The organism is Mycobacterium innocens (assembly GCF_900566055.1).
GTDB classification, from domain to species: domain Bacteria; phylum Actinomycetota; class Actinomycetes; order Mycobacteriales; family Mycobacteriaceae; genus Mycobacterium; species Mycobacterium innocens.
In genome coordinates this window covers 1-57671 of sequence record NZ_UPHQ01000224.1, presented here as the reverse complement: position 1 = coordinate 57671, position 57671 = coordinate 1, and the positions used below count along the sequence as shown (strand labels likewise).

General features: G+C 67.1%; 49 protein-coding genes, 1 tRNA gene and 1 pseudogene (1 of these 51 running past the window's edge). 25 read left to right on the top strand and 26 right to left on the bottom strand.

Features of this window, described 5'->3' with window-relative positions; all coding sequences use genetic code 11:
- A protein-coding gene (locus tag EET03_RS21600) for a class I SAM-dependent methyltransferase (RefSeq protein ID WP_075544812.1) crosses the window boundary here: on the bottom strand, positions 1-416 show its 5' portion. Its footprint begins 331 nt before the window's first position; the window shows 416 of its 747 coding nt (coding positions 1-416); its start codon is at positions 414-416; the stop codon falls past the left edge of the window.
- 138 nt (positions 417-554) lie between these two features.
- Here EET03_RS21600 and EET03_RS21595 point away from each other — a divergent pair, with 138 nt between their 5' ends.
- From EET03_RS21595 to EET03_RS21585, 3 genes are read left to right on the top strand one after another with little or no spacing between them, the layout of a single operon-like run.
- Positions 555-1556 (top strand): GNAT family N-acetyltransferase, encoded by a 1002-nt coding sequence (locus EET03_RS21595; RefSeq protein ID WP_122508824.1) that lies wholly within the window; start codon positions 555-557, stop codon positions 1554-1556.
- A 12-nt stretch (positions 1557-1568) separates the two neighbouring features.
- Positions 1569-2246, top strand: coding sequence for a DUF5642 family protein (locus EET03_RS21590; protein WP_075544814.1), 678 nt, complete (start codon positions 1569-1571; stop codon positions 2244-2246).
- A 27-nt stretch (positions 2247-2273) separates the two neighbouring features.
- The gene (locus EET03_RS21585; protein WP_075544845.1) at positions 2274-2927 is read left to right on the top strand and encodes a DUF5642 family protein; all 654 of its coding nucleotides are present in this window, start codon (positions 2274-2276) and stop codon (positions 2925-2927) included.
- A 16-nt stretch (positions 2928-2943) separates the two neighbouring features.
- Here the strand turns inward: EET03_RS21585 and EET03_RS21580 are convergent, their stop codons facing one another.
- Positions 2944-3540 (bottom strand): alpha-ketoglutarate-dependent dioxygenase AlkB family protein, encoded by a 597-nt coding sequence (locus tag EET03_RS21580; RefSeq protein WP_208649112.1) that lies wholly within the window; start codon positions 3538-3540, stop codon positions 2944-2946.
- A 79-nt stretch (positions 3541-3619) separates the two neighbouring features.
- Between EET03_RS21580 and arcA the strand changes: the two genes are divergently transcribed.
- The gene (arcA, locus tag EET03_RS21575) at positions 3620-4825 is read left to right on the top strand and encodes an arginine deiminase (RefSeq protein WP_075544816.1); all 1206 of its coding nucleotides are present in this window, start codon (positions 3620-3622) and stop codon (positions 4823-4825) included.
- Between the two features lie 44 nt (positions 4826-4869).
- On the opposite strand, the gene EET03_RS21570 is transcribed toward arcA, so the two are convergent.
- Together EET03_RS21570 and EET03_RS21565 are read right to left on the bottom strand one after the other, a co-directional pair.
- On the bottom strand, positions 4870-5724 hold the full coding sequence (locus EET03_RS21570; protein ID WP_075544817.1) for a DUF559 domain-containing protein: 855 nt from the start codon (positions 5722-5724) through the stop codon (positions 4870-4872).
- A 215-nt stretch (positions 5725-5939) separates the two neighbouring features.
- Entirely contained in the window at positions 5940-7496 is a 1557-nt protein-coding gene (locus EET03_RS21565; RefSeq protein WP_075544818.1) for a dolichyl-phosphate-mannose--protein mannosyltransferase, read from the bottom strand.
- A gap of 24 nt (positions 7497-7520) precedes the next feature.
- Here EET03_RS21565 and rsmI point away from each other — a divergent pair, with 24 nt between their 5' ends.
- Positions 7521-8378 (top strand): 16S rRNA (cytidine(1402)-2'-O)-methyltransferase, encoded by an 858-nt coding sequence (gene rsmI / locus EET03_RS21560; RefSeq protein ID WP_063471170.1) that lies wholly within the window; start codon positions 7521-7523, stop codon positions 8376-8378.
- A 33-nt stretch (positions 8379-8411) separates the two neighbouring features.
- On the opposite strand, the gene EET03_RS21555 is transcribed toward rsmI, so the two are convergent.
- From EET03_RS21555 to EET03_RS21540, 4 genes and pseudogenes are all read right to left on the bottom strand, one after another.
- Positions 8412-9722: a hypothetical protein gene (locus EET03_RS21555; RefSeq protein WP_244232474.1), complete on the bottom strand. Its 1311-nt coding sequence runs from the start codon at positions 9720-9722 to the stop codon at positions 8412-8414.
- 128 nt (positions 9723-9850) lie between these two features.
- Positions 9851-11134, bottom strand: a complete 1284-nt coding sequence (locus EET03_RS21550) for an aminodeoxychorismate synthase component I (RefSeq protein ID WP_208649111.1) — start codon at positions 11132-11134, stop codon at positions 9851-9853.
- Positions 11135-11182: 48 nt separating this feature from the next.
- Positions 11183-12090: pseudogene (locus EET03_RS21545) on the bottom strand (RNA polymerase sigma-70 factor).
- An 8-nt stretch (positions 12091-12098) separates the two neighbouring features.
- Positions 12099-13298: an NAD(P)/FAD-dependent oxidoreductase gene (locus EET03_RS21540; RefSeq protein WP_075544821.1), complete on the bottom strand. Its 1200-nt coding sequence runs from the start codon at positions 13296-13298 to the stop codon at positions 12099-12101.
- Between the two features lie 436 nt (positions 13299-13734).
- On the opposite strand from EET03_RS21540, the gene EET03_RS21535 reads away from it, so the two are divergent.
- The 5 genes from EET03_RS21535 to EET03_RS21520 all read left to right on the top strand — a co-directional run bounded on the left by EET03_RS21535 (position 13735) and on the right by EET03_RS21520 (position 19134).
- A complete protein-coding gene (locus tag EET03_RS21535; protein ID WP_075544846.1) occupies positions 13735-15600 on the top strand; it encodes a putative bifunctional diguanylate cyclase/phosphodiesterase in 1866 nt (621 codons plus the stop codon).
- A gap of 13 nt (positions 15601-15613) precedes the next feature.
- The gene (locus tag EET03_RS21530) at positions 15614-17320 is read left to right on the top strand and encodes a hypothetical protein (protein WP_075544822.1); all 1707 of its coding nucleotides are present in this window, start codon (positions 15614-15616) and stop codon (positions 17318-17320) included.
- A 191-nt stretch (positions 17321-17511) separates the two neighbouring features.
- On the top strand, positions 17512-17667 hold the full coding sequence (locus tag EET03_RS30390) for a hypothetical protein (RefSeq protein ID WP_167470678.1): 156 nt from the start codon (positions 17512-17514) through the stop codon (positions 17665-17667).
- Positions 17664-18359, top strand: a complete 696-nt coding sequence (locus EET03_RS21525) for a TetR/AcrR family transcriptional regulator (RefSeq protein ID WP_075544823.1) — start codon at positions 17664-17666, stop codon at positions 18357-18359. Before EET03_RS30390 ends, EET03_RS21525 begins: the two co-directional genes overlap by 4 nt.
- Positions 18360-18474: 115 nt before the next feature.
- Entirely contained in the window at positions 18475-19134 is a 660-nt protein-coding gene (locus EET03_RS21520) for a TetR/AcrR family transcriptional regulator (RefSeq protein WP_075544824.1), read from the top strand.
- Positions 19135-19189: 55 nt separating this feature from the next.
- Here EET03_RS21520 and EET03_RS21515 read toward each other — a convergent pair whose 3' ends face one another.
- Complete coding sequence (locus tag EET03_RS21515; RefSeq protein WP_063471162.1) at positions 19190-19555, bottom strand: PAS domain S-box protein; 366 nt, start codon at positions 19553-19555, stop codon at positions 19190-19192.
- 513 nt (positions 19556-20068) lie between these two features.
- Positions 20069-21631: a methionine--tRNA ligase gene (metG, locus tag EET03_RS21510; protein WP_075544825.1), complete on the bottom strand. Its 1563-nt coding sequence runs from the start codon at positions 21629-21631 to the stop codon at positions 20069-20071.
- A gap of 32 nt (positions 21632-21663) precedes the next feature.
- Here metG and EET03_RS21505 point away from each other — a divergent pair, with 32 nt between their 5' ends.
- The 6 genes from EET03_RS21505 (at position 21664) to EET03_RS21475 (ending at position 29014) form a co-directional block, all read left to right on the top strand.
- The gene (locus EET03_RS21505; protein ID WP_075544826.1) at positions 21664-22533 is read left to right on the top strand and encodes a TatD family hydrolase; all 870 of its coding nucleotides are present in this window, start codon (positions 21664-21666) and stop codon (positions 22531-22533) included.
- Between the two features lie 173 nt (positions 22534-22706).
- Positions 22707-23834: a resuscitation-promoting factor gene (locus EET03_RS21495; RefSeq protein ID WP_208649110.1), complete on the top strand. Its 1128-nt coding sequence runs from the start codon at positions 22707-22709 to the stop codon at positions 23832-23834.
- Positions 23807-24751, top strand: a complete 945-nt coding sequence (gene rsmA / locus EET03_RS21490) for a 16S rRNA (adenine(1518)-N(6)/adenine(1519)-N(6))-dimethyltransferase RsmA (RefSeq protein ID WP_099194247.1) — start codon at positions 23807-23809, stop codon at positions 24749-24751. Before EET03_RS21495 ends, rsmA begins: the two co-directional genes overlap by 28 nt.
- Before the next feature lie 59 nt (positions 24752-24810).
- Positions 24811-25773, top strand: coding sequence for a 4-(cytidine 5'-diphospho)-2-C-methyl-D-erythritol kinase (locus EET03_RS21485; RefSeq protein ID WP_208649109.1), 963 nt, complete (start codon positions 24811-24813; stop codon positions 25771-25773).
- 337 nt (positions 25774-26110) lie between these two features.
- Positions 26111-27745, top strand: coding sequence for a fatty acyl-AMP ligase (locus EET03_RS21480; RefSeq protein WP_075544847.1), 1635 nt, complete (start codon positions 26111-26113; stop codon positions 27743-27745).
- A 321-nt stretch (positions 27746-28066) separates the two neighbouring features.
- Positions 28067-29014 carry a DUF302 domain-containing protein gene (locus EET03_RS21475; protein ID WP_244232473.1) on the top strand — a complete coding sequence of 316 codons (948 nt, stop codon included), beginning with the start codon at positions 28067-28069 and terminating at the stop codon, positions 29012-29014.
- A 35-nt stretch (positions 29015-29049) separates the two neighbouring features.
- Here EET03_RS21475 and pth read toward each other — a convergent pair whose 3' ends face one another.
- From pth to EET03_RS21440, 7 genes are all read right to left on the bottom strand, one after another.
- Complete coding sequence (pth, locus tag EET03_RS21470) at positions 29050-29631, bottom strand: aminoacyl-tRNA hydrolase (protein ID WP_075544827.1); 582 nt, start codon at positions 29629-29631, stop codon at positions 29050-29052.
- A 12-nt stretch (positions 29632-29643) separates the two neighbouring features.
- The gene (locus EET03_RS21465) at positions 29644-30297 is read right to left on the bottom strand and encodes a 50S ribosomal protein L25/general stress protein Ctc (protein ID WP_063471156.1); all 654 of its coding nucleotides are present in this window, start codon (positions 30295-30297) and stop codon (positions 29644-29646) included.
- A 183-nt stretch (positions 30298-30480) separates the two neighbouring features.
- Complete coding sequence (locus EET03_RS21460; protein ID WP_208649115.1) at positions 30481-31107, bottom strand: LpqN/LpqT family lipoprotein; 627 nt, start codon at positions 31105-31107, stop codon at positions 30481-30483.
- 32 nt (positions 31108-31139) lie between these two features.
- Positions 31140-31496: an arsenate reductase (glutaredoxin) gene (gene arsC / locus EET03_RS21455; RefSeq protein ID WP_075544828.1), complete on the bottom strand. Its 357-nt coding sequence runs from the start codon at positions 31494-31496 to the stop codon at positions 31140-31142.
- Positions 31497-32477, bottom strand: a complete 981-nt coding sequence (locus tag EET03_RS21450) for a ribose-phosphate diphosphokinase (protein ID WP_063471154.1) — start codon at positions 32475-32477, stop codon at positions 31497-31499. It abuts the gene before it with no gap.
- A gap of 85 nt (positions 32478-32562) precedes the next feature.
- Positions 32563-34047: a bifunctional UDP-N-acetylglucosamine diphosphorylase/glucosamine-1-phosphate N-acetyltransferase GlmU gene (glmU, locus tag EET03_RS21445; RefSeq protein ID WP_075544829.1), complete on the bottom strand. Its 1485-nt coding sequence runs from the start codon at positions 34045-34047 to the stop codon at positions 32563-32565.
- Between the two features lie 54 nt (positions 34048-34101).
- A tRNA-Gln gene (locus tag EET03_RS21440) sits at positions 34102-34173 on the bottom strand.
- Positions 34174-34784: 611 nt separating this feature from the next.
- Here EET03_RS21440 and EET03_RS21435 point away from each other — a divergent pair.
- A complete protein-coding gene (locus tag EET03_RS21435) occupies positions 34785-35378 on the top strand; it encodes a TetR/AcrR family transcriptional regulator (RefSeq protein WP_036402227.1) in 594 nt (197 codons plus the stop codon).
- 5 nt (positions 35379-35383) lie between these two features.
- On the opposite strand, the gene lysA is transcribed toward EET03_RS21435, so the two are convergent.
- Complete coding sequence (lysA, locus tag EET03_RS21430) at positions 35384-36724, bottom strand: diaminopimelate decarboxylase (protein WP_099193722.1); 1341 nt, start codon at positions 36722-36724, stop codon at positions 35384-35386.
- A 107-nt stretch (positions 36725-36831) separates the two neighbouring features.
- Here lysA and mfd point away from each other — a divergent pair, with 107 nt between their 5' ends.
- The 8 genes from mfd (at position 36832) to EET03_RS21390 (ending at position 46584) form a co-directional block, all read left to right on the top strand.
- Positions 36832-40563, top strand: a complete 3732-nt coding sequence (gene mfd, locus EET03_RS21425) for a transcription-repair coupling factor (RefSeq protein ID WP_075544831.1) — start codon at positions 36832-36834, stop codon at positions 40561-40563.
- Positions 40560-41582 (top strand): nucleoside triphosphate pyrophosphohydrolase, encoded by a 1023-nt coding sequence (locus EET03_RS21420; RefSeq protein WP_075544832.1) that lies wholly within the window; start codon positions 40560-40562, stop codon positions 41580-41582. The genes mfd and EET03_RS21420 overlap by 4 nt, the downstream gene beginning before the upstream one ends.
- 298 nt (positions 41583-41880) lie before the next feature.
- Entirely contained in the window at positions 41881-42621 is a 741-nt protein-coding gene (locus tag EET03_RS21415) for a lytic transglycosylase domain-containing protein (RefSeq protein ID WP_075544833.1), read from the top strand.
- Positions 42622-42701: 80 nt separating this feature from the next.
- Positions 42702-43991, top strand: coding sequence for a phosphopyruvate hydratase (gene eno / locus EET03_RS21410; RefSeq protein WP_099193721.1), 1290 nt, complete (start codon positions 42702-42704; stop codon positions 43989-43991).
- Positions 43992-44025: 34 nt separating this feature from the next.
- Positions 44026-44700: an FtsB family cell division protein gene (locus EET03_RS21405; RefSeq protein ID WP_063471147.1), complete on the top strand. Its 675-nt coding sequence runs from the start codon at positions 44026-44028 to the stop codon at positions 44698-44700.
- Positions 44693-45184, top strand: a complete 492-nt coding sequence (locus tag EET03_RS21400; RefSeq protein WP_075544835.1) for a DUF501 domain-containing protein — start codon at positions 44693-44695, stop codon at positions 45182-45184. The genes EET03_RS21405 and EET03_RS21400 overlap by 8 nt, the downstream gene beginning before the upstream one ends.
- Positions 45181-46140 (top strand): Ppx/GppA phosphatase family protein, encoded by a 960-nt coding sequence (locus tag EET03_RS21395; RefSeq protein WP_075544836.1) that lies wholly within the window; start codon positions 45181-45183, stop codon positions 46138-46140. Before EET03_RS21400 ends, EET03_RS21395 begins: the two co-directional genes overlap by 4 nt.
- A gap of 102 nt (positions 46141-46242) precedes the next feature.
- Complete coding sequence (locus tag EET03_RS21390; RefSeq protein WP_075544837.1) at positions 46243-46584, top strand: hypothetical protein; 342 nt, start codon at positions 46243-46245, stop codon at positions 46582-46584.
- 19 nt (positions 46585-46603) lie between these two features.
- Here the strand turns inward: EET03_RS21390 and EET03_RS21385 are convergent, their stop codons facing one another.
- The 8 genes from EET03_RS21385 to EET03_RS21350 form a co-directional block, all read right to left on the bottom strand.
- The gene (locus tag EET03_RS21385) at positions 46604-47284 is read right to left on the bottom strand and encodes a response regulator (protein ID WP_075544838.1); all 681 of its coding nucleotides are present in this window, start codon (positions 47282-47284) and stop codon (positions 46604-46606) included.
- Positions 47281-49863, bottom strand: a complete 2583-nt coding sequence (locus tag EET03_RS21380) for a sensor histidine kinase (protein WP_244232477.1) — start codon at positions 49861-49863, stop codon at positions 47281-47283. Before EET03_RS21380 ends, EET03_RS21385 begins: the two co-directional genes overlap by 4 nt.
- Positions 49851-50762: a potassium-transporting ATPase subunit C gene (locus EET03_RS21375; RefSeq protein WP_075544839.1), complete on the bottom strand. Its 912-nt coding sequence runs from the start codon at positions 50760-50762 to the stop codon at positions 49851-49853. Before EET03_RS21375 ends, EET03_RS21380 begins: the two co-directional genes overlap by 13 nt.
- A complete protein-coding gene (gene kdpB / locus EET03_RS21370) occupies positions 50763-52877 on the bottom strand; it encodes a potassium-transporting ATPase subunit KdpB (protein WP_075544840.1) in 2115 nt (704 codons plus the stop codon).
- A 4-nt stretch (positions 52878-52881) separates the two neighbouring features.
- A complete protein-coding gene (kdpA, locus tag EET03_RS21365; protein WP_075544841.1) occupies positions 52882-54552 on the bottom strand; it encodes a potassium-transporting ATPase subunit KdpA in 1671 nt (556 codons plus the stop codon).
- Positions 54552-54641: a K+-transporting ATPase subunit F gene (locus EET03_RS31855; RefSeq protein WP_075544842.1), complete on the bottom strand. Its 90-nt coding sequence runs from the start codon at positions 54639-54641 to the stop codon at positions 54552-54554. The genes kdpA and EET03_RS31855 overlap by 1 nt, the downstream gene beginning before the upstream one ends.
- A gap of 219 nt (positions 54642-54860) precedes the next feature.
- A complete protein-coding gene (locus EET03_RS21355; RefSeq protein ID WP_075544843.1) occupies positions 54861-56375 on the bottom strand; it encodes a sensor histidine kinase in 1515 nt (504 codons plus the stop codon).
- A 7-nt stretch (positions 56376-56382) separates the two neighbouring features.
- Positions 56383-57156 carry a response regulator transcription factor gene (locus tag EET03_RS21350; RefSeq protein WP_036401838.1) on the bottom strand — a complete coding sequence of 258 codons (774 nt, stop codon included), beginning with the start codon at positions 57154-57156 and terminating at the stop codon, positions 56383-56385.
- Positions 57157-57671 lie beyond the last annotated feature (515 nt).

Here is a 57671-nt window from a genome sequence, read left to right as displayed (position 1 = left end):
ACGTAACAGGTCTGCGGCCCGTCGTTGTCCACCACGGCACGAGTCAGCATCGGTTCGGAAATGTCGAACCCCACCGCGAGAGCCCCGGCCGGCAGACAGCGGGCCAGCGGTGCGGTGAAATTCCCCGGGCCACACGCTACATCGAGCAACCGGTGAGCAGTCGAAAGGCGCAACGCCGCGGCGGCACGCCGCTGCTCGGCCCGGGCGGTGATACCGCTGGCGAGGTAGAAGGACGTCGGACGCCACAACCGCTCGTACACGGTCGCGACCAACCGGCTGTTCATCGCCCGCTGCGCAAACGTCGGAACCGGCGAACTCGTCGATTCGCCCAACACGTCGAGGAAGCCGTGCCGCAGCACGGCGGCCGTATTGAGCAGACCACGGGTCGACTCGCGCGGATCCTGGCTGGTGTTCATCGCAGGTCTGGTCCAAGAGGCCGGGGTTTAATTGTCTGGTGTCAGGCTAATCTGCGCCGTGCGGTGTTGCTGCAGCGGCAGCCGACGCCATAGCCTGGGGCGGATCGGGCCGCGAGCCGGGCTTGGCGCCGTGGCGGATTGGACGGGATGGCCGAATTGACCGGCGCTAGGACAGCAGAGCTCGCCGGAATGGACATCTTCGCGGGATGTCCGGCCGATGACCTGCTGCCACTGGCTGCCCGCCTGGCTCCGCTGCGTTCCCCGGCCGGCCAGGTCCTGATGCGGCAGGGTGAACAGGCGGTGTCCTTTCTGCTCATCTCGTCGGGTAGTGCCGAGGTCATCCATGTCGGCGACGACGGTGCGGTGATCGTCGAGCAGGCGCTGCCGGGCATGATCGTCGGGGAAATTGCCTTGTTGCGGGACATCCCGCGGACAGCGACGGTCACCACCGTCGAGCCGCTGAGCGGTTGGATCGGTGGCAGCGACGCCCTGGACCGGATGGTCAACATCCCCGGGATCATGGAGCGGCTGGTGCGCACGGTCCGCCAGCGCCTGGCCGCGTTCATCACCCCCGTCCCGGTACGGATTCGCGACGGAACCCAACTGCTGCTGCGCCCGGTGCTGCCCGGCGACAGCGAACGCACCGTACACGGGCACATCCACTTCTCCGGCGAGACGATCTATCGGCGGTTCATGTCGGCCCGGGTTCCTGACGCGGCGATGATGCACTACCTGTCCGAGGTGGACTACGTCGACCACTTCGTGTGGGTGATGATCGACGGCATCGACCCCGTGGCCGACGCGCGTTTCATCCGTGACGAACATGATCCGACGGTCGCCGAAATCGCGTTTACCGTCGCCGATGCCTATCAGGGCAGGGGGATCGGCAGCTTTCTGATCGGCGCGCTGTCCGTCGCCGCCCGCGTCGGCGGCGTCGAGAGGTTCTCCGCGCGGATGCTTTCGGACAACGTGCCGATGCGCACCATCATGGACCGCCACGGCGCGATCTGGCAGCGCGAGGACATCGGGGTCATCACCACGGTCATCGACGTGCCCGGCCCGCGTGATCTGGGCTTCGGGCGCGAGCTGGCCGAGCAGATCAGGAGAGTGGCCCGCCAGGTAATCGAGGCCGTGAGCTGAGGGCCGGCGACCATGCGGCCGTTGTGGATTGGCGTGATGGCGACGGCGCTGGCGGCTGCCTGTGCGCAATCGCCGGCGCCGGTGACCGCGCCGACCCCTACCTCGCCGTCGGCTCATCGCGGGACCGTCAACCCGGCCAACATCAAAAGAATCAGCCGTGAGCTGCCGCCAGGTTACGAAGTGACCAGGGACATTCCCGCGGCGGCGTCACCGCGACTGATTTTCGGTCTCGGCGCCAACGCGACCGCCCAGCCCGCACCATGCGCGACCCTCGCCGACCCCGGCGACGGCCGCGACCAGTCCGCGCGGGGGGTGTCCGGGTCGGGGGAGGGCGGCATCGTGGACGCCGTCGTGGTGGCCGTGCGGCCGGGGCCGGTGGTGCCGGGAAGCGACCTGGTTGCCGGCTGTGGGCAGTGGACGATGTCGGACGGACACACCACCGCCGGCATCCGTCTCATCGACCCGCCGCGCATCGACGGCGCGCAAACCCTCGGCATGGTGGCCGACGTCCGCACATCCGTGGAGTCTGGCACCGAAATCGATTCGCGCACCTATACTTTCGTCGCCTACCTGGGCGACTACTACGCGTTCACCACGCTGACCACCGACCCCGGGTCCATACTTCCGCCGCTGCCACCGCGGTTCGCCGCCGATCTGCTGGTCAAAACGGTGTCGACGTTACGGGGCTGAGCAACCGCATTGGGTAGGGTGGCCACGATGTCGAAGGTGGTGCTGGCGCTGGCAGCGGGGTGCCTGCTCGTCGGTTGTTCGCCGGGCTCCTCCCAGTCGCCGAAGGCCGACATCGCCAAGGTCATCGACGTGAAGTCCGGCTTCGGACCGGGGTTCACGGTCAACGACGTCCCGCCGAGGGCAATCGATCCACAGTTCTTCGCGGCCCGCAAGCTGCCCGACGGCCTGAGTTTCGATCCGGCGAACTGCGCGAAAGCGGCCGTGGGCCCACAGATGCCTCCCGGTGTGCAGGGCAATATGGCCGCGGTAACAGCCGAGGGCGACGGGAACCGATTCGTGGTGATCGCGGTGGAGACCTCACAACAGCTACCGTTCAACGACCCGGGCAAAGAATGCGGCAGGATCGCCTTCTCCGGCGCACAGGTGCGAGGCGGCATCGAGGTGGTTGCCGCGCCGCACATCGACGGCGCCCAGACACTGGGCGTGCATCGCGTGCTGCAGGCGCTGGTCGACGGGTCGACCCGCACCGGCGAACTTTACGACTACTCCGCGCAGTTCGGTTACTACCAGGTCAACGTGATCGCCAATCCGCTGGTGATTCCGAATCAGCCGGTTGCGCCGGTCGATGTCCAGCGTGCCCGCGACCTGCTGGTCAAGGCGGTGGTCGCGATCCGGGGTTGACAGCGGCCGCTAGCTGCTAGCGCACGTCGCGGGGCCGGAACTGGATGCTGACCCGCGGACCGGTCGGCGCTGACGTCTTGGGCACCGCATGCTCCCAGGTGCGTTGACACGATCCGCCCATCACCAGCAGGTCGCCGTGCGCCAGCGGGAAGCGCAACGAGGTTCCGCCGCCGCGCGGGCGCAGCGCGAAGACCCGGGTCGCGCCGAGGCTGACGATCGCCACCATGGTGTCCTCGGTGCTGCTGCGGCCAATGGTGTCGCCGTGCCAGGCGACGCTGTCGGAGCCGTCCCGGTAGTAGCACAGCCCGACGGTGGTGAACGGCTCACCCAGTTCACCGCCGTAGATGTCGTTGAGGCGCCGGCGAATCCGCGCGAGTTGCGGATGCGGCGGGTTCTCGACCGTCAGGTCGTGAAAACTCACCAGCCGCGGCACGTCGACCACCCGGTCGTACATCTGGCGCCGTTCGGAGCGCCACGGCACCGTGCTCAGCAGCGCCGCCAGCAGGTCGTCGCCACCGTGCAGCCAGCCCACGCGGATGTCGATGAAGGCGCCGTTGCCGAGTTGTCTTCGCTCGTTGTGTTCGAACAGCGAGCCCTGAACCGCGAACGCCACGACCGCAAGTTTATCGCACACCAGTTCGAGGAGTGGGTGTGCGACGCCTGCCGGCTGGCCGCGGCTACGGTTTGATGCTGTGGGCGTCGAGTTGGGATCCAATTCCGAGGTGGGCACGCTACGCGTCGCCATCCTGCACCGCCCCGGCACCGAACTGCGCCGGCTTACCCCGCGTAACAGCGACCAGCTTTTGTTCGACGGGCTGCCCTGGGTGTCGCGCGCGCAGGAGGAGCATGACGAGTTCGCCGAACTGCTGCGCGCGCGGGGGGTGGAGGTGTTGCTGCTGTCGCAGCTGCTGACCGAGGCGCTGGACAGCGGGGCCGCCAGGATGCAGGGTGTCGCCGCCGCGGTTGACGCGCGCCGTCTCGGATTGCCACTGGCGCAACAGCTTTCGGCATATTTACGTAGTCTGAACCCGGTCCGGCTGGCGCATATGCTGACCGCCGGGATGACGTTCAACGAGCTGCCGTCCGATATCCGGACCGACGTGTCGCTGGTGGTCCGCATGCACCATGGCGGGGATTTCGTCATCGAGCCACTACCGAACCTGGTGTTCACCCGCGACTCGTCGATCTGGATCGGTCCGCGGGTGGTCATCCCGTCGCTGGCGCTGCGGGCGCGGGTTCGTGAGGCATCGTTGACCGACATCATCTATGCCCATCACCCGCGGTTCACCGGGGTGCGGCGGGCCTACGAATCACGCACCGCTCCCGTCGAGGGTGGCGACGTGCTGTTGCTGGCCCCCGGTGTGGTCGCCGTCGGGGTCGGCGAGCGTACCAGCCCGGCCGGCGCGGAAGCCTTGGCGCGCAGCCTGTTCGACGACGACCTTGCGCACACCGTGCTCGCGGTGCCGATTGCTCAGAAGCGTGCGCAAATGCATCTGGACACCGTGTGCACCATGGTGGACGTCGACACCGTGGTGATGTATGCCGCCGTCGTCGACAACCTCTCGGCGTTCACCATCCAGCGTTCGCCCAATGGCGTGGCGATCAGCGATGCGGCCCCATTTGTACGGGCTGCTTCCGACGCGATGGGCATCGACAAGCTGCGAGTCATCGACACCGGCCTGGACCCCGTCGTCGCCGAACGCGAACAATGGGACGACGGCAACAACACCTTGGCACTGGCACCGGGTGTCGTCGTCGCCTACGAGCGCAACGCGCAGACCAACGCCCGGTTGGAGGCGGCCGGTATCGAGGTGCTGACCATCGCGGGCTCGGAGCTGGGTACCGGCCGGGGCGGGCCGCGTTGCATGTCCTGCCCGGCCGCCCGCGACCCGCTTTAGCCCATGCGCCGAGATTGCCGCCATGGTCGTGGTCGGTGTATGGCTCACAGCCGTTGCGGCAATCTCGACGAGCGGCGGGCCAACGCGTCACGAACGCGCTTGACGACGAGTTCGGCGCTGTCCTCATTGATCACCTTGATCACCTGCCAGCCAAGACCATTGAGCACCTCAGCTCGGTGAATGTCTTTCACATACTGTCTGCGTTCGCGTCGGTGTTGGTCGCCGTCGTATTCGAGGGCCACCATCGGCTCTTCCCAGCCCATATCGAGGTAGCACACGAGCTGGCCATCGGTCACTCGGATCTGCGTGGCAGGCTTGGGCAGTCCGGCGTCGACGAGCACGAGTCGCAGCCAGGTTTCTTTCGGCGATTGCGCGCCGCTATCCATCAGAGACAATGCTTTTCGGCAGTCGCGGATACCCCTGGCTCCTTGGTATCGGTCAAACAATGGCGTGACATCGGTCGCCTTGAGGCCGGTCACCGCGGCGAGTGCGTCGAGATGAGCAACGGCCATGCCACGCGGCAAGTGCCGGCCCAGATCGAAGGCCGTACGTGCCGCATTCGTTACGCGCAGGCCGGCCACTTCGACGACGTCGTCCGCGCTGAAGCGTTCCCGGCGAACGATGACGCCCGGCGGTGGATGGTTGAACGGGCCTAACAACTCGACGGGGGTGAAGTCATCGACCCATCTCGCCCCGTGGAGAGCGGCGGCAGCGCGGCCGGCGATCACCCCCCGGCGCCCGGACCACAACCAAGCCGCGCGGATGTCGTCACGCAACGTTCGAGGCGCGTCCTTCGGCACATAGACGCCGCGATGGATTCGCCGGTAGTTCCAACGCAATTGGCCTCGGGTGAGTGCGCCGTCCGCTATCGCTTCGCTTGCGAGAAAGACCTTTGCCACGCGCCGATGATGCGCTCAGCGACCGACAGCGTCGCCGAGATTGCCGCCTGGGGCACTTCCCGCTTGCGGGGGAGGTCGCGGATGGTGGCCCAACCACAGCCGTAGCGGCAATGTGGGCGTCAACGGGCGCGGACATTGTCGTCGAGATTGCCGCCAGGGTCGTGCGGACGCCCCAACCACAGCCATGACGGCAATCTCGGCGCAATCCGAAGCCGTCACCGCCAGCTGGGCAGCCAGATCTCCATGTTCCAGGTCTGCTGTGAGATCGGCAGCCCGGTGAGTATCGGGAACAGCCAGGCGAAGTTGGTCACCACCAAAGCCACATAGCAGCTCACCACGATCATCCCCAGGGTACGGCGCTCCGCGCCCTGACCAGATTGGTAGAGGATGTCGCCGAGAATCAACGCGATTGCCATCACCAGAAACGGCGCCATGGTCGCCGCGTAGAAGAAGTACATCTGCCGGTCGATGTCGGCGAACCACGGCAGCCAGCCGGCGCAGTAGCCGACCAACACCACCGCATACCGCCAGTCTCGCCGGACGAACATCCGCCAGGCGGCATACAAGAGGACCGGCACCGCCAGCCACCACATAGCCGGCGTGCCGACCAGCAGCTCGGCACTGACGCACGACTGGCCACCGCAGCCCGGCACGTTCTGTTGGTCGATGGCATACAGCACCGGCCGCAACGACATCGGCCAACTCCACGGCTTGGACTCCCACGGGTGATGGTTGCCGGCCGAGTTCGTCAGCGTCGCATGGAAGTGGAATGCCTTGGCGGTGTAGTACCACAGCGAGCGAACGGCGTCGGGCAGCGGGATGACGCTGTCCGGGCCGATCGTCAGGCCAACTTGGTGGCGGTCGATCGCGGTCTCGGAGGCGAACCAGCCGGCGTAGCTGGCCAGGTAGACCGCGAACGGGATAGCCGCCAGCGCATAGCCGGTAGGCAACAGATCGCGCCGCAGCGTCCCCAACCACGGCCGCGGCACCTGGTACTGCCGGCGTGCCGCCACGTCGAACGCCAACGACATCGCGCCGAAGAACGCGATGAAGTACAGACCGGACCACTTGGTTGCGAAGGCCAATCCGAGCAGCACCCCTGCGCCGAACCGCCACCAGCGCACCCCCAGCCGTGGTCCCCACACCGTCTCGGCGACCCGGTTCTCGGTCATGGCGATGTGCATGCGTTGGCGAACCTGATCGCGGTCGACGATGAGGGCGCCGAAAGCCGCGACCACGAAGAAGGTCAGGAAGCCGTCCAGCAGCGCGGTGCGCGCGGCGACAAAGCTGACCCCGTCACAGGTCAGCAGCACTCCGGCGATGCCCCCGACCAGGGTCGAGCGGGCGATCCGCCGGACGACCCGGGTCACCAGCCCCACCAGGATGATGCCCAGCACCGCGCCGCTGAACCGCCACCCGAACCCGTTGTAACCGAACAGGGCCTCGCCGATCGCGATCATCTGCTTGCCGACCGGGGGATGGACGACCAGGCCGAACCCGGGATTGTCTTCGACGCCGTGGTTGTGCAACACCTGCCAGGCCTGGGGGGCGTAGTGCTTCTCGTCGAAGATCGGAGTGCCGGCATCGGTCGGCGAGCCGAGGTTCAAAAACCGGGTCACCGCGGCGAGCAGCGTGATCACGGCGGTGACAATCCAGCCGCGCATCCGGTCCACCGGCCCGAAATCCGCGATCGGTACCAGCGGCGCGGGGCTGATGACGGGTGCCGCACGCTCCTCGGCCAGGCCGGAAGTTTGTTGGGGCGGGGCGGTCATCAGCTCGATCGTAGGCTGTCCGTCATGAGTTCCGGCCGCCTGTTGCTCGGCGCCACTCCGTTGGGCCAGCCCGCGGATGCGTCGCCACGCCTGATCGACGCGTTGGCGGGCGCCGACGTGGTGGCGGCCGAGGACACCCGACGGGTGAAAACGTTGGCCAGGGCGCTTAACGTCGAGATCAGCGGGCGGGTGGTGAGCCTGTTCGACCGGGTCGAGGCGTTGCGGGTGACGGCGCTGGTTGACGCGATGCGAGCCGGCGCCACGGTGCTGGTGGTCAGCGACGCCGGATTGCCGGTGATCAACGATCCGGGATATCGACTGGTCGCGGCCTGTATCGATGCCGGGATTACGGTGACCTGCTTGCCCGGGCCGTCGGCGGTGACCACTGCGCTGGTGGTGTCCGGTCTGCCGTCGGACAAGTTCTGCTTCGAGGGGTTCGCCCCCCGCAAAGGCGCTGCGCGGCGGGCGTGGCTGGCCTCGCTGGCCGACGAGCAGCGCACCTGCGTGTTCTTCGAATCCCCGAGACGGTTGGCCGCGTGTCTGCGCGATGCCGTCGAACAGCTCGGCGGGGCGCGTCCGGCCGCGGTCTGCCGGGAGCTGACCAAGGTGCATGAGGAAGTGGTGCGGGGATCTCTTGACGAGTTGGCGGACTGGGCGACCGGCGGCGTGCTCGGTGAGATCACCGTGGTACTCGCCGGCGCCGGCGCGACCCCGTACGCCGACCTGCCGTCGCTGGTCGGGGAGGTCGAGAACCTGGTCGCGGCCGGTATCCGAGTCAAGGACGCTTGCAGCCAGGTGGCCGCGGCGCATCAGGGCGTGCGTTCACGTCAGCTCTACGATGCGGTCCTGCTGGCCCGCCGCGAAACCGGCGCGGCGCCTTAGAAAAACTTCGCGACCGGTAGGTCCCGGTCCGGGTCAGGGTGTGCAGGAACTCCCGATGGGACCGATTGTCGGGGTGCACAACTGCGGGTGCGGGGGAATGGGGGGCCCCTGGATGGTCGGCAGCTGTGGCGGCGGAGGCAACGCCGGAGCCGGCAGCGCCGGCAGACCACCCGGCAACGCCGGAGCCGGCAGCGCCGGCAGACCACCCGGCAGCGCCGGAGCCGGCAGCGCCGGCAGACCACCCGGCAGGCCGCCGGCGGCCAGTGCGGGCAGTGCCGCGGCCAGCATCGCCGGATCAACCGCCGGAAGGCCTCCCGGCAGACCTGCGGCCAGTGCGGGCAGCGCCGCGGCCAGCATTGCCGGATCCACGCCCGGCAGTGCCGGCAGACCGGCCTGCAGCCCGGGCAGAGCGGTCGCCAGCTGCGGCAAACCACCGGCTGCTAGTGCGACCACATCCGTGGGCGACACTCCGGGCAGACCGGGCAGGCCGGCGGCCGCCAGCCCCAGCAGATTCGTCGGCGACACTCCAGGCAGACTCGGCAAGCTCAGATTTGGCAGACCGCCCACCCCCGCCAGCGCGATCAGGCCCGCCGGCGACACCCCCGGCAGAGCCTGCAGGCCGGGCAGACTCAAAGTCGGCAAACCGGCCGAGGGTAGCCCCGAGGGGAACAGCATGGAGCCGATCGTGTTGGCGGTTGCGTTGAGTTGCGGCAGGATGCCCGAGGACTGCAAGGCGTTGTAGGCGAGCACCACATACGTGACCGCCAGCGCGCTGGACGTCGCGACGCCCGCGACGGTGCCTCCGATCCCCAGGATGCCGTTCACGATCGAGGTGGCCGTACCGACCGCGGCAGGCCCGTTGGCCAGGTTCGGTACCCCGGGCAGGCCGATGCCGGGGATTCCGATGCCGGGGATTCCGATGCCGGGGATTCCGAGGTACGGCGTGCCGATGTCAGGCAGGCCCGGGCCCGGTGGAAGGGCCGCGTTCGGCAACGGAGGGGCGGCCGGCAGCGCGGCCGGACCCAAGTCGGTGACACCAGGCAGTCCCGGGCCCACCGGCGAGGCGACTCCGGGCACCGCGCGGGCGGCCTCCGGCGCGGCACGCGGCGCCAATACGGGGGTCAGCGCATCCGTCGGTAACTGCGCCGGCGCCGCCTGGGCGGGTTTGCCCGGCTGTGCACTGGTCCCGGGCATCAGCACGGAGGCCAGGCGGTCGCATTGCTGGCCGGCGGCACACGTGCCTTGGTTTGGGGTGCGCATCGGCCCGCTCATCGTCAGCGGCGCAACCGCCAGCGTCCCCCCCACCATGGCCGCGGCCGCAACGCCGACGACACCGACTCTCATGACGGACCCCTCTCGCATTCGACCACGCGATACGCGCGGGTCGCCGATTAGGAGCTTAGGCGCACCAGGCGTGCCATGTGGGCGTTACGCGAAATTCCGCCGAGCCGCACCTCGCCACAGTTTGCTGACTAGCCGACCCGAGTGGCGGTGGCCGGGACCGCCATCCCGATGATGGGTGCGGCCTTGTGCAGGCATTCCTGCCACTCGGCGTCGGGGTCGGAGTCCGCGGTGATCCCGCCGCCAACGCCCAGGACGGCGTTGCCCGCGGTGTCGAATTCCACGGTGCGGATCGCGACGTTGAGCTCGGAACCGGCAACTGGTGACGCGAAACCAACTGTGCCGCAATATATTCCGCGATGACGCTGCTCCCACTGTGAAATCAGTTGGCGGGCTCGCAGTTTGGGCGTTCCAGTAACCGACGCCGGCGGGAAGGCGGCGTCCAGCAGCGCCGACATCGGCAACTCGGCCGGAACCCGGGCCGCCACGGTGGACACCAGGTGCCATACGCCCGGCGCCCGGCGCACCACCAGTAGCTCGGGCACGGTGACCGTGCCGGTAATGGCCACTCGGCCAAGGTCGTTGCGGACCAAGTCCACGATCATGATGTTCTCGGCCACTTCTTTGGGTGACGCCCGCAGCGCCGACGGCCAGGCCTCCAGCGGCAGCGTGCCCTTGATCGGGCTGGAGGCCACGACGGTGCCGTGGCGCCGCAGGAAAAGTTCCGGGGACAGCGATGCCACCGCGCCCCACGGGCCGCCGACATAGGCTGCCCGGGACGGGGAGGTGCGGGCAGCGTCGACGAAGTCGATGAAGAAGTCCAGCGCGGACCCGCTGACGGTCCCGGTGAACTGCGTGCACACGCAGGCCTGGTAGACCTCGCCGGCGGTGATCGCCGCCAGGCAGGCGAGCACCCCGCCGCGATGAGCTTCCCGGTCGGCCGCTGCCCAGTCGATCCGGCAGGCCCCCGGTACCGGCCGGCCGGCCGGCGCCGGTGTCGTCGCCAGGGCGCTGGCCAGCCAGTCCGGCATGGGTGCGCCCGACAGGCTCTCGTACCACCAGTGGCCGTCGCGATCGCGGCGCAGCACGCAATCGGTCCAGCCGCCGGCGGCTTCGGGGATCCGGCTTCCCCGCCCGTCCGCGCCGGGATCGGGGTAAGACAGGTAGCCGACCCAGCCGCCGCCCACCGCCCCTGAGATGGGCGCCACCCGTTCACCGGGGGCCTCCGGGACCGGAAACGCGTCGCCGCGGTCCACCGGCTGGACCGACACACTCGGTGCGATCACCGCCAGCGCGCCGAACCATTCGCCGGTCAACGCGGCCGGCGGCGCCAGGCCCAGTCGGACGGTGGCACGAGCGACAGCGCGCAGCACCTGGGGTGCCCCGCCAAGGTCGCCGAGCCGATCGATTCGCACCGCCCTAGCTTGACAGAGTGGCGGATATTCGCACGCCAGGAGTTCCGATCAGCCGCGGCTGATCTCGCGCGGACTGGCCAATGCCGTCAGCTTCTCGGGATTGCGCATCACGTAGAAGTTGGTGATCTTGTCGTCGACGATCTCCAGCGTGATCACGCCCTCCAGGTGTTCGCCCAGATAGAAGAGAGCACCGCCGGCGCGCTGTTGCAGGTCACCACCTTCACCCGCAACTGCGCTGCCGCCTTGCGGATCAGTCCGGTGATGGCCCTGGCCACCCGCTCGGCGCCGACCACCGGCTTGCGTGCCGCAGACACCTTGCCGCCGCTGTCGGCCATCCAGGTGGCATCCGCATCGAGCATCGCCATCAGCGCCTCCACGTCGCCGCTGGTGGCCGTCTCCAGGAACTGCGCGGTGATCTGGGCGTGGCGTTGCGGGTCGACCGGCCGCGCGCCGTATCGCTTGCGCCGCGCCTGCACGTGTTCGCGGGCGCGGTGGGCGATCTGGCGCACCGCCGGCGCGGACTTGCCCACCGCGTCGGCGATCTCGGCATAGTCGAATCCGAAGACTTCGCGCAATAGGAACACCGCCCGTTCGTCCGGGCTCAGCGTTTCCAGCAAGACCAGCATCGCCATCGACACCGATTCCGCCAGTACCACGTCGGCAGCCGGGTCCTGCTCGTCGAGCAGCAGCGGCGCGGGCAGCCACGGCTCCACGTATTCCTCGCGGCGGCGGGCGCCGGCCCGCAAGGCGTTGAGCGCCTGGCGAGTGACCAGCTGAGCCAGGTATGACTTGGTGTCGCGCACCGTCTCCAGGTCGACGGCGGCCCACCGCACATAGCTGTCTTGCAGCACGTCCTCGGATTCGGTTGCCGAGCCGAGGATTTCGTAGGCGATGGTGAACAGCATCGGCCGCAGCAGGGTGAACCGTTGGGCGTGCTCGTGGGGTGACTGCGTCATCGGGGAGGTCATCGGGACTTCAGCGCAGCCTGTTGCTCGGCCGGCGGCTGCGCGGCCCGCTTGCCGCCTTTGAACCAGAAGTACGAGCCGGGTTTGGCGGCTTCGTGCCGAATGGACCACACCGTGCCCTTGCAGATCACTTCCTTGATCGCGGCGCCGGCACGGCCCCCCACGACCACGTCGACCGGAGTGTCGTCGGAGCGCGACAGTTGCACGGTGCCGTGGGAGCGGCCCAGGCTGATGCACTGTCCGACGAACGCTTGGCTCAGCGCTGCCGGGGTTTCGCCCGCGATCCTGCTGAGCACGGTATTGGCGGCCTGGGCCCCCAGTGGCCCGGCCGCCTGGCAGCTCATCCGCAGCGGCCGGCCCGACAGTGCGGCGCAGTCGCCCGCGGCGACGATTCGTTCGTCGTCGGGGCTGGTCAGTGTTTCGTCGGTGAGCAGCCGGCCCAGACCGTCGGTACGAAGCCCGCTGCGCGCGGCCAGATCCGGCACCTCGAATCCGGCGGTCCACACCGTGGCCGCGCTGGGCAGCACGGCGTGGTCAGTGAGCACCACGGCATCCCAGCGCACCTGGCTGACCGCGACCGATTCGAGCACCGCGACGCCCAGACTGCGCAGTTGCTCGGCCACCGAACGCCGGCCGCGCTTGCTCAGCGACGGCCCCAACGGGCCACCGCAGACCAGCGTCACCGGGCGGCCCTGCTCGGCGAGCTCAGAGGCGGCTTCGATGCCGGTCAACCCGCCGCCCACCACGACAACGGGAGCGTCGGCGGGCATATCGATCAGGGTGTGCCGCAGTCGGGTCGCGCCGTCCAGATCGGCGAGCGAGTATGCGAATTCGGCAGCTCCGGGAACCGCCGGCGCGGCTCCGGTGCTGCCCACGGCATAGATGAGGTAGTCGTAGTCCAGTTGGGCACCTGAAGCCAGCAGCAACCTGCGGTCGGCGGAGTCGATGCGGTCGACGGTGTCGATGATCAGCTCGATGGCCTCGCCCAGCAGCGTGCCGTACTCGACGGTGGCGGTGCCGCTGCCCGCCGCCAACTGGTGCAGCCGGATCCGTTCGACGAACACCGGGCGTGAGTTCACCACCGTGATGTCGATGTCGGCGTTGAGGCGCAGGTGGTTGGCGGCCACCGTGCCGGCGTAGCCGCCGCCGACGACGCCGACATGAGTCCGTGGGCCGGTCAAGGGGGTCGGCTCAAACATTGGGAGTCTCCTGTTCTTCATTGTGGCGCGATCATCGGGGGATCATCGAGGACTTCTGCAGTGGAGACACCACAGACCGGCCTGCTGTGACAGCCGCGATGGAGATTGTGAGCCGGTTCACTTTTCCGGGGTTTGTCAGGACCGGGCGGTCGGCGCTGAATTTTCGGCCGATCACGTGTCGGACGCGCCGGAATCGAGGTCAGCGCTTGCGCATTGGAGCGATGCGTGCGCTGGATTCCGGGCGGGCTGAATGCGGCCCCATGATACGCTGTCGCAACGATACCGACCTGAATTCCCAGGTGAACCCGGTAGACAACCAGGCTGACCAGGGCCCCTTCATTGCCCAGCGGCGGCATTCGACAGGAGCGACCCCTACTACCGTCCGTCGACTGGGTCAGTCGCCCCCATTAGACACGTGCACACATCGGAGGATCCCTTGCCGCGCAGCTTGGACCTCGTCGTCACCTCCGTAGCAACCCAGCTGATGGAGGCGACGGCGTCCACCGCAACGCAGGTGAGCCGGAAGGTGCTCGCTCAACTCGGCGAGCAGTTCGATGTGGACGCCAGTTTCTTGCGCCACCATGACCACGAGATCCGCGCCTCGGTCCTGGTTGCGGAGTGGCCACCGCGGCGTGACGTTGCGGACCCGGACCCGCAGGCGGTCGTGCATTTCACCAGCGCGGACCCGGTGCTTACCCAGTGCGAGCACGGCAGGAAGCCGGTTGTCATCCGCCCGCACCGCAACAACCGGTTCTACCGGCGATGGATGGGCGGCTCCAAACAGGCGGCGTCGCCATCGGTGGCTGCGGCCCCGCTGGTCTCGGGGGAGACGACCACCGGCGTGCTCGGCTTCGTGAAGTTCGGCGCCAGGAAGTGGAAGCATCAAGAGATCAACACGCTCGAGGCCGTCGCCGCGCTGTTCGCACAGCTGCAGGCGCGGATCGCCGCCGAAGAGAAATTGCGGTACCTGGCTGAGCACGACGATCTGACCGGCCTGCATAACCGCCGCGCGCTGCTGGCCCATCTGTCCGAACGGCTCGCGGCGGGTAAACCCGGGCCCGTCGCCGTGCTGTACCTGGACCTCGACCGATTGAAGTCGATCAACGACTATCTGGGCCACAACGCGGGCGACTGGTTCATCCGCGTCTTTGCTCAGCGCCTTCGCGGGTGCGTCGGCGGTCAAAGCATGATCGCCCGACTGGGCGGCGACGAGTTCGTGGTGATCCCCCACCAGGTGATGTCCAAAGGAGTCGCCGAATCGTTCGCCCGTCGGCTTTCGGCAATGCTGCGGGAGCGGCTGGCCATTGGCGGCCATCAGATCACCCGGACGGTGAGCATCGGTCTGGCCGTGGGCATGCCGGGCCGGGACACCAGCACCGATCTGCTGCGCCGCGCCGACGAGGCGGTGCTCACCGCCAAACGCGCCGGCGGCAACCAGGTGGCGCTGTCTACTGACGACATGTCGCTCAAGAGCGCGTTCCGCAACGACATCGAGCTGCATCTGCAGGGCAATATCGACAGCGACGCGCTGTTGCTGCACTATCTGCCGGAGGTCGACCTGTGGACCGGCGCGGTCGTGGCGGCCGAGGCGCTGGTTCGCTGGCGCCACCCGATTTGGGGGTTACTGCTGCCGGACTCGTTCATCGGGGTGGCCGAGTCCACCAATCTCGCCGGCGAACTCGGCCGATGTGTGATGCGCAGCGCGTGTGCCGAATTCAGCCGGTGGCGTAGGAACGGCGTCGGGCAGAGCGCGGTGTTGCGCATCAATGTGTCGCCGGTCCAGCTGATAACCCGCGGCTTTGTCCGCAGTGTGGCCGACACCATCGAGGAGTTCGGCATCGACGGCGGATCGGTGTGCCTGGAAATCACCGAACGTGCGGTCGTGCACGACATCGAGGCGACGCGAAAGACGTTGTCAGAGCTCAAGGACGTCGGTGTGCAGGTGGCCATCGACGACTTCGGCACCGGTTACGCGGTGTTGTCGCATCTGAAGTCGCTTCCCGTCGACATGCTCAAGATCGACACCGGCTTCGTCCGTGACCTGGGCACCAACGCCGGCGACCTGGCGATCGTTCGCGCCATCATCGGCCTCGCCGAGGCGTTCGGACTGCAAGTGGTCGCCGAGGGCGTCGAGACCCCTGCTGCTGCACTGACTTTGATGCGGCACGGGTGCCACCGGGCGCAAGGATTCCTGTTGTCGCGCCCCGTCCCGGGCAACGCCATGGAGGCGTTGCTGTCCGCTCGCTGGATGCCGATGCCGTTCCTCGCCGACCGCGAGGCACTGACGCTCGGCGCGATCTAGCTCAAGTGTGAAAATGGTTCGAGCAATTAGAAAATCATCGATCGTTGCCGCCTGCGCCGTCTTGCTGCCGGCTGGGGTGCTCACCGGATGCAGCAGCCACCAGCCCGGCAACAGCCCGCTGACCGCGATGGTCAGCCCGGCCATACCGTCCCCGGTCCTGGAGATATCTAACCCGCTGCGTGGCCAATACGAAGACCTCTTGGAACCGCTTTTCCCGCAACGCGATCCGGCCCAGCAGCGGTATCCGGCGTGGCCGGCGTCCTACGATGCCAGCCTGCGGGTCTCGTGGCGTCAGTTGCAGCCCACCGACCCGGCCACGCTGCCGCCGGACGCTCCGGACGAGCGCAAGTACGACTTCAGCGTGATCGACGACGCGCTGAGCCGGCTGGCCGAGCGGCGCATGCGGCTGACGCTTCGGGTGTACGCGTACAACTCCTGCTGCAATGCGACGTATCCCAACAACACCAACATCGCGATTCCCGACTGGGAACGCGCCCGGCCGGGCACCAACACGACCTATCCCGGGCCGGCCACCGGTGCCGCGGCGGGGGTGCTGCAGGTGGTGCCGAACTTCAACGATCCGACCTATCTCAGCGACTTCGTAGGGCTACTGGCGGCACTGGGTCGCCGCTACGACGGCGACGAACGACTCAGCGTTTTCGAGTTCTCCGGGTATGGGGATTTCAGCGAAAACCACATCGCCTATCTGCGCGACTCGCTCAACGCCGCCGGTCCGGCGCCCGATGACAGCGTTGCGGCATTGGGGTATTACAGCCAGTTCCGTGATCAGAACATCACCAAGGCGTCCATCCAGCGCCTGGTCGAGGCCAACGTCAGCGCCTTTCCCCGCACCCAGCTGGTGACCAGCGCAGCCAACCCGGAGATCGTCCGGGAATTGCTCGCCGACGACGTCACCAAGAAGCTCGCCGCGCCGGTGGGAATTCGCTCGGACTGCCTGGGCGTCTATGCGCCCATGCCGGCGTGGGCCGACGGCAGCGCCGCCCACTACGTGCAGACCAACGATCCGGTTGTCGCCGCGTTGCGCAAGCGGCTGTCGACGGCTCCGGTGATCACCGAATGGTGCCAGCTGCCCAGCGGAACCACGCGGCAGGCCTACTACGAGAAGGGTCTGCGCGACATCATGAGATATCACGTCTCGATGACCTCGAGCATCAACTTCCCGGACGACGATGCGACCTCGCCGATGGACCCCAAGCTGTATGTGCTGTGGGCCCAGGCCAATGCGACGGCGGGCTACCGGTACTCGGTGGAGGCCAAGCCCGGGTCGCAGGGGCTGAGCAAGGACGGCAAAGTCGCGACGATTTCGGTTGTCTGGACCAATTACGGCTCCGCGGCCGCGACCGAGAAATGGGTCCCGGGTTACCGATTGGTGGATTTCACCGGGCAGACGGTTCGGATGTTGCCCGCAAGCGTGGATCTGAAGTTGCTGGTCCCGGAGGCGCCCGGGGACCGCACCGCCCAGCAGCCCATACCGGCGTCGGCCTCCGAGACGGTTCGCGTCGAGCTGGCCGGCTTGCCGGCGGGGCATTACACGCTGCGGGCGTCAATAGATTGGCAACAGCACAAGCCGAACGGTTCGCATGTGGTCAACTACCCTCCGATGCAGCTGGCCCGCGACGGCCGCGACGATTCCGGCTTTTATCCCGTCGCGACGCTCGACATTCCGCGCGACGTGCAGACCGCAACGAACGGTGCGTGAGGCGGCGTGGCCAGGCCAAAGTCCGGGCTTGGGCATACCGCTCGCATGGAAATATCCATTAAACGTACCGGGAGTATTTCGTTTTGCGGATAGTGCTGCCCCGCGTTAAGCGTCGCGGCGAGAAAATGGGCTGATACCCTCGAAATCGGCGTCAATGCAACCCTGAGGCACAGCCGGTAAGCCATCACGAGATGACCATCTGGCTTCCCCGCTCGATCCCGCTCGAGGAGGGCATCGCGAAGGTGACGGCGATCGTCCCGGCCGGTGGTTCCGGTTTCGGAACCGCTCGAGACAGCCTGGAAACAGACGCCACCCATCCGCAGCGCGACCGTCAGCGGCCGGCATGAATTCTTCGGCTCAGACCACGACCGACTCGACGAGCGGGCGAGCGGACACCACCCGCCAGCAGATTCTGCACGCCGCCGCCCATCAGTTCGCCCGGCGCGCGTACCACGACGTGGGGCTCGACGACATCCTCGCGGCGGCCCAGCTCACCAAGGGTGCGATGTATTTCCACTTCCGGTCCAAGCACGCGCTGGCCGTGGCCATCATCTTGCAACACACCGCCGCGGGCCGGGTTGCCGTCGAGGAGCTGCTGGCCAGGCAGCTTTCCGGCCTGGAGACGCTGGTCGACTTCGTTTACCTAGTCGCCGTCCGCGACATCAGCCAGGACATGGCCAGGGCGGCCCTACACCTGCTCGACTCGGTCGGTCGTACCGAAGGCCTGCAGGCGAAATTGCTGGACGGGTGGATCGAAGCTCTGGCGGCTGTAGTACGGCGCGCGATCGTCGAAGGCGACGTGGCCGAAGGCTGCGACTCGCAAGACGTTGGCCGTCTGATCGTGTCGATGTACCTGGGTTTGCGGCAGGCCAGCGACCTGGACGCACCGGAGCGGTTTCTCCGCGATCTCGAGAAGAACTGGTTGCTGGTGCTGAGCGGAATAGTGCAGCCGGCCAGAATTGACTACTTCACGCAGTTCGTCACCCGGCGGACCGCGCTGGCCATCCGCTCGGCAACAGCCCAGGTGGCGCCGGGTTGACAAAAGATCGAAGCCATGGCGGCCGCTGTTCGGCTAGCCGGCTGACCAGGAAAGTAAGCAATGCGGAGGTCCGGAGCCTCATCGGATCCACCGCACCGGCGAAGGTACGGGAGCGATGGCACGCCAGGTCCGATCCGAGGTAACCCGGCGAAAGATCCTTGATGCCGCCGTCGACGTTTTCGGCGAGGTCGGGTACGCGGCCGCCGGCTGGGCCACGATCATCGAGCGGACGGGCATGACCAAAGGTGCCCTCTACCACCACTTCGATTCGAAGGAAGCGTTGGCGTCAGCGATCATCGAGGAAGGTTCCGACGCGCTTCTCGGTGCATTTCGCAACGTATGCGGGTCGGCGTCGCCCGCCCTGGAGAACATGATTCACGGCACCTTCGCCGTCGCACACCTGCTCAGTGCCGACAAGACGGCTCGTGCGGCCGAGCAGCTAACCGCTGTCCTTGCCGGATTCAACACCGCTGCCGCGCAATTTTTCGGGGCCTGCGCGGGGGAGATGGCCGGCCAGGCCCGGCGGGCGATTGCCGAAGGCGATCTCCGGGACGACGTCGAACCCGAACTGGTCGGCGAGTCGATTGCCGGCGCGGCGTTCGGAATGCGGTTGCTCTCCAACGCGTTATCCGGCGCCAATGGGCACCAAGTCGAGAGCCCCGGGCAGCGATTGGGTCAGCTGTGGGGACTCCTGCTTCCCGGCATGACCGTTGAAACCTCGCTGCCGTACTTCCGGGAATTCCTAGCCCGCGAGGCGCTGCGTAGCCGCCATTGATCGCGGCCGTGCGCGGGAAGTCCGCCGCCGGCCGTCGTGGCAACACAGCGGACAGTCAGCGCTCCTCTTCCCACAGTTGTTCAGTCAGATCCTGAAACACCGCGAGGGCGAAGTTGTCGTCCACGCGTCGTACGGCCGACCTGCTCATCAGCGCTCGCACCACCGAGCCGTCCTTGTGGGCCAACTCGACGACCATGTTGGCCAGCGCATGCACGAAGGACAGCGTCGACGATTCCGAGTCCGGGCACTGATGGAAGATCTCGTGGAACCGAAGCGACAGCACCTCGTCCGGGTCGCGGCCGACCATCTGGGCGAATGCGGTGTTGGTGAACAGGATGCTGCCGTCATCTCCGGTGGCGAGCACGGGGACCGGAATCCGCTCCAGAACGACCAGCGCGGGCAACTGCTTCAAGGCGATCATCGGCGATTGGCTTGCCTGCCGGTTCCGTCGGCGCTCCACAGCCCCTGATTATTGCCTATGACAGCGAGTTGGCCGGGCGGTTTCCGGTAAGTCGGAGTTCGCTGCGGGGTCGCGACAGGGGCCGGCGCATTTCGTTGCGAGGCACCGGGCGACAGCAGGTCGTTGACGACGGCGCCGCGGCGGTCACCGCAGCGAGCGGCAACGAATTTGATTGCAGCACAAAGCAACTATGACCTCGTGCCGAGATGTCCGGTTCCTGACGACGCGCCGGGGATCGGGGTGTCCGGCGTTCGGCTCGCTCCCGCCTGGACTTTGCTGTAGGGCTCGTTCCGCTCACTCGACTTCGGTGCCTGATGCTCGTCTCGTTCCCGTCACTCGCTGCGCTCGTTCCGCTCACTCGACTTCGGTGCCTGATGCTCGTCTCGTTCCCGTCACTCGCTGCGCTCGTTCCGCTCACTCGACTTCGGTGCCTGATGCTCGTCTCGTTCCCGTCACTCGCTGCGCTCGTTCCGCTCACTCGACTTCGGGTGGCGGCTGGTACCGCGGGAATACCCCCGCGGGCGGCGGCAGCTGGGTGCCCGGCGCGAGCCGGGTGCCGACGGCGCTGAACGCCCGCCGGTCTTCGGGTTGGCCGAGCAGGTCCAGCAGCTTGGCGGCCGACTCCGGCATGACCGGCTGGACCAGTAGCGCCGCGACGCGTACCACCTCGCACGTGGTGTAGAGCGTGGTGCGAAACCTCGCCTGGTCGGCCTCGGACTCGCTCTTGCGCAGCACCCATGGCTGCTGTGTCGAAAAGTACTTGTTGGCGTCGCCGAGCATCAGCCAGATCGCCTCCAGCGCCAGATGCATTGCCTGCCGGTCGAAGTGGGCGCGCACCCGATCCAGCAACCCGTCAGCCGTCGCCAGCAACTCGGTGTCGGCATCACAGAACTCCCCGGGTTCGGGCACCACCCCGCCCAGGTTCTTGGCAACCATGGACAACGAGCGCTGGGCCAGGTTGCCGAGCTCATTGGCCAGATCGGTGTTGATCCGGGTGATAATGGCCTCGTCGCTGTAACTGCCGTCTTGCCCGAACGGCACTTCCCGCAACAGGAAGTAGCGGACCTGATCCACGCCGTAGGCCTGGATCAGTGCCATCGGGTCGATGGTGTTGCCCAGCGATTTGCTCATCTTCTCGCCGCGATTGTGTAAGAACCCGTGGGCGAACACCTTTCGCGGCAACTCGATGCCCGCCGACATCAGGAAGGCCGGCCAGTAGACGGCGTGGAACCTGATGATGTCCTTGCCGATCATGTGCAGGTCGGCGGGCCAGTAGCGGCGGAACGACTCCGAGCCGGTATCCGGGTAGCCGGCGCCGGTCAGGTAGTTGGTCAACGCGTCCACCCAGACATACATGACGTGGTCGGGATGCTCGGGAACCGGCACGCCCCAGTCGAACGACGTTCGCGACACCGACAGGTCTTTGAGGCCACCGGACACGAAGCTGATCACCTCGTTACGCCGGACCTCGGGTGCGATGAAGTCGGGGTGGGCATGGTAGTGAGCCAGCAGCTTGTCGGCGTAAGCCGACAGCCGGAAGAAGTAGGTCTGCTCCTCGGTCCAGGTCACCGGCGTGCCGGTCTCGACCGCGATCCGGGTGCCGTCGACAAGTTGGGTCTCCGACTCGACGAAAAACCGCTCATCGCGCACCGAGTACCAGCCGGAATAGTTGTCCAGGTAGAGATCACCGGCCGCCTCCATCCGGCGCCAGATCTCCTGCGACGCCGCGTAGTGGTCGGGGTCGGTGGTGCGGATGAACCGGTCGAAGGAGATGTTCAGCGCCTCCTGCATGCCCTGGAAGACGTCGGAATTGCGCCGGGCAAGCTGTGCGGTCGGCACGCCCGCGGCCGCGGCGGCCTGCGCCACCTTCAGGCCGTGTTCGTCGGTACCGGTCAGGAAGCGCACGTCGAAGCCGTCGAGTCGCTTGAACCGGGCGATCGCGTCGGTGGCGATGTATTCGTAGGCGTGACCCACATGCGGCGCCGCGTTGGGATACGCGATCGCGGTGGTGACGTAATAGGGCTGCGATGGCTTCATTGGGATCCCACCCTATTGGGTGGTCCTATTGTGTGCGCGTGAGCACCAACCGGCCCGGCACACCGCAAGCACCGCCCGCCCCGGAGCCGTTGACCCCGCTGGTCGACGCGCACACCCACCTCGACGCGTGCGGCGCCCGCGACGCTCGAGACGTCGCCGACATCGTCGACCGCGCCGCGGCCGTCGGGGTGCGCGCGGTGGTCACCATCGCCGACGACCTGGAATCGGCGCGCTGGGTGACCCGGGCGGCCGAGTGGGATCCGCGGGTCTACGCCGCGGTGGCACTGCACCCCACCCGCACCGACGCGCTCACCGACGCCGCGCGTGCCGAAATCGAGGAACTTGTGGCCCATCCGCGTGTCGTGGCGGTCGGTGAGACGGGGATGGATATGTACTGGCCGGGCCGCCTCGACGGGTGCGCGCAGCCCGGCGTGCAACGCGAGGCCTTCGCGTGGCATATCGACCTGGCCAAGCGCGCCGGAAAACCGCTGATGATCCACAATCGGCAGGCCGACCGTGAGGTGCTCGACGTGCTGCGGGCCGAGGGTGCCCCGGACACCGTGATCTTTCACTGCTTCTCGTCCGGCAGCGTGATGGCCCGCGAGTGTGTGGCCGCCGGATGGTTGCTGAGTCTTTCCGGAACTGTGACCTTCCGCAATGCCCGTGACCTCCGGGAAGCTGTTCCGCTGATACCGCTGGAGCACGTTCTGGTGGAAACCGATGCGCCGTTTCTCACCCCGCACCCCTACCGCGGCACAGCGAACGAGCCGTATTGCCTGCCCTACACCGTTCGGGCACTGGCTGAGCTGGTCAATCGCCGTCCCGAGGAAGTGGCCCAGATCACCACGAGCAATGCCGCGCGGGCGTATGAACTGGGTCACACACCTGGTGGGTGGCCCTAACGCCCGGCGCGCCGGAGTTGCTCAGCCTTGATCGGTTCGTTACCGTCTTGTGATCGTACGGGTGGGCCTCTGGGGGCCCATTTTGGCGTTTTCAGCTGAATTCGGCTGAAATGTCTGGAACTTGCTGCTGGGTCGTTGCTGAGGTTGTTGGTTAGGTCGGGGATAGTCGCACATTGAATCTGCTTACGAAACTTCATCAAACCGAATCACCGATGTTGCGCCTTGTGGTTGGCGCCTTACTGCTGGGGCTGGCGTTCGCCGGCGGGTATGCCGTGTCGGCGGCCAAGACCGTGACGCTGACCGTCGATGGAACCGCGATGCGGGTCACCACGATGAAGTCGCGGGTGATCGACGTCGTGCAGGAGAACGGCTTCTCCGTCGACGCGCGCGACGACCTGTACCCCGCGGCGGACGTGGTGGTCCACGACTCGGAGAACATCGTGTTGCGGCGCAGTCGCCCGCTGGAGATCTCGCTGGACGGCCACGACGTCAAGAAGGTCTGGACGACGGCATCCACGGTCGACGAAGCGTTGGCCCAACTGGCCATGACGGATACGGCGCCTGCGGCCGCCTCTCGCGGCAGCCGGGTCCCGCTGGCGGGGATGGCGCTGCCGGTCGTCAGCGCCAAAACGGTGGAGATCAACGACGGCGGGGTGGTGCGTACCGTGCACCTGGCGGCGCCCAACGTGGCGGGCCTGCTCGACGCCGCCGGCGTACCGCTGCAGGGCAGCGACCAGGTGGTGCCCGGCGCGACGACGCCGATTACCGACGGCATGCAGATCCAGGTGACCCGGTACCGCATCGAGCGGGTCACCGAGCGGTTGCCGCTGCTGCCGAATGCGCGTCGCATCGAAGACCCGGAAATGAACATGAGCCGCAAGGTCGTCGAAGACGCGGGGACTCCCGGTGAGCAGGATGTGACGTTCGCGGTGGCCGAGGTCAACGGCGTGGTCACCGGAAAGCTGCCGATCGCCAACGTCGTGCTGACGCCGGCGCGCGACGCGGTGGTGCGGGTGGGCGCCAAGCCGGGCACCGACGTTCCTCCGGTGAGCGACGGAGACATCTGGGACGCCGTCGCCGGCTGTGAGGCCGGCGGCAACTGGGCGATCAACACCGGCAACGGGTACTACGGTGGGGTGCAATTCGACCAGGGCACCTGGGAGGCCAACGGCGGGCTGCGGTATGCGCCCCGCGCCGACCTGGCCACCCGCGAAGAACAGATCGCAGTCGCCGAGGTGACCCGCCAACGCCAGGGCTGGGGCGCGTGGCCGGTGTGCAGTGGACGAGGGGGGACACGCTGACTATCCGGCTGCTCGGGCGCACCGAGATCAGGCGGCTGGCTAAAGAGCTCGAGTTCCGGCCACGAAAATCGCTCGGACAGAATTTCGTGCACGACGCCAACACGGTGCGCCGGGTGGTTGCGGCCTCCGGGATCACCCGGGCTGACCGGGTGCTGGAAGTAGGGCCGGGCCTGGGCTCGCTGACGCTGGCGCTGCTCGACCGCGGCGCGTCCGTGACGGCCGTCGAGATCGACCCGGTACTGGCCGCCCGGCTGCCGCAGACCGTGGCCGAGCATTCCCACAGCGAGATCCAGCGACTTACGGTGCTCAACCGCGACATCTTGAGCCTGCACCCGCAGGATTTGGCCGTCGAGCCGACCGCGGTGGTCGCCAACCTGCCATATAAAGTCGCGGTTCCGGCGTTGTTGCATCTGCTGGCCGAGTTCCCGTCGATCCGGGTGGTGACGGTCATGGTGCAGGCCGAGGTCGCCGAACGGCTTGCCGCCGAGCCGGGCGGCAAGGAGTACGGCGTGCCCAGCGTCAAGGTGCGCTTCTACGGACGGGTCCGGCGTTGCGGCATGGTGTCGCCGACCGTCTTCTGGCCGATCCCGCGGGTCTACTCCGGACTGGTCCGCATCGATCGGTACGAGACGTCACCGTGGCCGGCCGACGGCGCGTTTCGGCGGCAGGTGTTCGAACTGGTGGACATCGCCTTCGCGCAGCGCCGCAAGACGTCCCGCAACGCGTTTGCCCAGTGGGCGGGCTCGGGCAACGAGTCGGCGAATAGGTTGCTTGCGGCCAGCATCGACCCCGCTCGACGCGGTGAGACGCTGTCGATCGCCGATTTCGTGCGTTTGCTGCGGCGCTCTGAGCAGGGGTCCGGTGAGGTGGCGCAGACCAGCGGCACCGCCGGCGAACAGCAGGTCCCGGCGGGTTGATCATGAGCCGCCGGGCGCCGTTGCGTGTGGTTCGCCGGTTACAGCGATAGTCTGCTGCGGTGGTCAGGGCGTCGGACGGCAACACTGCTGAGTTGTGGGTGCCCACCGGGTCGGTCACCGTACGGGTGCCCGGCAAGGTGAACCTGTACCTTGCGGTCGGTGACCGCCGCGACGACGGCTACCACGAGCTGACGACGGTGTTTCATGCCGTCTCGCTGGTCGACGAGGTGACGGTGCGCAATGCCGATGTGCTGTCGCTGGAGCTGGTCGGCGAGGGGGCACGTGAGCTGCCCGTCGACGAACGCAATCTCGCCTGGCAGGCGGCCGAGCTGATGGCCGAACATGTGGGCCGGGCGCCGGATGTGTCGATTCTCATCGAGAAATCCATCCCGGTGGCCGGGGGAATGGCGGGCGGCAGCGCCGACGCGGCGGCCGTGCTGGTCGCGATGAATGCCCTGTGGGAACTCGGTCTGCCTCGCCGCGACCTGCGCCTGCTCGCCGAGCGGCTGGGCAGCGATGTGCCGTTTGCGCTGCACGGCGGTACCGCGCTGGGCACCGGCCGCGGTGAGGAGCTGGCAACGGTGTTGTCCCGCAACACCTTCCACTGGGTACTGACGTTCGCGCACAGCGGGCTGTCCACGCCGGCGGTATTCACCGAGCTTGACCGACTCCGCGAGGCGGGCGACCCGCCGCGCCTCGGCGAACCTGGACCGGTGCTGGCAGCGCTGGCCGCGGGCGATCCGGATCGGCTGGCGCCGCTGCTGGGTAACGAAATGCAGGCGGCCGCGGTCAGCCTGGACCCGGCGCTGCGTCGGGCGCTGCGGGCCGGTGTGGAGGCCGGCGCGCTGGCCGGCATCGTGTCGGGTTCGGGTCCCACGTGTGCGTTTCTGTGCGCCTCGGCGGAGTCCGCGATCGACGTGGGCGCGCAGCTGTCGGGGGCGGGTGTGTGCCGTACCGTGCGAGTGGCCACCGGACCGGTGCCGGGCGCCCGGGTGGTCCCGGCTCCGGTAACCCCCGAATAACCGAGTGTGACTTGGCTGTGAAATCCGCCTCAAACGCCCTAAGAGTTTGGCAGTTACTTAAGAGTTGCTTAAGATAATCGGCGGTGACGGCTAGCGGTAAGCAAGGGAATGCGATTTCGTCGTCCGCCGGGCAACGCGCCGGGCGGTCCGCGAACCACCCTCGGCCCGGATATCGGGCCAGGCTCTTGCGCGTCGTGCGATCCGGCTTTGGATCGTCAGCCCATCACCGAACCGAGACCTAACCGCTTCCCAATTGTGTGCGCGTGCCTGCTACCAAGTGCCGTCCAGCAGGCGGAACATGAAACCCGGACCTTGGGCCGGAACCGAGGAGGATGATTTGAGCAGGTTTACCGAGAAGATGTTCCGCAATGCCCGGGAGACCACCAAGGGCATGGTGACCGGTGAACCACACACCCCGGTTCGGCACACCTGGGGCGAAGTCCACGAGCGAGCGCGGCAGATAGCCGGCGGTTTGGCGGCCGTCGGCGTCGGCCACGGCGACGCGGTCGGTGTGCTGGCCGGCGCACCGGTCGAAATCGCCCCGACCGCTCAGGGGCTGTGGATGCGCGGCGCCAGCCTGACCATGCTGCACCAGCCCACCCCACGCACCGACCTCGCGTTGTGGGCCGAGGACACCACCACCGTGGTCGCCATGATCGAGGCCAAGGCGGTCATCATCTCCGAGCCCTTCCTGGCCGCCGCTCCGGTGCTGCAGGAGCGCGGCATCAAGGTGCTCACGGTCGAGCAACTGCTGGTGTCCGACCCGGTCGACCCGATCGAGACCGGCGAGGACGATCTGGCGTTGATGCAACTAACGTCTGGGTCGACAGGATCCCCTAAAGCGGTTCAGATCACCCACCGCAACCTGTTCGCCAATCTCGAGGCGATGTACATCAGCGCCGAGTACAACGCAGACACCGACGTGATGATCAGCTGGTTGCCGTTGTTTCACGACATGGGGATGATCGGCTTCTTGACCGTGCCCATGTACTTCGGCGGTGAGCTGGTCAAGGTCACCCCGATGGACTTCATGCGCGACACCCTGCTGTGGGCCAAGCTGATCGACAAGTACCGGGGCACCATGACGGCCGCCCCGAACTTCGCTTATTCGCTGTTCGCCAAGCGGCTGCGCAAGCAGGCCAAGCCTGGCCAGTTCGACCTGTCCACGTTGCGGTTGGCGCTGTCCGGCGCCGAGCCGGTCGAGCCGGCCGACGTCGAGGACCTGTGCGAAGCCGGCGCCCCGTTCGGGCTCAAACCGCAGGCGATCCTGCCCGCCTACGGGATGGCCGAGATCACGCTCGCGGTGGCGTTCTCCGAGTGCGGCGCCGGTCTGGTGGTCGACGAGGTGGACGCCGACCTGTTGGCCGCGCTGCGCCGCGCGGTGCCGGCCACCAAGGGCAACACCCGTCGGCTGGCTTCGCTGGGCCCGCTGCTGCAAGGGATCGAGGCCCGCATCGTCGACGAGGACGGCAACATCCTGCCGCCGCGGGGCGTCGGGGTGATCGAGCTGCGGGGCGAGTCGGTGACACCCGGCTACATCACGATGGGCGGATTCATCCCGGCGCAGGACGCGCAGGGGTGGTATGACACCGGTGACCTCGGCTACCGGATGGAGAACGGACACGTCGTCGTCTGCGGCCGGGTGAAGGACGTCATCATCATGGCCGGCCGCAACATCTACCCGACCGACATCGAGCGGGCCGCCGGCCGGGTCGCGGGGGTGCGTCCGGGTTGTGCGGTGGCGGTGCGGCTCGACGCCGGGCACTCGCGCGAGACTTTCGCGGTGGCGGTGGAGTCCAATGCCTTCGAGGACCTTGCCGAGGTGCGTCGCATCGAGCACCAGGTGGCCCACGAGGTGGTCGCCGAGGTCGACGTGCGTCCGCGCAATGTCGTGGTTCTCGGTCCGGGCACCATCCCCAAGACGCCGTCGGGCAAGCTGCGACGGGCCAATTCCGTCACCCTGGTCACCTAGCGTTTCGATCGCGAGCAGACACAAAATCGCCCATTTCCCAAGGGAATTGGGCGATTTTGCGTTCCCCCGCAAGCGGGAGGTACCCCCCGCTCACGAGTGGGAGGTCCCCCAGCTCGCGAGCGGGAGATGGTGCCCGCTATGGCGGGTTGGCGATACAAACCACCTCCCTGGACAGCCAACCAGTGGTGGAATGGTCTGGCCGATCGATAATGGGCGGCCCGAATGATGTGTGACCGCTGCGGAGTGCTGGTTGCCGAACAGCTGGCCCCATCGAAACCGAAGGGAGCAGTACCCATGTTGTTCGCCTCCCGAGCAGCGGTGATGAGAGTCGTCGCTGGCCTTTCCGTCGTCATTCTGATCGTGGCTGCCTGCAGCAGCACCAAAAATAGCGCTCCGCAAGCAACGAATGCGCCGGCAACGACCAGTGCGCCAAGCCAGCCGCGGACCGTTTCGACGACCTTCATCAGCTATACCTCGAACCAGAAGTTCGAAGCTACCGTCGATGCGCTGCAGAAGGCGGCCGCCGACAACGGGATGATGATCGTCGGAGACCTCAACCAGGACGCGGTGCTGGCGGCTACCGGGCTGCAATTGCCGGGGGCGCATAGTTTCTTTATCGGCAATCCGCGGATCGGTAAGACGTTTTTCGACGCCACTCAGGCGATCGGCGCGGTGATCCCGGTGCGTATGCACGTCTGGGTGGACGGCGACGGTCCGGCCCATATCAGCTACTTCGACCCGGCCCCGGAGTTCACCGCCGTCGATCCGGCTCTCGGCGACGGCGGGCAGCAGATTTCCCAATCGATCCGCACCATCGCCGAAGCCGCGGTGGGCGCCGGCGCCGCACCTCAGGCAACCCCTCAGGTAACGAAAGTCGACACCACATTCATCACCGTCGACACATCAAGTTCGTTCGAGGCGACGATTGGCGCGTTACACACCGCGGCCGACCAGAACGGGATGATCGTCCTCGGCGATGTCAACCAGGCCAGCAGGCTCGAGGCGATCGGACTGCAGTTGCAGCGGTCGCACAGTTTCTTTGTCGGCAATCCGCAGATCGGCAAGACGCTCTTCGGCGCAACACAAGCGATCGGCGCGGTGGTTCCGGTACGCATGCAGGTCTGGGCGGAGAGCCGCGGTCCGGCGCACATCAGCTACTTCGACCCGGCGCCGCTGTTCAGCGTCATCGACCCGGCTCGCGCCGACGTCGGGAAGCAGGTGTCGCAGACAATCCGCACCGTTGCCGACGCCGCGGCGGCGACGCACTAGATGCCGCTGGATGGATTCGACACCGCCGGCCGGGATCAGCACTGCCAGGCATGGACCCGATTTTGCGCGGGCTCTAGTCCCATTTCGATGAGCAACTCGGTGGCGTCTGCCGCCTGCTCGCAGATGGTCGGGACTTCGGCCCGTTCGGCGGCGGTGAAGTTCTCCAAGACGAACGCCGCGGGGTCCTTGCGTCCGAGCGGACGGCCGATGCCGATACGCACCCGCTGAAAGTCCTTGGTGCCCAATGCAGCCGCCACCGAGCGCAGCCCGTTGTGGCCACCCTCGCCGCCACCGAGCTTGAGCCGGATGCGACCGAAGTCCAGGTCGAGGTCGTCGTGGATGACCACGACGTCGGCCGGCGCCACCGAGTAGAACGTGGCCAGCGGGCCCACCTGGCGGCCCGACTCGTTCATGTAGCAGCGCGGCTTTGCCAGCACCACCGAGTGTCCCGCCAGCCGGCCGGTGACGACTTCGGCCCCGGAACGCTTGTGCCCCTTGAATTTCGAGCCCAACCGCGCGGCCAACAGGTCGGCAACCATAAACCCGAGGTTGTGCCGGGTGCGCGCGTAGGTGTCTCCGGGGTTGCCGAGGCCGATGACCAGGAACGGCTCGGCCACGTCGCGGGCCGCCTACTCGGACTCTTCTGCGGCGGTTTCGGCTTCGCCGGCCTCTTCTTCGGCAGCCGCGGCTTGGGCAACCTCGCCCGCGCCCTCTTCGGCGAGATCTTCGGCTGTCGGCGCGTTCACCACGTTGACCACCAGCATTTCCGGGTCGGAGATCAAGTTGACGCCCCGTGGCAGCGCGATCTTCCCGGCGGTGAACTGGGTGCCGGGCTGCACATCCTCGACCGACACGGTCAGGTGCTCGGGAATCGACAGCGCCTCCGCCTCGATCTCGATGGCGTTGGCTTCCTGGGTCACCAAGGTGCCCGACGCGGCCTCGCCCTCCACCACGACGGCGACCTCGACGACGACCTTCTCACCACGCCGCACCAGCAGCAGGTCGGCGTGCTGAATGGTGCGGCGGATCGGGTGGATGTCCAGCGCTTTGGTCAGCGCCAGCTGCTCCTTGCCGGCGATGTCCAGGGTCAGCACCGCATTGGTTCCCGAGTGCCGCAGCACCGCGGCAAAGTCGTGTCCGGGCAGCTCCACGTGCTGGGGTTCGGCGCCGTGGCCGTAGAGGACGGCCGGAATCCTGCCGTCGCGGCGGGCTCGCCGGGACGCGCCCTTGCCGGTCTCGGTCCGCACCGTGACCTTCAGTTGGTTGACTGCAGCCTTGGCCATTGTGTCGCTCCTGTGTGCTCTGAACCCGAGTCATAGGGCACGGCAAGGATCGCGACGAAAGTGTCGGTCTCCGTCGATAACGGTGCTGGTCTTTCCGCACCCTCGCCGTGACGCCCGGCCAGGTTAGCGCATCGGCACCGCAGAGGGGAAATTCGGCTGCCGCCGTGGGTCATCAGCGCGTCATCACCGCGACTTCGCTGCTACCACGAAACCGCGGATGATCGCCTCGATGTCGGGCGCATTCGCGGCCGCCTCGGTGGCCAGGCTGGTGATGGTGAGCTGAACCAGATACCGCTGATTGTCCGGCGGTGGGCCGGTGGGAACCACGACCCGGTTCCAGCTGTGCAGCCGGGTGCCGTCGAGGTCGTAGCTGCCTTGCATCATCGACGACGGAAAGCCGTTGAAGTCTGCCGTCGAGGCGTCCAGTTGCTTGAAGTTGTCGAACAGTTGGGCGTCTTCGTTGCCGCGCCTGGCCACGTCGGCGGGATTGAAATCTCCGTGCAGCTTGAACACCACCAGCCTGGCGGTCGGATACTTGCCGCCTTTGGAGATGATCACCGTCTCCGGGGTGATCTTCGGACCGGTGTACGGCGACCAGCCCGGTGGGGTCGGAATGGACACCGTCAGACCGCTCAATTTGCTCGGCGCCACCTGTTCTCCGCTGACCCCGATGCTTTCCAGGTACTTCGACAGCGGAACGGGCCGTGCCGTCGTAGTCGGGGTGCTGGTGGTCGCACCCGTCGTCAAGATGGACTGGAAGTCCGGGGGCTTCGCCGGGGAGCAGGCGACCGACGACATCGCCACCGCCATGGCGACGACGGCCGCGTTGCGCCGGCGAGCGATCACAGAATCTCGCGAACGGCGTCGACCGGCCGAGCCAGCCGGGTGCCCTTCGAGGTGACCACAAAAGGCCGTTCGATCAGGATGGGGTGCTCGACCATGGCGTCGAGCAGTTCGTCATCGGTGGCGTCGGCGAGGTTGAGTTCGGTGTGGAGGGGTTCGCGTTTGCGTACCGCGGTTCGTACCTCGATGCCGGCGTCTCGGATCAGCTGCACCAGCTGGTCCCGGGACGGCGGGGTTTTCAGGTATTCGACGATGACGGGCTCGAGGTTGTTGTCGCGCAACAACTCCAGCGTCTTGCGGGAGGTGCTGCACCTGGGGTTGTGGTAGATGACGGGTTCCCCTGCGGCCGCGGCCATCTACGCGTCTCCGTCGAAAAGCCCTGTGACTGAGCCGTTTTCGAAAACCGCCCGAATGGTGCTGGCCAGCAGCGGCGCGATGGACAAGACCGTCAGCTGGGGGAAACGCTTCTGCTCGGTGATGGGAAGCGTGTTGGTGACGATCACCTCGCGGGCACCGCACGCCGCCAGCCGCTCGGCGGCCGGGTGAGACAGCACACCGTGGGTGGCCGCGATGATCACGTCGGCGGCGCCGTCGTTGTGCAACAGCTGTACGGCGCCGGCGATGGTGCCGCCGGTGTCGATCATGTCGTCGATGAGCACACAGGTGCGGCCGGAGACTTCACCGACGACGCGGTTGGACACCACCTGGTTGGAGACGCGCGGGTCGCGGGTCTTGTGAATGAAGGCCAGCGGAACGCCGCCCAGTGCGTCGGCCCACTTCTCGGCGATGCGCACTCGGCCCGAGTCGGGGGAGACCACCACCATGTTGCCGTCGGGGTAGTTGTCCCTGATGTAGCCGGTCAGCAGGTTCTGGCCGCGCATGTGGTCGACCGGTCCGTCGAAGAAGCCCTGGATTTGGTCGGTGTGCAGGTCGACGGTCACGATGCGGTCGGCGCCGGCGGTCTTGAGCAGGTCGGCGACCAGTCGCGCCGAGATCGGCTCGCGGCCGCGGTGCTTCTTGTCCTGCCGGGCGTAGGGGTAGAACGGCATGACCGCGGTGATCCGCTTGGCGCTGCCCCGCTTGAGCGCGTCGATCATGATCAGCTGTTCCATCAGCCAGGTGTTCACCGGTGCCGGGCAGGACTGCAGGACGAATGCGTCGCAGCCGCGCACGGATTCGTTGAAGCGCACGAAGATCTCGCCGTTGGCGAACTCCCGCGCGTCCTGCGCGGTGACATGGACGTCGAGTTCCTTGGCGACCTGCTCGGCCAGCTCCGGATGGGCGCGGCCGCTGAAGAGCATCAGGTTTTTGCGATTGTCGGTCCAGTCGTGGCTCAACGCGCTGCCCTCGCCGTATCGGGATCGAAATGGATGACTTATCGTACGGGGCCTGGAGGTGTTGCCGGGTAGCCGGCACCCTGATTCAGGCTGTCTGGTTGCCTTCGGAATTCTGCCCGGCCTTTTCGGCGGCTGCCGCTGCCTGAGCCGCCGCTGTTCCGGGTCGGTTGCGTTGCACCCAGTTCTCGATATTGCGTTGCGGGCCCGCGGACACCGCCAGCGCCCCCGGGGGAACATCCTCGCGGACGACCGTGCCGGCCCCGGTGTAGGCGCCGTCACCGACCGTCACGGGTGCCACGAACATGGTGTCCGAACCGGTGCGGACGTGCGACCCGATGGTGGTGCGCTGCTTGGCGGTGCCGTCGTAGTTGACGAACACGCTGGACGCGCCGATGTTGCTGTGCTCGCCGATGTCGGCGTCGCCGACATAGGTCAGGTGCGGAACTTTGGTGCCGGTGCCGATGGTGGAGTTCTTGACTTCCACGAAAGCACCCAATTTGCCGTCGGCACCCAGCACGGTGCCGGGCCGCAGATAGGTGAAGGGGCCGACCGTGGCCCCGTCGCCGATCGACGACGACGTGCCGTGCGTTCGGATCACCGTGGCGCCGTCGCCGACGGTGACGTCGGTCAAGGTGGTGTCCGGACCGATGACGCAGTGGCCGCCGATCTGGGTCCGGCCCAGCAGCTGGGTGCCGGGGTGGATGACGGTGTCGCGCCCGATCGCGACGTCGACGTCGATCCAGGTGGTGGCCGGGTCGATGACGGTGACGCCGGCCAGCTGGTGGGTGGCCACGATCCGGCGGTTGAGCTCGGCGCCCAGTTGTGCCAGTTGGACGCGGTTGTTGACGCCGGCCACCAGCGCGCTGTCGTCGACGTGGCGGGCACTTACGGTGTGCCCGTCACGGCGCAGGATGGCGATGACGTCGGTCAGGTACAGCTCCTGCTGAGCATTGTTGGAGCTCAGCCGGCTCAAGGCGGACCGCAGAAAAGCGATGTCGAAGGCGTACACGCCGGTGTTGACCTCGCGGATCTCGCGTTGTGAGGGCGTCGCGTCGGTTTGCTCGACGATCGCCATCACCTCGTTGTCCTGGGTCCGCAGGATACGGCCGTAGCCGTGCGGGTCGCTCAGGGTCGTGGTCAGCACCGTGACCGCGGCCTGTCCTGCGGGGTGGGTCGCGCTGTGGGTGGCGATCAGATCGGCCAGGGTGTCCGCGTCCAGCAGCGGCGTATCGCCGGAGGCGACGACCACGATGCCGGCGTAATCGTCGGGCAGTGCGGACAGGCCGCACCGCACCGCGTCCCCGGTCCCCAGCGGCCGGTCCTGCAATGCGACGTCGATGGTGCGTCCGAGGGTCTGGGCCAGCTCGGCGACCAGCGGGGAGATGCGCTGGTGATCGTGGCCCAGCACCACGACCAGATGCTGCGGCGCCAGCTTGGTCATCGCGTGCAGAGAGTGCGCCAGCATGCTGCGCCCGCCCAGGGTGTGCAGAACCTTGGGGGTGTCCGACCGCATCCGGGTGCCCGGTCCGGCCGCGAGGACCACGACCGCGGTGTCACCACGAAACGTCATCGACCCTCCTTACGTTTCGGCACGCGATCGCGCACGCCCGCGGCACCAACCACGCTCCGTCGCCAGGACTCGAACCTGAACTCTCAGAACCAAAATCTGATGTGCTGCCGATTACACCACGACGGATTGCCGGTCGACGGTGAGCATTTTGCCCGCGCACCACCATGAAACTCTAGTCCGACGGCGATGCGCCCACGTGCAGCCATGCCCGTGCTCGCACCCGCGGTTGTCAAATTTACATCGGACATGTCGATGGACCAGATGGCGCAATACCGGATATGACACTGTCGTTCGACGCCGAAGTGTTCACCGGATTTCCACAGTGATCATCGTTAATGGCGGTGCATGAGCCTTACGCCTATCTCCCTTGAACGAGAGTCGGTCAGCAAGCGTTGGGCGATGACCATCAATCTGTTCGCAACCGCGACGATCGTTTTGTCCTGCACGAGGTGGCCGAGGTCCCGTACGTGCTGACCTGTCAGTGAGCGGCAGAGCGAACACCGGTGCCGTTCGACCGGCACGGCCCATCGAGTGTGCACGGACGGTTTTGAGCGCGCACGTAGGGCGGGAACATCGCGCTCCGCCCACCCCGATGGCACAGTCAAAGCCGTCAACGCACACTCGGTGCCGTCGGCGCACGCTCGAGACCGCCAACATCCGCGCGACCGGATACCCTGATTGACGTGGCTGTGGCCGATAAGGATCCGGAAAGGGAACCGCGGGCGCCGCGCGCCCGGATGACCGGTAGCGAGCGCCGGCACCAGCTCATCGGCATCGCCCGATCGTTGTTTGCCGAACGCGGATACGACGGAACCTCGATCGAGGAGATCGCGCAACGCGCCAACGTCTCCAAGCCGGTCGTCTACGAGCATTTCGGCGGCAAGGAGGGCCTGTATGCGGTGGTCGTCGACCGGGAGATGCAGGCGCTGCTGGACGGCATCACCTCGTCGCTGACCAACAACCGCTCGCGGGTGCGGGTGGAGCGGGTCGCATTGGCCCTGTTGACCTATGTCGAGGAACGTACCGACGGCTTTCGCATCATGATCCGCGATTCGCCGGCGTCGATCAGCTCGGGCACCTATTCCAGCTTGCTCAACGACGCCGTCAGCCAGGTCAGCTCCATCCTGGCCGGCGACTTCGCCCGCCGGGGCCTGGATCCGGATCTGGCGCCGCTCTATGCGCAGGCGTTGGTGGGTTCGGTGTCGATGACCGCGCAGTGGTGGCTCGACGCGCGGGAACCCAAGAAGGAAGTGGTTGCCGCCCACCTGGTCAACCTGGTCTGGAACGGGCTGACCCATCTCGAGGCCGATCCCCAGCTGCAGGGGGAGTAGGCCCGCTACCCGCAGTCGCGCACCAGCAGGTCGGCGATCGTTTCGCGGCGAACCAGTTCGCGAGCCCGGCCGCCACTGACCGCCACCAGCGGCGGGCGCCCGACCATGGTGTAGTTCGACGCCATGCTGTGGTGGTAGGAGCCGGTACCCGCCACGGCCAGCAGGTCGCCGGCGCGGATATCCGCCGGGAGTTCGACATCGCGGGCGATCTCGTTGCCGGCTTCCCCGTGACGGCCGGCCACGGTGACGGCCCGCCTTTCCGTGCGGGCGTGCCGGTTGGCCAGGGCGACCGTGTACCGCGCGCCGCCCAGCGCCACCCGCGGGTTGTCGCTTATTCCGCCGTCCACTGCGACCACGGTGTGGCCGTTCGGTCGTGTCTTCACCGAGCAGATCCGGTACAGCGTGACACCGGCCCGCACGCTGATGCCGCGACCGGGTTCCACGACGACCGCCGGGCGTGGGAAGCGCTCGGCGGCGCAGGCCTCGTCCAGCGCATCTTCGATGACGCCGGCCAACTCGTCGAGGTCGAGCTCCGGGTCTTCGCGCAGGTACGGGACGGCATGGCCGCCGCCGATGTTGAGTTCGGTGAGGATGACGCCGTGGTGTGCGCGGATGTCGGCCATGGCGGCGACCAGCCGGCGGATCGCTTCGCCGTAGCGGGCCGGGTCGCTGACTTGCGAGCCCAGGTGGCAGTGCAGTCCGATCAGGTCGAGGATGGGGTGCGCCAGGACGGCCCTTACCGCCTCGGCGGCATGGCCGCCGGTGAGGGTGAATCCGGGCTTCGGGTCACTGATCCCGGCCGTGACCGCGCGGTACCCATGGATGTCGGTATCGGGGGTCACTCGGATGAGCACCCGCTGGTGCCGGCGTGCCGGGCCGGCCAGGTAGGCGATGTCGAGGCTGGAATCCAGGACCAGGCGCCCGACACCGACGGCCACCGCGTCGCGCAGCTCGTCGGGCGATGTGGTGTTGCCGTGCATGACGATGCGGGACGGATCCACACCACCGGCCAGGGCGACCGCCAGCTCGCCCGGTGAGCAGATGCCGACGCCGAGTCCCTCTTCGCGGGCCCAGCGTGCCACCGCGGTGGTCAGCAACGACTTCCCGGCATAGGCGATCTCGACATCACGCAACGCCGTGCGGTAGCGGCGGGCGCGGTGGCGGAAGTCGGTTTCGTCGATCACGTAAGCCGGGGTGCCGAACTCGTCGGCGATGTCGGAGAGCGACATGCCGCCGACGCACAGCCGGCCGTCCTCGTCGGAACTGGCGGTGGTCGGCCAGATCGCGGGGTCGAACCGCCGCGGTGCCGCGTGGCCGATGGACGGCAGCAGGTCGAGCAGTGTCATGGCTCCACCATGTGCCGCGGCCGGAGCGGGTACCGGTGTCCTTACGTTTTCTTGACGGCGGCGGGCTCGCTATTGACGAATCGGCTGCGCCCTAGAATGGCCGCATCATGACCGCACCGGGGGCTGCTGGCCCAGATACCCCGATCGCGGGGCTCGTCGAATTGGCGCTGGCCGCGCCAACCTTCCAACAGCTGATTGCGCGCGCCTCCGATCGACCCGACGAATTAACCCTGGTAGGGCCGGCCAGTGCGCGCCTTTTTGTCGCCAGCGCGCTGGCGCGGCAGGGTCCGTTGCTGGTGGTCACCGCCACCGGCCGCGAGGCCGACGACCTGGCCGCGGAACTACAGGGCGTTTTCGGCGGCGCGGTCGCGGTGTTTCCGTCGTGGGAGACGCTGCCGCATGAACGGCTCTCTCCGGGTGTCGACACGGTCGGTGCCCGTCTGCTGGTGCTGCGCCGGCTGGCCTATCCCGCCGACGCCACGCTGGGTCCGCCGTTGCGGGTGGTGGTGACCGCGGTGCGCTCCCTGCTGCAGCCGATGACGCCGCAGCTGGGGCGGCAGGAGCCGGTCGCCTTGAGGGTGGGGCAGCAGATCGGCTTCGACGACGTGATCGCCCGGTTGGTCGAATTGGCCTACACCCGGGTGGACATGGTTGGCCGGCGCGGCGAGTTCGCCGTGCGCGGCGGGATACTCGACATCTTCGCCCCGACCGCCGAGCATCCGGTGCGCGTCGAATTCTGGGGCGACGAGATCACCGAAATGCGGATGTTCTCGGTCGCCGACCAGCGCTCCATTCCGGAGATCGAGGTCGACACGCTGGTGGCGGTCGCCTGCCGTGAGCTGCTGCTGACCGATGACGTGCGGGCGCGGGCCGCCGAATTGGCCGCGCAGCACCCGGCCGCCGGGAATGCGGTGACCGGCAGCGTCTCCGACATGCTGGCCAAGCTGGCCGAGGGCATCCCGGTCGACGGGATGGAGGCACTGCTGGCGGTGCTGCTTCCTGCGGAAGACGGGGCAATTGGGGCCCGTGCGTTGCTGACCGACCAGCTGGCCGAGGGCACCCCGGTGTTGCTGTGCGATCCGGAGAAGATCCGGACCCGGGCGGCTGACCTGATCAAGACCGGGCGGGAATTCCTGGAGGCGGCGTGGTCGGTGGCCGCACTTGGCGCCGGTCCGGAAAATCAGGCACCGGTCGACGTCGAGCTACTGGGCGGATCAGGCTTCGCCGAGCTGGACGAGGTGCGCACCGCGGCGACCCGATCGGGTCATCCGTGGTGGACGTTGAGTCAGCTGTCCGACGAGTCGGCGCTCGAGCTGGATGTCCGGCCGTCGCCGTCGGCGCGCGGGCATCAGCGAGATATCGACGCCATCTTTGCGATGCTGCGCGGACACGTCGCGGCCGGCGGATATGCCGTGATGGTCGCGCCCGGGACCGGCACCGCGCATCGGGTGGTGGAGCGGCTGACCGAATCCGACGTCCCGGCGACCATGCTGGAACCCGGCGCCACACCCAGGCTCGGCCTGGTCGGTGTCTTCAAGGGTCCGCTGCGGGACGGCATCGTGGTACCGGGCGTGGTGTCCGGCGCCGACCTGGTCGTGGTCACCGAAGCGGATCTGACCGGTAGCCGGGTCAGCGCCGCCGAGGGCAAGCGGTTGGCCGCCAAGCGGCGTAACACCGTGGACCCGCTGGCGCTGACGGCCGGCGACCTGGTGGTGCACGATCAGCACGGCATCGGCCGGTTCGTCGAGATGGTCGAACGCACGGTCGGGGGCGCCCGCCGGGAGTACCTGGTGTTGGAGTACGCCTCGGCCAAACGGGGTGGTGGATCAGACAAGTTGTATGTCCCGATGGATTCGCTGGATCAGCTGTCGCGGTATGTCGGCGGGCAGGCGCCGGCGCTGAGCCGGCTGGGTGGCAGTGACTGGGCCAACACCAAGACCAAGGCACGACGAGCGGTGCGTGAGATCGCCGGCGAGCTGGTCTCGCTGTATGCCAAGCGGCAGTCCAGTCCCGGACATGCGTTCGCGCCGGACACGCCGTGGCAGGCCGAGATGGAGGACGCGTTCGGTTTCACCGAGACCGTCGACCAGCTCACCGCGATCCAAGAGGTCAAGGCCGACATGGAAAAGCCGATCCCGATGGACCGGGTGATCTGCGGCGATGTCGGCTACGGCAAGACCGAGATCGCGGTTCGGGCGGCGTTCAAGGCCGTTCAAGACGGTAAGCAGGTGGCGGTGCTGGTGCCCACCACGCTGCTGGCCGACCAGCATCTTCAAACCTTCGCGTTGCGAATGTCCGGATTCCCGGTGACCGTCAAGGGTTTGTCGCGGTTCACCGACGCCGCCGAGTCCCGCACGGTGATCGAGGGCCTGGCCGACGGGTCGGTGGACGTCGTGATCGGCACCCATCGGCTGCTGCAGACCGGGGTGCGCTGGAAGAATCTGGGCCTTGTCGTGGTCGACGAGGAGCAGCGGTTCGGCGTCGAGCACAAGGAGCACATCAAATCGCTGCGCACCCACGTCGACGTGCTGACCATGAGCGCCACCCCCATTCCGCGCACGCTGGAGATGAGTTTGGCCGGGATCCGCGAGATGTCGACGATCCTGACCCCGCCCGAAGAGCGCTATCCGGTGCTGACCTACGTCGGCCCGCACGACGACAAGCAGGTCGCGGCGGCGTTGCGGCGGGAGCTGCTGCGCGACGGGCAGGCCTTCTACGTGCACAACCGGGTCAGCTCCATCGACCGGGCCGCGGCCCACGTCCGCGAGTTGGTGCCCGAGGCCCGGGTGGTGGTCGCGCACGGGCAAATGCCCGAAGAGCTGCTGGAACGCACCGTGCAGGGCTTCTGGAACCGCGAATACGACATCCTGGTGTGCACCACGATCGTGGAGACCGGGCTGGACATCTCCAACGCCAACACGCTCATCGTGGAGCGCGCCGACACCTTCGGGCTGGCCCAGCTGCATCAGCTGCGGGGCCGGGTCGGGCGCAGCCGCGAGCGCGGCTATGCCTACTTCCTCTATCCGCCGCAGGCGCCGCTGACCGAGACGGCCTACGACCGGCTGGCCACCATCGCGCAGAACAACGAACTGGGCGCGGGCATGACGGTGGCATTGAAGGACCTCGAGATCCGCGGGGCCGGCAACGTGTTGGGTGTCGAGCAGTCCGGCCACGTCGCCGGCGTCGGGTTCGACCTGTACGTGCGGCTGGTGGGTGAGGCCGTCGAAGCATACCGAGCGGCGGCCGATGGTCAGACGGTAACCACTGCCGAGGAGCCCAAGGACGTGCGCATCGACCTGCCGGTCGATGCGCACCTGCCGCCGGACTACATCGGCAGCGACCGCCTGCGTTTGGAGGCCTACCGGCGGCTGGCCGCCGCATGTGACGACGCGGCCGTCGCAGCCGTTGTGGAGGAGCTCAACGACCGCTACGGGCCGCTACCCGAACCCGCCCGGCGACTGGTGGCGGTGGCGCGGCTGCGGCTGCTGTGTCGCGGCTCCGGCATCACCGAAGTGTCGGCCCCGTCGGCCCCGTCGGCGGCGACGGTGCGACTGTCGCCGCTGAACCTGCTGGACTCCGCGCAGGTTCGGCTCAAGCGGATGTACCCGGGGGCGCACTACCGCGCTACCACGGCTACCGTGCAGGTCCCCATTCCACGTGCCGGCGGTGCCACCGGTTTGGGGAGCGCGCCGCGTATCAGAGACGTGGAATTGGTGCAGATGGTCGCCGACCTGGTGACGGCGTTGGCGGGTAAACCCCAGAAGGATGTTGGTATAACGAGTCCGTCCGGCGACGATGCGGGTCGCCCCGAGTCGAGTAAGGAGCGACCAGCGCGATGATTGTCGTCCTGGTCGACCCGCGCCGCCCGTCGCTGGTGCCGGTCGAAGCCATCGAGTTGCTCAGCGGCCCGGTGCAATACACCGAGGAGATGCCGGTCGCCGTGCCGTGGTCGCTGCCCGACGCGCACCCGGTGCACATGGGAGACGACGCACCGGTGCTGTTGTCGTCGGACCCCGATCACCCGGCCGTGGTGGCACGACTGGCCGGCGGAGCGCGACTGATTTCGGTACCGGATCGCCAGCGCGGGGAACGACTGCTCGACGCCGTGGCCATCATGGACAGACTTCGCACCGACGGACCGTGGGAAAGCGAGCAGACCCACAACTCGTTGCGCCGCTACCTGTTGGAGGAGACCTACGAGCTGCTCGACGCGGTGCACAGCGGCGATGTGAACCAACTGCGCGAGGAACTCGGTGACTTGCTGCTGCAGGTGCTTTTCCATGCCCGCATCGCCGAAGATGCGGCACTGCTCCCCTTCACCATCGACGACGTCGCCGACACGCTGATCCGCAAGCTGGCCAATCGCGCGCCGGGAGTTCTTTCCGGACAAGAGATTTCGCTTCATGAACAGATGAATCAGTGGGAAGAACGCAAGGCGGCCGAAAAATCCCGGAACTCAGTATTGGACGATGTCCATACTGGTCAGCCAGCATTAGCGTTGGCGCAGAAGGTCATTCAGCGCGTCAGCAAGGCGGGACTACCTGCGCAACTGATTCCGTCCGGCATCACCTCGATCACCGTTTCGGCGGAGGTCGATGCGGAAAACTCTTTGCGTGCAGCTATTTTGGATTTTGTCGACAAGGTCCGCAGCGCGGAGAAGGCGATTGCGGCCGCGCGCCGTGACGACAGCGTTGCCGAGGAACTCGACGTGACGCCCATCGGCACCATCACCGCAGAAGAGTGGTTGGCCCACTGGCCCGGACCGACGGACGATGTGCTGGAAACCTGCCCCGAAACCGACCCGGCAGCGGGTAAGGAATCCCGCGGCGGCCCGAAGAAACGCAAGGGCAGGCGGTAAGACCCGGCAACAGCAAGCGATCATCCCGAAGTTTGCGACAGATGCGTTTGCTGCCAACAGAAACGGGAACAGCGATAGCCAAACACGCTCACAGCTAACCGATATCTACGTCATAACAACGGTATGCCGGTGTGCTGAGCCGCAAACGAGAAGGGACACGATCGCAACCCGTGGGACGATGATCATGACCAAATTGGTAACGGACCGGAAGAGGACGTAAGGGGAGCGGCAGCCAGGGCCCGAGCGAAGCCCGCAGCGGAGCCCAGGAGGAGCCCACGAGGAGCCAAGAAGGAGCAGTGTGACGCCGAGACGTTGGTTGCGCGCGGTCGCCGTGATAGGGGCGACCGCGATGCTGCTGGCGTCCAGTTGCACCTGGCAGCTCAGCTTGTTCATTCCCGACGGTGTGCCGCCACCTCCGGGCGATCCCGTCCCGCCCGTGGACACCTACGCCAGCGGCCGGCCCGCCGATCAGTTGCGAGAATGGGCCGAGCAGCGAGCCCCAGCGCTGGAAATGCCGGTCATCGCTCTCGAGGCCTACGCCTACGCCGCGCGCGTCGCGGAGGTCGAGAACCCCAAGTGCCACCTCGCGTGGACCACGCTGGCGGGTATCGGGCAGGTGGAAAGTCATAACGGCACCTATCACGGCGCGACCATAGCGCCCAACGGGGACGTGACCCCGCCCATTCGCGGCGTTCGCCTCGACGGCACCGGCGGCACGCTGCGCATCGTGGACAGCGACCACGGCAGCATCGACGGTGCTTCGGACGGAGACGGGGTGCAGCGCGCGATGGGGCCGATGCAGTTCATCGCCGAGACCTGGCGGCTCTACGGCGTCGACGCCAACAACGACGGCATTGTCAGCCCCGACAACATCGACGATGCCGCACTCTCGGCGGCAGGTTACATGTGCTGGCGCGGAAAGGATCTCGCGACGCCGCGCGGCTGGATCACCGCGTTGCGCGCCTACAACAATTCCGGTGTTTACGCCCGGGCGGTGCGGGACTGGGCGACCGCTTACGCGGCGGGTCACCCGCTGTAGCAGGATAAAGCGCCGAGCCAGGCTTTACGCTAATGGGCGGTCCGGGACCATAAGAGAACCACAGCGCAAAGGAGAATCCAGTGCCGATTATCGAGCAGGTCGGGGCCCGCGAGATTCTGGATTCCCGCGGCAACCCGACGGTCGAGGTGGAGGTGGCTCTGATGGACGGCACCTTCGCCCGCGCCGCGGTGCCCTCGGGCGCATCGACGGGCGAGCATGAGGCCGTCGAACTGCGCGACGGCGGTGACCGCTACGGCGGTAAGGGGGTCAAGAAGGCAGTCCAAGCCGTACTCGATGAAATCGGCCCGGCTGTCATCGGCCTCAACGCCGACGACCAGCGGCTGGTCGACCAGGCGCTGGTCGACCTGGACGGCACGCCCGACAAATCCCGGCTGGGCGGCAATGCGATCCTCGGTGTCTCGCTGGCCGTTGCCAAGGCCGCCGCCGAATCGGCGGAACTGCCGTTGTTCCGCTACATCGGCGGCCCCAACGCCCACATCCTGCCGGTGCCCATGATGAACATCCTCAACGGCGGCGCACACGCCGACACCGCCGTCGACATCCAGGAGTTCATGGTGGCCCCGATCGGCGCCCCGAGCTTCGCCGAGGCGCTGCGCTGGGGTGCCGAGGTGTACCACGCGCTCAAGTCGGTGCTGAAGAAGGAGGGGCTGTCCACCGGTCTGGGCGACGAAGGCGGTTTTGCCCCCGACGTGGCCGGCACCACCGCGGCGCTGGATCTGATCAGCCGGGCCATCGAGTCGGCGGGTTTTCAGCTCGGCTCGGACGTGGCACTGGCACTCGACGCCGCGGCCACCGAGTTCTATACCGACGGCACCGGTTACTCCTTCGAGGGTTCGACCCGCACCGCCGAGCAGATGGCCGAGTTCTACGCCGGACTGTTGGCTTCCTACCCCCTGGTGTCCATCGAAGACCCGCTGTCCGAAGACGACTGGGACGGCTGGACCGCGCTGACGGCGTCGATCGGCGACCGGGTACAGATCGTCGGCGACGACATCTTCGTCACCAATCCGGAGCGGCTCGAAGAGGGCATCGAACGCGGCGTGGCAAACGCGTTGCTGGTCAAGGTGAATCAGATCGGCACGCTGACCGAGACACTTGACGCGGTGGCGCTGGCTCACCACAGCGGATACCGCACGATGATGAGCCACCGCAGTGGCGAGACCGAGGACACCATGATCGCCGACCTGGCGGTGGCGGTGGGCAGCGGACAGATCAAGACGGGCGCACCGGCCCGCAGTGAACGGGTCGCCAAGTACAACCAGCTGTTGCGGATCGAAGACACGCTCGGCGACGCCGCCCGTTACGCCGGCGACCTGGCCTTTCCCCGATACCTTGGGGACCAAAAATAGGTTGGCCGCCAACCTGAGGCGCGGCTGAAACGACATGCCCGACGCGAAACGACCCGATTCGAAACGCCGCTCCCCGGCTTCGCGGCCGGGGAAGGCCGGCGACACGTCCCGGGCCCGTCGCTCAGCGTCGCCGTCCCGGCCCGCGCCGTCGCCGGCCACTGGCCAGACCACCCGCACCCTGCGCGAGCATGTCGTCGAACCCATCAAGCGCTCGTTCACCGAATCGATGGAACAGCGGTCCGATCAGCGGCTGGGGTTCACCGCCCGGCGGGCGGCGGTGCTGGCCGCGGTGGTGTGTGTGCTCACGCTGACCATCGCCGGGCCGGTACGCACCTACTTCGCGCAGCGCACCGAGATGGAACAACTGTCCGCGACGGAAGCCGCGCTGCGTCGCCAGATCGCCGACCTGGAGCGGCAGAAGAACCAGTTGGCTGACCCGGCCTATATCGCGGCCCAGGCCCGCGAGCGTCTCGGGTTCGTGATGCCGGGCGACATCCCGTTTCAGGTCCAGCTTCCGCCGACAGCGGCGGTGTCGCCCCAGCCTCGCGGCGATGCGCCGACCCCGGCCAAGAACGAGCCCTGGTACACCGCGTTGTGGCACACCATCGCCGATGCGCCACACCTGCCGCCTGCCGCCGCCCCGGAGCCCACACCCGAGCCCGGTCCGCCCGGTGCGGTGCCGCCCAACCCGACGGCGCCCGGTGGTTGACCGGGCCGATCTTCAGGTGGTGGCGCGTCAGCTCGGCCGGGAGCCTCGCGGCGTGCTCGAGGTGGCTTATCGATGCCCCAACGGTGAACCCGGTGTGGTGAAAACTGCCCCGAAACTGTCTGACGGCACGCCGTTTCCGACGTTGTACTACCTGACGCATCCGGTGCTGACGGCGGCGGCGAGCAGGCTGGAGACCACCGGGCTCATGCGTGAGATGACCCATCGGCTCCGCTGTGACCCCGACCTTGCTGCGGCGTATCGGCGGGCACACGAGTCGTATCTGGCCGAGCGTGATGTCATCGAACCGCTGGGGACGGCGGTGTCGGCGGGGGGAATGCCCGACCGGGTGAAGTGCCTGCACGTGCTGATCGCGCATTCGCTGGCCAAGGGTCCCGGGGTGAATCCACTCGGCGATGAGGCGGTGGCGCTGTTGGCCGCCGAGCCGGCGGCAGCCGATTTGATTGTGGGGGAGCAGTGGCGATGAGTGGATCGAGACGACGAATCGCGGCGATCGACTGCGGTACCAATTCGATTCGCCTGTTGATCGCCGAGGCCACCGGCGCCCGCCTGCACGACGTGCATCGCGAAACGCGAATTGTCCGACTGGGTCAGGGAGTTGACGCGACCGGCGAGTTGGCCCCGGATGCTATCGCGCGGACCCGCGCAGCGTTGACCGACTATGCCGCATTGCTGCGGCTGCACGGTGTCGAGCGGGTACGAATGGTTGCCACGTCGGCCACCCGCGACGCCGCCAATCGCGACGCCTTTTTCGCGATGACGGCCGAGGTGCTGGGTGCCGTGATCCCTGGTTCGATGGCGGAAGTGATCAGCGGCGCCGCGGAGGCTGAGCTGTCGTTTCGCGGCGCGGTCGGCGAATTAGACAGCGCCGGTGCGCCTTTCGTGGTCGTAGACTTGGGCGGCGGCTCCACCGAGATTGTGCTGGGGAAGGCCGGTGACGAGGTGGTCGCGAGTTACTCGGCTGACATCGGCTGCGTCCGGCTGACGGAGCGCTGTTTGCACTCCGACCCCCCGACGGCGCGGGAGGTCGCCGCGGCCCGAAAGGTGGTGCGGGAGCGGCTGGCAGTCGCGTTGCAGGTGGTGCCCGTCGAGTCGGCTCGGACCTGGGTCGGCCTGGCCGGGACGATGACCACGCTGTCCGCGTTGGCTCACCGCTTGACGGCGTATGATGCTGCGGCCATTCACCTTTCGCGGGTGCCGGGTGATGAGTTGTTGATCGTGTGCGAACGGCTGGTGAAGATGACTCGCAAGGAGCGCGCCGCCCTGCCGCCGATGCATGAGGGACGGGTGGACGTGATCGCCGGCGGGGCGATTGTGGTCGAGGAGTTGGCGCGCGAGTTGCGCGACCGGGCCGGCATCGACGAGCTGACCGTCAGTGAGCACGACATCCTGGACGGTATCGTGCTGTCGCTGTCCGGATGAGTCACATCTGTCACAACAGCCACTGCCCGGGGAGACCCTCTTTGTGCCCACCTAATAGCGACAACTCCGGCCGATGTCATACCGGCATGCGACGGTTCGGCAATGAACACCATGCTTCGCGGAATCGAGCTTCGCTACGTGCTGACCATGCACCTGTCCCAACACGGACCGGCGACCATCACTGAAATGCTCGATGCGCTTGCCTGGCACGGATTTTCCGTGTGCGGCAGGGCATCCAAGGCCGTCTCGGACGCGTTGCGCTGGGAGATTGCACGCGGCCGGGTTCGCCGACTCGGCAGGGGTCGGTACGGCCCGTCGTACATCCCGCGAGCCACCGAATACCGGATTCATCGACGCGTGCTGGCGTTGCGGGCCTCGGCCCGGGCCCCGGCGAAGTCGCTATTAGGATTAGGTGGGCACAAAGAGGATCACCCCGGACAGTGACTCCTGTGGCAGCTGGGATTCAGGCCTCGAAGCGGTAGCCCATTCCGGACTCCGTCAACAGGTGCTTGGGATGCGACGGGTCATCTTCCAGTTTGCGCCGCAGCTGCGCCAGATACACACGCAGGTAATGGGTTTCGGTGGCATACGCGGGTCCCCAGACCTCCTTGAGCAATTCCTCGCGGCCGACCAGCTTGCCCCGGTTGCGGACCAGGACCTCGAGCATGCCCCACTCGGTCGGGGTCAGATGCACTTCGACACCGTTCTTGGTGACCTTCTTCGCGGCCAAATCGACGGTGAACGCGTCAGTTTCGACAACCGGCTGATCCACCTCCGACGCCGCGGCGTTGCGGCGCACCGCCGCGCGCAACCTGGCCAGAAACTCTTCCATCCCAAAGGGTTTCGTGACGTAGTCGTCGGCGCCCGCGTCCAGGGCCTCGACCTTGTCGGAGGAATCGGTGCGCGCCGACAACACGATCACCGGTGCCGACAGCCAGCCGCGGAGGCCGGCCAGCACGTCGATGCCCGAGATGTCGGGCAGGCCGAGGTCGAGGATCACCACGTCGGGCGGGTGTTCGGCGGCGGCGCGCAGCGCACCGGCGCCGGTCGAGGCGGTGATCACCTCGTAGCCGCGCACGGTCAGATTGATGCGCAGCGCCCGCAGGATGTGCGGCTCGTCGTCGATCACCAACACGCGGGTCATCGGTCACCGTTTTCCGGCGGTGCGGCCAGGTCGACCACGACGGTCAGACCGCCTCCCGGTGTATCTCCGGCCTGGACAGTCCCGCCCATGGCTTCGACGAAACCGCGGGCCACCGACATTCCCAGCCCGACTCCGGTGGTGTTGTCGTTATCACCAAGGCGCTGAAAGGGTTCGAAGATCTGGCTCTGGGTTCCGGGCGGCACTCCGGGACCCTCGTCGATGACGTTGATCAGCACGCGATCGCCCACCTGGCCGGCGTTGACCCGCACGACGCAGTCCGGCGCATAGCGCAGCGCGTTGTCGATCAGGTTGGCCAAGACCCGTTCCAGCAGGCCCGCGTCGGCCATCACCACGGCGCCTCCGACGTCGACCTTGACGCGGTCGATGGCCGACCGGTAGAAGCCGGTGGCACCCATGCCGATACTCACCAATGCGCGCTGCACCACCTCCTCCAGATACACCCGCTGCAGGTCCGGGTGCAGCACGCCGGCGGCCAGCCGCGACGAATCGAGCAGGTTTCCGACAAGTGCGGTGAGCGCGTCGATGGATTCTTCGATGGTGGCCAGCAATTCGGCGGTGTCGGCCGGGGAGAAGGCGATGTCGTGCGCGCGCAAGCTGGACACCGCAACCTTGGCCGCCGCGAGCGGGGTGCGCAGGTCATGGCTGACCGCGGACAGCAGCGAGCGCCGCAGCTCGTCGGCACGCACGATCGCCTCGGTGCGGCTGGCTTCTTCGGCCATCTCGCGCTGTCTGACCAGACCCGCGGCTTGTCGGGCCACCGCGTTGAGCACCCGGCGGTCCCGCGCCGACAGCTTTTTTCCGGCCATCAGCATCCAGAACTCGTCGTCACCGACCTCGATCGCCGTGTCAGCGGAATCGACTGTGGTGCAGGGGTCTTTGCCGACGGAGGCCACCACCTCACCGAAGGTACGGTCTTCGCCGGCGCGCTCGCGCAACATGCTGACCGCGCGTTGGGAGTACGTCTCGCGCACTCGTTCCAGCAGTGTTTCCAGGTCCGCGCCGCGCAGCACCGATCCGGCGAACAAGGTCAGCAGTTCGGCCTCCTGGGCGGCGCGGCGGGCTTCCCGGGCTCGTTTGGCCGCGCCGTCGACCAGCACCGCGACCGCGACCGCGACCAGCAGCAGGACCGCCTCGGTCACGGCCGCGGAAGGTTCGGCGATGGTGAACGTGTGCCGCGGATCGGTCAGGTAATAGTTCAGCAGCAGGCTGGACAACACCGCCGAAAGCACCGCCGGGGCAACGCCTCCCAGCAGCGCCACCACGAGGACTCCGACGAAGAACAGCGCGCTTTCGCCGCTGGTGTCCAGATAGCGGTCCAGCACGGCCACGGTGATCGCGCAGATCAGCGAGGGAACGACGACGGCCGCCAGCCAGGACGCCACTCGACGTCCCCGGGGCGCGACCGGGGTGGTTCGCAAGCCGCGCTTGGATTCCTCATGAGTGACCAGGTGCACGTCGATCTTGCCCGACCGCTCGACGATGGCCTGGCCGATACCGTCCTCCAACAGACGCGCCCATCGCGTCCGGCGCGAGGTGCCGATCACCAGCTGGGTGGCGTTGATTTCGCGGGCGAAATCCAGCAGGGCGTCGGCGACGTCGTCACCGACCACGGTATGCAGCGAGGCGTCAAGGCTGCCGGCCAGCTCCCGGATCTTGCTCATCCGCGCCCCTGACAGGCCCGCCAGCCCGTCACCGCGGATGACGTGCACCACCATCAGCTCGGCACTGGATTTCGACGCGATCCGCGACGCCCGCCGCACCAACGTCTCCGACTCCGGACCGCCGGTGACGGCCACGACGACGCGTTCGCGCGCTTCCCACAGGTCGGTGATCTTGTTCTCCGCGCGGTATCTTGCCAGCGCGGTGTCCACCTGGTCGGCCAGCCACAGCAGCGCCAGTTCTCTTAGTGCGGTGAGATTTCCGCGGCGGAAGTAGTTGGACAACGCCGCGTCGATCTTGTCGGGAGCATAGACATTGCCGTGGGACAGCCTGCGGCGCAACGCCTCCGGTGTGATGTCGATGAGCTCCACCTGTGCTGCCTGCCGCACGACGGAATCCGGCACGGTCTCTTGCTGTTGGATGCCGGTGATCTGGGCGACGACGTCGTTGAGGCTTTCCAGATGCTGAATATTCACCGTGGAGATCACGGTGATCCCGGCATCGAGCAACTCCTCGACATCTTGCCAGCGTTTGTGGTTTTTGCTGCCCGGGGTATTGGTATGAGCCAGTTCGTCGACCAGTACCACCTGGGGGTGGCGCGCCAGCACGGCGGGCACGTCGAGTTCGGGGAACATGGTACCGCGATACTCGACGTAGTGCGGCGGAATGATTTCGATACCGTCAAGCAGCACAGCGGTTTTCGTTCGTCCGTGGGTTTCGACCACGGCCGCCACCAGGTCGCTGCCGCGTTCCAACCGGCGGTGCGCTTCGCCGAGCATCGCGTAGGTCTTGCCGACTCCCGGCGCCGCCCCCAGATAGATGCGGAGTTCTCCGCGTTTGCGAGGGGGGTCGACGGCGCTCACACACCCATCATCCACCCGCAACGCTAGACCGGGTATCTGCGGTCGAGTTCCAGGTTGAGCCGCAGCACATTGACGCACGCCTGGCCGAAGATGCCGAGGGCGGGGCCGCTTTCCGTCTGCGCCACCAGCGCCCGTATCTGCTCCTGGCTGGCATGCCGCGCCCTGGCCACCCGGGGAATCTGCAGCTCGGCGTAGACCGGGGAGATATCCGGGTCCAGCCCGCTGGCGCTGGCCGTGACGGCGTCGGGCGGAACCTCCGGGACCTCCGGAGCCGCGCCGCGGATGGGCACGATCTGGCCGAGCGAGTAGTTCTCGCCGAACGTCGCGCATTGGACCGGCACGCCCTCGTAGCGGTCCAGAAACGGCTGCCTGCCGGCGGCGCACGGCTCGTTGACGCTGACGACTCGGACTGGGCGCGAGACATTGCCGCGCGGATCGCGGGGACCGATCACCGACAGCACGGCTCCGACACCGCCCGGCGTGCAGAACGGCCGTGATCCCCCCGCCTGGTTCAGGCCCTCGAATCGCGCCACCGCCGCACTGCGCGAACACACCTGGGTCAGCAGACTGGGCCGGAAACCGGCTTCGGCCGGACTTGCGCCGGCCGCCAGTTTTGCCGGGTTGGCCGGAGTATCCACGATGCTCTCCGGCCCCAGATTGCTGCCGCCGCTGGACAACGGGTTATATCCGGCACCTGCCGCCGAGGGCCGCCCCTGGAAGTACCGCGGTAACGGGCGCCCGGCGGCATCGAGGTACAACTGTCCGATCAGGCTGCTGCCGACCGGTTTACCGCCGGCATCGACCATGGAACCTTGCGCCTTGTCGTGCAGCCCGGGAAGCCACGCCACCAACCAGACCAGCAGCGGGTAGCCGAGGCCGAGGACGACCGTGAAAACCAGCAGGGCCCGCAGCGCGGCCCAATATTGGCGAACCATTTACGACATCCCGGGCAGTAGTTGGACGACCAGGTCGATGACCTTGATCCCGATGAACGGCGCGATCAGCCCGCCCACTCCATAGCGGTAGAGGTTGCGGCTGAGCAGTTTCGAGGCACGACTGGGCGTATAGCGCACACCGCGCAGTGCCAGCGGAATCAGCGCGACGATGACTACGGCGTTGAAGATGACCGCGGACAGGATGGCCGATTGCGGGCTGTGTAGCCGCATCACGTTGAGCAGATCCAAGCCGGGAAACAACGCCACGAACATCGCCGGGATGATCGCGAAGTACTTGGCGATGTCGTTGGCGATCGAAAATGTGGTCAACGCGCCGCGGGTGATCAGCAGTTGCTTACCGATTTCCACGATCTCGATGAGCTTGGTGGGATCGGAGTCCAGGTCCACCATGTTGCCGGCCTCCTTGGCGGCGGCGGTGCCGGTGTTCATCGCCACCCCCACGTCGGCCTGGGCCAGCGCGGGGGCGTCGTTGGTGCCGTCGCCGGTCATCGCAACCAGGCGGCCGCCGTGCTGCTCCCGTTTGATCAGCATCAGCTTGTCCTCGGGTGTGGCCTCGGCCAGAAAGTCGTCGACCCCGGCCTCGTCCGCAATTGCCTTGGCGGTCAACGGGTTGTCGCCGGTGATCATCACGGTGCGAATTCCCATCTGGCGCATCGCGTCGAACCGGGTCCGCATGCCCTGCTTGACCACGTCCTTGAGGTGGATGACGCCGAGCACCTGCGCCTTTCGATGATCCACCCGGCCCACCACCAGCGGAGTTCCCCCCGCAGCGGAGATGCCGTCGACAATGTGGCCCAGTTCGGCCGGAACCTCACCGCTGTTGCCGCGTACCCATTCGGCGACCGAGCTGGCCGCTCCTTTACGCAGCTTTCGCCCGTCCAGGTCCACACCCGACATCCGGGTCACCGCAGTGAATTCCACCCAGCAGGCGTCGTCGAGATCACCCGGTGTGTGGGCGCGCAATCCGTAGGCTTGTTTGGCGTAGACGACGATGGAGCGGCCCTCCGGCGTTTCGTCGGCCAGGCTGGCCAGCTGTGCCGCGTCGGCGAGCTCGGCGGCGCTGATCCCATGCACCGGAATGAATTCCGATGCCTCCCTATTGCCGAGGGTGATGGTTCCGGTTTTGTCCAGCAGCAGGGTGTTGACGTCACCGGCGGCTTCGACGGCCCGTCCGGACATCGCCAGCACATTGCGTTGCACCAGCCGGTCCATGCCCGCGATGCCGATCGTCGACAGCAGCGCCCCGATTGTGGTGGGAATCAAGCACACCAGCAGCGCGACCAGCACGATGCCGCTGATGCCGTCGGCGCCGAGGGCCGAGGTGTCGGGCACGCCGGGGTTGTTGGCCTTGGAGTAGATCGCCAGCGGCTGCAGCGTGGCGACCGCGAACACGAAGATGATGGTCAACGCCGCGAGCAGGATGTTGAGCGAAATCTCGTTGGGAGTCTTCTGCCGGTTGGCGCCCTCGACGAGCGCGATCATCCGGTCCACGAAGCTCTCACCGGGCTTTTGGGTGATTCGGATGACGATGCGATCCGACAGCACGGTCGTCCCGCCGGTCACCGAGGAGCGGTCGCCGCCGGATTCCCGAATCACCGGTGCGGATTCGCCGGTGATCGCCGATTCGTCCACTGAGGCAATGCCTTCCACGACGTCACCGTCGCCGGGAATCACTTCGCCCGCTGCGACAACCACGATGTCGCCGGGCCGCAACAGTGGCGCGGCGACGTCTTCCGGGATGGCGACACACGTGTCCAGCGCGCCCGGTGGCCAATCCCTGAGCCGGTGTGCGATGGTGTCGGCCTTGGCTTTTCGCAGGGTGTCGGCCTGCGCTTTGCCGCGTCCCTCGGCGACCGCTTCGGCGAGGTTGGCGAAAATGACCGTCAGCCAAAGCCAGAACACCACCAGCCAGCTGAACCAGGTGTTGTCGCCGAACGCCAGAATCGTCGCCCACCCGGCGCCGATCTCCACGATGAACATCACCGGATTGCGCCACAGGGTGCGCGGGTCGAGCTTGCGCAATGCGTCCGGCAGCGACTTCACCAGCAGCGCCGGATCGAGCAGGTGTTTGGCCGAAGTGGTTGTGCGTGTCACTGTTTCAGTGGATCCCTTCGGCGAGCGGCCCCAGCGCCAGCGCGGGCAGGAAGGTGAGTGCCACCAAGACGACCGTCACCCCGACCACCAGGCTGACGAACTGCGGCCGGTGGGTGGGCAAGGTGCCGGCCGACTCCGGGGTGGTCCCCTGTCGGGCCAGCGAACCGGCCAGCGCCAGCACCAGAATCATCGGCAGGAATCGGCCGAAGACCATCGCCAGGCCCAAGGCGGTGTTGTACCACTCCGTATTGGCCGCCAGACCCGCGAACGCCGAGCCGTTGTTGTTGGCCGCGGAGGTAAACGCATAGAGCACCTCCGACAGCCCGTGCGGCCCGGTGTTGGCCATGCCGGCCCGCTCGCCGGGCAGCGCCATTGCGGCGGCGGTGCCGACGAGCACGATCAGCGGAGTCACCAGGAAGTATCCGGCCGCCAGTTTCATTTCCCGCGGCGTGATCTTCTTGCCCAGATATTCCGGGGTCCGCCCGACCATCAACCCGGCGACGAACACGGTGATGACGGCCAGGATCAGGATGCCGTACAGGCCGGAGCCGGTGCCGCCGGGCGCGACCTCGCCGAGTTGCATGTTGAACAGCGTCATCATGCCGCCCAGGCTGGTGTAGGAGTCGTGGGTCGAGTCGACGGCGCCGGTGGACGTCAACGTGGTGGCGTCGGCAAAGACCGCCGAGTCGGCAACCCCGAAGCGCTGTTCGACGCCTTCGGTCGACGCACCCACCGCCGTGGGCACGGTGCCGTGGTGCTGCACCTGGAACAGCAGCATGGTGGTGAGGCTGACGGCGGCGATCACCGCGACGATCGCCGCGATCGCATAGCCCTGCCGCTTGCTGCCCACCAGCCGGCCGAAGGTGCGGGGCAGCGCGGAACTGATGACCAGCAACAGGAAGATCTCCACCCAGTTGGTCCAGGCGGTCGGGTTCTCGAAGGGGTGTGCGGAGTTGGCGTTGTAGAAGCCGCCGCCGTTGGTGCCGAGCTCCTTGATCACCTCCTGGCTGGCGACCGGACCGCCCGGGATGGTCTGCGGGGTGCCGGCCAGCGTGGTCACGACGTGATCGTTGAGATGGAAGTTCTGCACGACGCCGCCCATGACGAGCACGACCGCGCCGGCGACGGCTATCGGCAGCAGGATGCGCAGCGTGCCGCGCACCAGGTCCACCCAGAAGTTGCCGAGTTCGCCAGTGCGGTTGCGGGCGAACCCGCGGACGAAGGCCACGGCGACGGCCATGCCGACCGCGGCGGACACGAAATTCTGCACCGCCAAGCCGGCGATCTGCACCAAATGCCCCTGGGTCGATTCGCCGGAATACGCCTGCCAGTTGGTGTTGGTGACGAAGCTGACCGCGGTGTTCCAGGCCAGTGCGGGGGTCATCGGTGTGGCCGGATGGGCGAGGTGCAGCGGCAGCTTGCCCTGCAGTAGCTGCAGGGCGAACAGGAATATGATGCTCACCGCCGAAAACGCCAGCACGCTACGGGCATATGCGGCCCAGGTCTGTTCGGCTTCGGGGTCCGCCCCGACCAATCGGTAAATGAATCGCTCTGCGCGCCAGTGCTTTTCAGTGATGTAGACGCGGTACATGTAGTCGCCGAGCGGGACGTGAACCGCCACCAGCGCGGCGACCAGCAGCGCGAGGAACAGCACCGCTGCTGTGCCGTCGCTCATCAGAACTTCTCCGGAGACACCAGGGCCGCAACCAGCAATAGCGCGACGAGCACCGCAAGGGCCAGACCGACGGCGTTGGCGGTGCTCACAAATCCAACTTCAGCAGTGCGCTCAGCGCGGCAAAGACGGCCACGGTCAGCGCCAGGTAAACCACCACGGACATATCTGTCTTTCTCGACACGCATCGACAACCCTCTCCGGTAGAGGGCCAGACAGAGGCTAGGCGCGACCGAAGCAGGGCGGGAGCGGCCTTAACGGTTTCTTTACGGCGTCCACCCGCGAGTTTTACGACCGTTGCGGCGGTGCGGCTATCCGGTGTCCGCGCCCGGCCGGTCCATCATCGGCAGTCGGACCCGAAAGGCGGTGCGGCCGTGCGCGGACTCGGCAGTCACCGAGCCGTCATGCGCCTTGACGATCGAGTTGACAATGGCCAGGCCCAATCCATGGCCGGCCTCACCCGAGCGCGTCGTGTTGGCGCGTACGAACCGCTCGAACAGATGGGGTACGACGTCGGGGTCGATACCGGGCCCGTCGTCGCTCACCGTCAGCTCGGCGTAGGACCCGTTGGTCGCATCGGTATGGCAGGTGATCGCCGTGGTCACGGTGACACCGGGCGGGGTATGCACCCAGGCGTTGGTGAGTAGATTGCTGACGAGCTGATGCAGCCGGGCATGATCGCCGTTTACCCATACCGGCTCGTCGGGCAGCTCTTTGACCCAACGGTGGCTCGGCGCTGCCACCGTCACATCGTTCACGGCGTTCATGACCAGATCGGTCAAGTCGAGTTCTTCGGTTTGCAGGTCTTCGCCTTCACCCAACCGGGACAGCAGCAGCAGTTCGTCCACCAGTGATGCCATCCGCCGGGCTTCCGACTCGATGCGTGCCAACGCGTATTCGGTGGTGGGTGGCAGGGCCGAACTGTCTTGACGAGTCAGTTCCGCATAGCCCTGGATGGCGGCGAGCGGGGTCCGCAGCTCGTGGCTGGCGTCGGTGATGAATTGCCGCATCCGCAGATCGGATTCGACACGGTGCTGCAATGCGCTGTCGACGTTGTCCAGCAATCGATTCAGGGTGTGGCCCACGATGCCGACTTCGTTGTCCGGGTCGGTGTCTTCGGGCCGGACTCGCACGCCGATCCGGTGGTCCTCGCCGGCGAGCGGCAATGCCGCGACTTCGGCGGCGGTCGCGGCGAGCCGGCGCAGCGGCCGAAGGGCATATCCGACCACCCAGGCCGTGAGTACCGCCGTGATCACCAGCGCCGTGGCGACCAGCACGGTGGTGGTGATGTTCTTGCGGGAAATGATCTGGTCGGCGAGGTTGAGGGAGACGCCGACGATCAGTCGGTCGGATCCGGCGGCGCGGCTGGCAACCTGGTAGGAACCCAAGCTGCCCAAGGTTTCGACACGGGAGGGGCCGTCGTCCCAGGATTGGGCTTCGATGGCGCGGATGACGTCGGCCGGCGCGGGCTGTGGTTCGTCCTCGGAGAAGACGGCCGAGCCGATGACCACCCCGTCGCGCAGCACCGCGATGAGGTTGCCCGGGGTTTGCCCGGTGAACTCCAGCAGCGCCTGGGATACCGGGGGAGTGCCGGTATGTATCGACGTGTGCTCGCCATTGCGGTATCTGGCGTATGCGTGGCTGAGCGCATGTAAGGACTCCGCGACCTCTGCGTCGTTCATCGCGGTGACGTAACCGCGCAGGCTGAGTACGGAGACGGCGCCGACGGCCACCAGCACTACGGTCACGACAGCAAGCACGCCGAGCAGCAACTGCCCGCGTAACGAACGGGGAAACCAGCGAGGGGTGTTGCGGTCCCCGGTCACTGCCGGCTCATTCCGCTGGTCGCAGCATGTATCCAATCCCGCGGACGGTGTGGATCATCGGCTCGCGGTCGGCGTCGATCTTCTTCCTCAGGTACGAGATATAGAGGTCGACAATGCTGGTGCGTCCGGCGAAATCGTAGTTCCAGACCCGGTCGAGGATCTCGGTGCGGCTCAGCGCGCGGCGCGGATTGCGCATCAGGAACCGCAGCAATTCGAACTCGGTCGACGACAGCGATATCGGCGTCCCGCCGCGGGTGACTTCCCGGCTGGCGGCATCGAGCTTGAGGTCGCCCACTTTGAGGGATTCGTCGGCCGGGGGCGCCAGATGGCTGGAACGGCGCAGCAGTCCGCGCAGCCGAGCGACCAGTTCCTCGAGGCTGAACGGCTTGGTCATGTAGTCGTCGGCGCCTGCGGTCAGACCGGTGACCCGATCCATCACCGAATCCCGGGCGGTCAGGAACAGCGTGGGCGTGTAGTCGTCGGATTCGCGGACCCGCTGCAGAATCTGCAACCCGTCCACATCGGGCAGCATGATGTCCAGGACCAGAACGTCCGGGCTGATTCTTTCGAACTTGGCGATGGCTTCCCGGCCGTTGTGGGCTATCTCGACGTCCCAGCCTTCGTAATGCAGCGCCATCTTGACCAGATTGGTCAGCGCCGGCTCGTCATCGACCAGCAAAACCCGGATCGGTGAACCGTCGGCACGGTGAATGCGGGGCAGCTGCCCCAGGATGGCTTGGCGCGGACGTTGGCTGCGCGGTTGTCCGGTCATTGCGGTCATGTTTCCCCATACTGTCAAGCTCACATGGGATCGTCACGGAGGTCATAACAACCTCAAATGTAGCCATGCCCGGCCGCGTCCGGCGCTATCCGCGGGGACCTCTGGCGTATATGTGTTAGATGCAAGTTTTTGATATGCATTTTGTCGGTATGGGCTATTGGGGTGCCCACCTGCCCACTTGACAATGCTTCGCGGTTCGGCGGTTGCCGTGGCTATCGAATCCAGAGTTCGGTACCGACGGCCATCATTGAGCTGGTACCCGGCGCGGGTTACGCCGGCGATACCCCAGCCACGCCGGCTGAGCGAGGACAGGTAACACAAACAGGGATGGATTTTGGGGGACTGCCTGTTCGCGGGCATCCAGGGTGAGCACGTGGGGGTGGGGTTCCGGCGCTGGCGGTGAGCAGTGTGTGGGGTTGCGGTAACCCGATTTGTTGTTCGTGCTGCCGGGGCGGCACGGTGATCAGGTCAGTTGGTAGGCGACGGCCCTCCCGTCGTCTCTTCCCGGAGTGCTA

Bases quoted from the DNA above. Each gene is read 5' to 3' on its own strand.
- rsmI (WP_063471170.1), top strand. From the start codon at position 7,521: ATGAGTTCCGGCCGCCTGTTGCTCGGCGCCACTCCGTTGGGCCAGCCC.
- EET03_RS21475 (WP_244232473.1), top strand. From the start codon at position 28,067: ATGAGAGTCGTCGCTGGCCTTTCCGTCGTCATTCTGATCGTGGCTGCC.
- metG (WP_075544825.1), bottom strand. From the start codon at position 21,631: ATGAAGCCATCGCAGCCCTATTACGTCACCACCGCGATCGCGTATCCC.
- glmU (WP_075544829.1), bottom strand. From the start codon at position 34,047: ATGACGTTTCGTGGTGACACCGCGGTCGTGGTCCTCGCGGCCGGACCG.
- lysA (WP_099193722.1), bottom strand. From the start codon at position 36,724: ATGACACTGCTCGACCTGCTGCCGTCCATCGGCCACGCGGCACCGCGG.
- EET03_RS21515 (WP_063471162.1), bottom strand. From the start codon at position 19,555: ATGATCGCCTTGAAGCAGTTGCCCGCGCTGGTCGTTCTGGAGCGGATT.
- EET03_RS21385 (WP_075544838.1), bottom strand. From the start codon at position 47,284: ATGACCCGCGTGTTGGTGATCGACGACGAGCCGCACATCCTGCGGGCG.
- EET03_RS21435 (WP_036402227.1), top strand. From the start codon at position 34,785: ATGACCGGTAGCGAGCGCCGGCACCAGCTCATCGGCATCGCCCGATCG.
- EET03_RS21565 (WP_075544818.1), bottom strand. From the start codon at position 7,496: ATGACCGCCCCGCCCCAACAAACTTCCGGCCTGGCCGAGGAGCGTGCG.
- EET03_RS21390 (WP_075544837.1), top strand. From the start codon at position 46,243: ATGAACACCATGCTTCGCGGAATCGAGCTTCGCTACGTGCTGACCATG.
- EET03_RS21525 (WP_075544823.1), top strand. From the start codon at position 17,664: ATGAATTCTTCGGCTCAGACCACGACCGACTCGACGAGCGGGCGAGCG.
- EET03_RS21585 (WP_075544845.1), top strand. From the start codon at position 2,274: ATGTCGAAGGTGGTGCTGGCGCTGGCAGCGGGGTGCCTGCTCGTCGGT.
- EET03_RS21465 (WP_063471156.1), bottom strand. From the start codon at position 30,297: ATGGCCAAGGCTGCAGTCAACCAACTGAAGGTCACGGTGCGGACCGAG.
- EET03_RS21555 (WP_244232474.1), bottom strand. From the start codon at position 9,722: ATGAGAGTCGGTGTCGTCGGCGTTGCGGCCGCGGCCATGGTGGGGGGG.
- EET03_RS21350 (WP_036401838.1), bottom strand. From the start codon at position 57,156: ATGACCGCAATGACCGGACAACCGCGCAGCCAACGTCCGCGCCAAGCC.
- EET03_RS21590 (WP_075544814.1), top strand. From the start codon at position 1,569: ATGCGGCCGTTGTGGATTGGCGTGATGGCGACGGCGCTGGCGGCTGCC.
- EET03_RS21460 (WP_208649115.1), bottom strand. From the start codon at position 31,107: ATGGCGGTGGCGATGTCGTCGGTCGCCTGCTCCCCGGCGAAGCCCCCG.
- EET03_RS21375 (WP_075544839.1), bottom strand. From the start codon at position 50,762: ATGGTTCGCCAATATTGGGCCGCGCTGCGGGCCCTGCTGGTTTTCACG.
- EET03_RS21520 (WP_075544824.1), top strand. From the start codon at position 18,475: ATGGCACGCCAGGTCCGATCCGAGGTAACCCGGCGAAAGATCCTTGAT.
- EET03_RS21540 (WP_075544821.1), bottom strand. From the start codon at position 13,298: ATGTTTGAGCCGACCCCCTTGACCGGCCCACGGACTCATGTCGGCGTC.
- EET03_RS21420 (WP_075544832.1), top strand. From the start codon at position 40,560: ATGATTGTCGTCCTGGTCGACCCGCGCCGCCCGTCGCTGGTGCCGGTC.
- kdpA (WP_075544841.1), bottom strand. From the start codon at position 54,552: ATGAGCGACGGCACAGCAGCGGTGCTGTTCCTCGCGCTGCTGGTCGCC.
- arsC (WP_075544828.1), bottom strand. From the start codon at position 31,496: ATGGCCGCGGCCGCAGGGGAACCCGTCATCTACCACAACCCCAGGTGC.
- EET03_RS30390 (WP_167470678.1), top strand. From the start codon at position 17,512: ATGACCATCTGGCTTCCCCGCTCGATCCCGCTCGAGGAGGGCATCGCG.
- EET03_RS21530 (WP_075544822.1), top strand. From the start codon at position 15,614: ATGGTTCGAGCAATTAGAAAATCATCGATCGTTGCCGCCTGCGCCGTC.
- EET03_RS21405 (WP_063471147.1), top strand. From the start codon at position 44,026: ATGCCCGACGCGAAACGACCCGATTCGAAACGCCGCTCCCCGGCTTCG.
- EET03_RS21395 (WP_075544836.1), top strand. From the start codon at position 45,181: ATGAGTGGATCGAGACGACGAATCGCGGCGATCGACTGCGGTACCAAT.
- mfd (WP_075544831.1), top strand. From the start codon at position 36,832: ATGACCGCACCGGGGGCTGCTGGCCCAGATACCCCGATCGCGGGGCTC.